Below are 56,608 nucleotides of genomic sequence, written 5' to 3'. Positions count from 1 at the left end.
AGCCCCAGGTCCAGCAGGATGACCTCGAACCGGCGGTGTTCAAGGAGCGCGTCAGCGCCGCGGGCAACCCGGGAAGCCGTGTGTCCGGCGGAAACCACCGCTGCGTCTAGGGCGGACGCCATGGCGTCGTCGTCCTCGACGATGAGCACATCCATTGCCTGGTCCTGTTCGTTGACGGGGCATCTTCGATCTGCCCGCTGTGGAGATTATCCCTTGTCCCGGCGAAACCTAAGGAAGTGTTAGGAATTCCCGTTTCGCATAGGTAGTGGGGTGGATCACCCATAGCGTGGATGGGTCCTCGGCTTTCGGAGGACCGTCAATGTCGAGGAGGAACCATGAGCAATGTTGCCATGGACAGCACAGGAATATGCCCGGAACGGTTCCCGGGAGCACAGTCAAGCGAGGTTCAGCGATGAGCACCCAGCAAGCCGAAATCCAGAGTGAGTCAGCCCAGACCCGCCGTGCCGTGAGCAACATCCTCAAAGGCTCGGCCGGCAACCTGGTGGAGTGGTACGACCTCTACGTCTACACAGTCTTTGCCGCCTATTTCCAGTCCCACTTCTTCAACTCCAAGGACGAGCTGCAGGCCGGCCTGGAAGCGATGGCGGTGTTCTCGACGTCGTTCCTGATGCGCCCCATTGGCGCCTGGTTCTTCGGCCGTTACGCCGACCGCAAGGGCCGCAAGGCCGCGCTGACGCTCAGCGTCACGCTGATGTCCGCGGGCTCCTTCGCGATCGCGCTCCTGCCCACAACGCAGCAGGTCGGCGTCTGGGCACTCGTGCTGCTGATCCTCATCCGCCTGATCCAGGGATTCTCCGTGGGCGGCGAATACGGCACCAGCGCCACCTACATGTCCGAGGCCGCCACGTCCAAGCGCCGCGGCTTCTTCTCCAGCTTCCAGTACGTCACCCTGATCGGCGGCCAGATGATGGCCCTGCTGGTCCTGGTCATCCTGCAGAACGTCATGCCCAAGGGCGACCTGACCGAGTGGGGCTGGCGCATTCCCTTTGCCATCGGCGGCGTGGCCGCGCTGGTGGTCCTGTGGCTGCGGCGCTCGATGGAGGAAACCGTATCGGCGGAGCAGGTCGAAGCTGCCAAGATCCCGGCTGTTGCGGGCGTGGCACAGCCGGGCACCATGAAGCTGCTCTTCACGCAGTACTGGAAGCCGCTGCTGATCTGCATCGGCGTCACGCTCGGCGGCACAGTGGCGTTCTACACGTACACCAACTTCATCCTGAAGTTCATGAACGATACGTCAGGCATTGCCAAGACCGACACCTCGGTGATCAACTTCTGGGCATTGTTCATCTTCATGCTGCTGCAGCCGGTCTACGGCATCATCTCGGACAAGGTGGGCCGCAAGCCGCTGCTGCTCTGGTTCGGCATCACCGGTGTCCTCTTCACCTGGCCGCTGCTCTCCACGCTGTCCAACACCAAGGACCCGTTCACGGCGTTCCTGCTCATGATGGGCGGCCTGCTCATCGTTGGCGGCTACACCTCCATCAACGCCCTGGTGAAGGCGGAGCTGTTCCCCGCTTCCATCCGCGCACTCGGCGTCGGGCTGGGCTACGCGATCGCCAACTCGCTCTTCGGCGGCACCGTCCCGCTGATCGGCGCCGCGTTCCAGAAAGCCGAGCGGGTGGACCTGTTCTTCACCTACGTCACGGTGGCCATTGCCATCTCGCTGGTGGTCTACATCTTCGCGCTGAAGAACAAGAAGTCCACCCATCTCGATCACGAACAGGGCCACGCCTGGTCGCAGACCCGCAAGGACGACGACAAGGACAAGGACCTCCTGAACGTCTGATCCCGGTAGTACGGCGGCGGTAGCAAGACGGCGGTAAGAGCACGACGGCGGCTGGCTGGCTCAGCGGTGACCTTCCGGTCCCCAGGGCGGCGGGCCGCCGTCGTCGTTCTCGCCCCAAACCTGGGCACGGCCCCAAGGCGGGCGGACTATATTGGCCCTGTCAGCTCATCAAACCCGATCGCGGGAGTGTGCACTCATGGCCAAGGAACTCGCCACCCAGCTCGTTGAACAACTCCAGGCTGCCGGAGTGCAGCGAATTTACGGGATCGTGGGCGACAGCCTCAACCCGATTGTCGATGAGGTCCGGAAAACCGGCGGCTCACAGCAGGGCGGCATCGACTGGATCCACGTCCGTCACGAAGAGGCAGCCGCCTTCGCCGCCGCGGCCGAAGCCCAGTTGACCGGCAAACTTGCAGTCTGCGCGGGATCCTGCGGCCCCGGCAACCTGCACCTGATCAATGGCCTGTACGACGCCAACCGCTCGGGTGCGCCCGTCCTGGCGATAGCCTCGCACATTCCGAGCAAGCAGATCGGCAGCGGATTCTTCCAGGAAACCCATCCCGACCGGCTCTTCAACGAGTGCTCGGTGTATTCGGAGCTGATCAGCACGGCGGAACAGGCGCCGCGGGTCATGCACAGCGCCATCCAGCATGCCGTCGGGCTCGGGGGAGTCGCCGTCGTTACCCTTCCCGGCGACATCGCCGGCCTGGAGGCCACCGGCGAAACACCGTTGCCCGCAACGTTCCGGCGCGCCACGCTGACTCCGGACGCTGCGAGTGTCCGGGAGCTGGCTGACGCCATCAACGCTGCGAACAAAGTGGCCATTTTCGCCGGTGCGGGAACGCAGGGTGCCCACGACGAGGTGGTGGCACTCGCCGAAGTGATCGGCGCCCCGATCGGCCACTCGCTGCGGGGCAAGGACTTCATGCAGTACGACAACCCGTACGACATCGGCATGACCGGGCTGCTCGGCTACGGCGCCGCGGCCGAGGGCATCGAGGACGCCGACCTGCTGATCCTGCTCGGCACGGATTTTCCGTACGATCAGTTCCTCCCCGGCACCCGCACGGCCCAGGTGGACCGCGCCGCGCACAAGCTGGGGAGGCGGACCGACGTCGACATCGCCGTCCATGGCGACGTGCTGCCCACCCTCGCAGCCTTGAAGCCGCTGATCACACCGAAGAAGAGCCGCCGCTTCCTTGACCAGATGCTCAAGAAGCACGATCGGCTCATGAACAAGGCTGTGGGCGCCTACACACGCAAGGTGGAAAAGAAGCAGCCCATCCACCCCGAGTACGCCGCCTCCTTGCTGGACCAGGTGGCGGCGGAGGATGCCGTTTTCACCGCGGATACCGGCATGTGCAACGTCTGGACTGCGCGCTACATCAATCCGCTGGGTACCCGCCGGCTCATAGGCTCCTATCTGCACGGCTCCATGGCCAACGCCCTGCCGCACGCAATCGGCGCCCAGCTGGCCTATCCCGGCCGCCAGGTCATTTCCGTGTCGGGCGACGGCGGGCTGTCCATGCTGCTGGGCGAACTCATCACCGTTGCGGCGCACCGGCTTCCGGTGAACGTGGTGGTTTTCAACAACTCGACGCTGGGCATGGTCAAGCTGGAGATGCTGGTGGACGGGCTGCCTGATTTCGGCGTGGACGTGCCCGACGCCGATTACGCGGCCGTTGCCCGCGCGCTCGGCTTCCACGCGGTCCGCGTCACGGATCCTGCCCGGATCGAGGACGCTTACCGGGAGGCTTTCGCCCACCCGGGGCCGTCGCTGGTGGAGCTCATCACGGATCCGAAGGCGCTGTCCATCCCGCCTAAAATCACGGGCTCGCAGGTTCTTGGCTTCGCTACCGCCATGTCCAAGGTGGTCCTGAACCGCGGCGCCGGCGAGGCTGTGAGCATGGCGCGGAGCAACCTGCGCAACATCCCGCGGCGGTAGGCCCGGGGCGGTAGCTTCCGGGACGGAACGACGGAAGGACGGCGGGGCTGCCGCCCGCCGTCGTACGCCTCCGTGCGTCTTACGCTTCCGACGGCGGCGACAGCCGGCCGCTACTGCCCGCGGCGCTCCGCGGCAAGCAGCGCCGCTGTTTTTCCGATGAGCTCGTACGGCACCGGCTTGCCGAGCGGAAATTTCAGCGTCCCCTTGGCTGACCGGTACGGGGCGATTTCGGCTTGGAAGCCCGCGTCCCCGGCCGGCACGGGATACACCGAAAGGTGGTGTGCCCACCCCGCGAAATACACCACGTACTTGCCGTCCAGAGTGATGGTGGGAATGCCGTAGCTGATCATCTCGCCGGAATCCGGCACTGCCGTGTGGCACCTGCGCCGCACTTCCCGGAGGATGCCCTGCACCTCGGTAGGGAAGGACGCGATGTACTCGTCAATGGTGTTGAAATGCTGGGCCAATTGGTGCTCCTCCGACAAGTCACGAGGATACGCCCGCTTGGATGTGGGAGAGCGTTGCCCGAAATGTTGCAGGACGGGGGAGAGCGTCCGGAGACGAGACCAAAACGACGGCAAACCGTGACCCTATGGGCATCGTTCTGCAGCGGGCAGGCTGGTTGACTGAAGGGGACAGGCGGATTCCCGCCCAGTGCCGGCACGGCATTTCCAAGGGGGAAACATGAAGACTTTCCGCGTGGCCCGGCTCGCGACGGCAGGTGCCCTGGTGGCGCTCACGGCATGTTCGGCGTCGTCTCCGGAGATCCTGAAGGCCGACGGCGTGCAGCGGGTTTCAGTGGACGGCGCGGCGTACGCCGCTGAGCTGCGCTCCTTCCGGACTTCAGCTTTCAGGCTCGGCGAGGCCCTGCTCGCCGACGGCGGCGACGGCTCGCAAGGGAACGTGGTGTCCTCGCCCGGGAGCCTGCTGGTTGCTTTGGCCATGCTCCGCGCCGGTGCTTCGGGCGAGGCGGCCGCGGAGATGGACGCTGTCCTGAAACTCCCCACGGAGAACCGCGACGAGGCCATGAACGCGCTGCTCACCTCACTGGAGAAGTTCGACGCCGACCCGGGCACGGTGGATGAAGACAACCCGCCGCGGAAGCCCGTGATGCACGCCGCCAACGGCCTCTTTGTGGACAAGGGCGTCCCCACGGGCAAGCCCTTCCTGGACACACTGGCCCGGCACTACGGAACCGGGGTGTACCCCGTCGACTTCAAGAATGAGGGTGCAACGAAGCCCGCCATCGATGCCTGGGTCAACAGGAACACCGGCGGCCGGATCAAGAAGGCCCCGGCGAAATATGACCCGGACAATAACTTCAGCCTGCTCAATTCCCTGTACTTCGCGTCCGCCTGGAGGGCGCCGTTCGACCCGAATGGTACGTCGGACCTGCCCTTCACCACGGCCGCCGGTGAGGAAATCGAAGCCGCCGCAATGCACAACGAGCTGGAGATAAAGTACGCGGAAGGGACCGGGTGGCAGGGCGTGGACCTCCCTTATGCTGACGGTTTTGTCATGCGGTTGGCTCTTCCGGAGGCCGGCGCGGACGCCGCATTCCGTGCGGCAGTAATCACCGACATCGCGGACACGTTGGACAGCGCACCGCTGGAGACCGTGCAGATCCAGTTGCCGCGCTGGGACCACAAGTGCAGCTTCGACCTGAGGAAAGTCTTCGAAGCCCTGGGGCTTCGGAAAACCCTCAACACCACAGAGGACTTCAACAATATCCAGCCCAAGATGATGATCACGCAGGCTGCCCAGGCCGCCAACATCACGGTCGCGGAAAAGGGCACGGTCGCCGCGGCTGTCACCCAGATTAACGGCGCTGTCACCAGCGCGCCGCCGCAGCCGGAACGGACCATCACCTTCGACCGGCCGTTCCACTATCAGATCGTGCACGTGGAAACCGGGCTGCCGCTCTTCATGGGAATAGTAGCCGACCCCCGCTCCTGATCGGACGCTCTCTCAGATCATGCCGCTCGGAACGGAACGCTCTCTCACTTTCTTGAGGAAAGTGAGAGAGCGTGAAGGTGTTTTCGCGCGAAAAGTGAGAGAGCGTCGTGAGCGCGGGACGGGGTTAGCGCGGGCCGCCCTGCCAGAGGGCATCGAACGGGGCGCCCGAGGCCACGCGGTTGCGGATCCCGGCCGTCACAAAAGCCTTCGCCGTGCGGGCAGCCTCGAGCGGGGTCGCACCCTTGGCCAGTTCGGCCGTCACCGCGGCAGCGAGGGAACACCCGGCACCGGACACGGCCACTTCGCCCACCTTGGGCGCGGAGAGGATTTCCAGGGTGTCGCCGTCGTAGTAGACGTCGACGGCGTCGGGCCCGGCCAGGCGCACGCCGCCCTTGGCCAGCACCGCGGCTCCGCTCAGCTCATGGATGCGGATGGCTGCCGCTGTGAGGGATTCGACGTCGGTGATGTCCAGGCCGGACAGCGACTCGGCTTCGAAATGGTTGGGCGTGACAAAGGTGGCCAGCGGCAGGATCTGTGCCTTCAGTGCCTCGTCCGTGTCCAGCGCGTGGCCCGGTTCCTGGCCCTTGCAGATCAGCACCGGGTCCAGCACCACGTTGGCAAACCCGCCGGCAGCCAGCGCGGACGCCACGGTCGAAATCGTGGCAGGGCTGCCCAGCATGCCGATCTTTACGGTGTCCAGCACGGACGGTGCGCCGGACGCGGCGCCGTACGCCGCCGTCGTCGCCTCCAGCTGGTCCGCGATAACCTGCTGGTCCACCGGGACAAAACGGTGGTTCCAGTTGTCGTTCGGGTTGAAGGAAACGATGCAGGTCAGGTTGGCGATGCCAAAGACACCCAGTTCCTGGAAGGTCTTGAGGTCAGCCTGTGCACCGGCACCGCCCGTCGCCTCGGAACCGGCAATGGTCAGGGCGACGGCGGGATACGTGTCAACAGCAACAGAAGTCATCCACCCATACTGCCACCGCCCCCGAACAGCCCGCATTGTGCGGATGACCAATATGAACGCGTACTTCGGGCGTGGCCAGGCTGTCCGCCGTCGTTGTTCCGCCCGCCGGGGCGCAATGGTGCGAGAATGGTAGACGGTTCCGGCGGAAGCACTTCGCGGGAGCCCTCCCAGTGCTAATACAGCCGGCCGCCGCTGCGGTTCATCACCGCGGCTTGACGTGCAGCCGAGCGAACCACTCCGAATGGACCACCCATGACTTCCGCCAAGACTTTCCCGGCCTCCGCGGCGCCGAAATTCGCTTCGATCGGTTCCCCCTATTTCGGCATCCTGATGGCCGTCATGGCGGTGGTGCTGATCCTGTCCAACATCGGGGCATCAAAGGGCGTGGCGATCGGTCCGATCATCACGGACGGCGGCTTCTTCCTGTTCCCGCTGGCCTACATCCTGGGCGATGTCATCAGCGAGGTCTACGGGTTCAAGGTGGCGCGGAAGGCCATCATCACCACGTTTGGCCTGTCCGTGTTCGCCTCCCTCTGCTACTGGGTGATCATCGCGCTGCCCGGCTTCGACGACGAGTTCGGAGCCTCCAAGCAGGCCGCGCTCGAAGGGGCGCTGGGGCCGGTTCCGCAGATAGTGCTCGCGTCGCTGCTGGCATTCCTGGCCGGGCAGACCATCAACTCCTGGATTCTGGTGAAGATGAAGGCCCGCACCGGCGAAAAGTCGCTCTGGGCGCGGATCATGAGCTCGTCGGTGGCCGGTGAGTTCGTGGACACGCTGATCTTCTGCAGCATCGCGGCGTCGGTCATCGGCATCACGGACCTGGGCATGTTCGTGAACTACGTGCTGGTGGGCTTCCTTTACAAGACCCTGGTGGAGTTCCTCTTTGTGCCCGTGACGGCGTTGGCCATCGGCTGGATCAAGAAGCGCGAACCCAGTTACGGGGCGTAGGCCTCCCGGCTCCCTCCCTGCCCGCCGAAGTCGCCGGAAACGTGCGAGTTCGCCGGAAGTTTGCGGCGAGTTCGCACCGTTCCGGCGAACTCGGAACAAGAGTCCTCGGTTCAGGGCACCCGTGGGCGGCCGGCCAGCGCCCGGAGCGCACGGTTCTTGAATTCCTGCTCGCGGAAGAGGTCCTTCCACTCGATCCGGACGAAAAGCCATCCCTCCTCCGTCAATGCCTTTTCGCGGAGGCGTTCCTGGAAGAGCACCTCATCGGTGGGTTGGAAGTCGAAGTACTTGAGCCTGCCATCGAACTCGAGGGCGACCTTCTCCTTCTTCCAAGCAAAGTCCAGGCGGTGCCTCCCGGCCCGGCTCGTGACCTCAACCTGGGGCTCGGGCGGCCTGATGTTCAGTCGGAGGATCAGCTCCCGGGTCAGCGTCTCGCCGGGGGATTCAGAGCGGGGGTCGGCGATGGCCAGTACTCGACGGAAAGTCCGGATACCTCGGCGCCCGTCCAACGAATCCGCCATCTCCTGCAGCAATGACCGGTCCGCACCAAGGCGCAGCGCGTGGTCCATCACGATGAGTGCCTGCCGATAGTTCAGCATCATGGCGCAATCCGCAGCCGTCCTCTCCAGCGAAGTGCTCCGCAGGCCGCCCACCAATGTCACCTCGTGGTCGGAAAAGGGGCGCGTGTGGCACCGCACATCCTTGCCGTGGCGCTCACTCGACGGGCGCACGCGCTGCAGAAGATGGACTACGTCATCCACGTTCCAGAGGTAGAGGCGGTGCAGGCGTGCGGCGGAGGTGTGGCTGTAGACAAAGGCGCCTGCCGACGTCGTGCGTGTTCCGTGCGCATGCGCGTAAATCAACTGCCGGCTCCGAACCCGAGGGGACTGGGAATTCCAAATGCTGGCGCGGAGATAGCAGCCGTAGCGCAGCCGGACGAGGGAACCCGAGTCCAACAGGGACTTGATGGACCGCGAGCCAAAGCCGAGGTCGACGAGCTGGTCCGTGCGCCAGAGGTTGCCCGTCGCCGGGAGCGCGGGGGTGATGTGAGAAGGCATGGGATTAGCATCCGGTGCTGCGGGATCTTCCGGGAGGCCCCGCCGTCGTTATGTGGAAAGCGCCGGGTCGCCGGAACGCTGCGAGATCGCCGTAGCCTTCCGGCGACTTCGCACGTTTCCGGCGAATTCGACGACGGCGCGCCCGCCCAACCCTACGAGTAGTAGCGCCGCAGGGTCTCCGTCTTGAAGTCGAAGAAGTTGCCGGCCTCGATGGCGCGCCGGGCGTCGTCCACCATTTTCACCACGAAGCGTTCGTTGTGGATGGAGATCAACGTGGCCGAGACCATCTCCTTGGCCTTGAACAGGTGGTGGATGTAGGCCCGCGAATAGTTAAGGCAGGCGTAGCAGTCGCAGCCTTCCTGCAGCGGGCCGAAGTCGCGCTTGTACTTGGCCCCGGAGAGGTTGAACCGTCCCTCGGGATGGTAGAACGCCGAATTGCGGGCCACCCGGGTGGGGGAGACGCAGTCGAAGGTGTCCGCGCCGTTCTCGATGGCGGTGAAGATGTCGTCCGGCTCGGAGATGCCCAGCAGGTGCCGAGGTTTGTTCTCCGGCAGTTCCTCGTTGCACCAGCGCACGATCGTGCCCAGGTTCTCCTTCTCCAGCGCCCCGCCGATTCCGAAGCCGTCGAAGTTCATGGCGCCGAGGTCCCGGCAGGCCTTGCGGCGCAGGTCCTCGTACTGGGCGCCCTGGATCACGCCGAACAGCGCCTGGTATGGCTTGCCCGCCCGCTCGGACGTCAGCCGGAAGTGCTCTGTGATGCAGCGTTCGGCCCAGCGGCGGGTGCGTTCCAGCGACTCCTCCTGGTAGCCGCGGGAGTTCTGCAGCGTGGTCAGCTCGTCGAAGGCGAACATGATGTCCGCACCGATCTGGTGCTGGACGTTCATGGAGATCTCGGGGCTGAAGCGGTGCCGGTCGCCGTTGAGGTGGCTCTTGAACCACACCCCTTCCTCATCCACGTGGGCCAGGCGTTCCTTGCCCGGAGCGACGGCGTCGTCAGGGCCGGAAGTGTCCACCGATTTCATGTCGATGACCTTCTTGAAGCCGGAGCCCAGGCTCATCACCTGGAACCCGCCGGAGTCCGTGAACGTGGGCCCGGACCAGTTCATGAAGGCGCCCAGGCCGCCGGCTTCGTCCAGGATGTCCGCCCCTGGCTGGAGGTACAGGTGGTAGGCGTTGGCCAGCACGGCCTGCGCACCCAGTTCGGCAATGGACTCGGGCAACACGGACTTCACCGTGGCCTTGGTGCCCACGGCGATGAACGCCGGCGTCTGGATCTCGCCGTGCGGCGTGCTGATGGTGCCGGTCCGGCCCAGGAACCCACCGCCGTTGGCGGCCATCTGTTCCGGCGTCGGCGAACACGTTTCGCTCAGCCGCTTGCCCACGGTAAAGGAAAACTCGGACTGCAGGGCTGGGGCACCCGGCTCGAGAGGCGAGAGTGAGGGTTCAGTATTGGCTGGCACGGTTCAAGTGTGCCAGCTTGGCTCCCGGAAACTTAGCCGGCGGTCAGTGCACGGGGTCCGATGTGGGATAGTTCTCAGCCCGCCAGTTGTCCCAGCTGGTGCGGATTTCCTCCAGCCGGTGGGCCCCCAGATCGTAAGTGGACACGATCACCATGGAACCGCCGTCGGGCCTTACTTCGGCAATGGGCGGCTGGTCGGCCACGACCAGCAGGCCGTCGCCGTGTTCAGCGTAGCTGTGCACGGTGAGCCCCACCTGGTGGTTGGTCCGGTACCAGACCTTGCCGGAGATCTCCTCACCGGTCGGCAGCGTCAGCGAGTACGGTTCACCCCGCTTGGGGAGATCCGCGAGGCCGAGCTTGTCGATCGCCGAGCCGTCCCCGCCCGGAACGGAAAAGAATGCCGTGCGGCGTTTACTGTGCGGGTGGTGTTCCAGTGCGAAGCGGAGCTGTTGGAGGAACGTCAGCCAGCTTTGGGTGATGTCCTCGTCCCAGGCGGCCCACTCCGAATTGTGATCCAGGGCGGCCCGTGTCACGCTGACTTCGGTGCCGGTGGGAACGGGTTTCAGGTTGAACTCGTCCCCGCCGTCCACGGTCAGGCTGGTGTGGTCCGGGCCTTCGACGACGGTGTCCTTGAAGTAGATCTCGTTGATTTCGGCGGCAAGGTCGTCGGCCTCCCAGCCGTGCCACTGGGCCACCTTGGCCGGTTCACGCAGCATCGTCCAAACCTGCTGCGCATCGGAATTAATCACAACGCTCAGATTGTTCGTCATGGGGTGAATCTACAACTCCCGGCGCCCCCGGGGTAGGGCCTAACGGGTGGGGCACAGCCCTCAGGCGCGCACGGACTCCAGTTCGTTGCCGATCCGGCGGTCCAGCTCCTTGATCCCGATCGTTTCCGAGCCGCCATGGGCCCGCAGGAACATCAGGGCCTCAAGCCGCAGCAGCCGCCATTCGCGTTCGGCGTCCGGGTTCGAGTTGTCGATGGCCCGGAAGATTTCCTTGTCATACAGGTTGGGTTCATTCAGCGAGCGTTGGCGGACCTTGGCGTTCATCCGGGCTTTGAACGGGTCCGTTTCCATCGCTTCGGGGGCCCTGAGGAGTTTTTCGTACACGTCGGCACGGTCCTCCTGCCCGGTCTGCCGGCAGATGTAGCTGGACAGGGAGAGCGCCGCCTCAACCGACGTCCACCGGCCCGGGTTGCCATCGAAGGGCAGGACGTTGAGAAGGTCCGCGACGGCCAGGGCGCTCTCGGTATCCCTGAGGACGACGAAAAGTTCGTGGGCGAGGTCGTTGAGGTCCTTGAGGCAGCTTCCGGATTTGGTGTTGATGCCCTTGGCCAGGCGGTCGCTCAGCAACATCACGCCCAGCGCGTCCGGATGGGCGGCCGCGGCCGCCTCCACCACCGACTCGGGCGTTCCCGAAGGCGCCGGGATGAGGGCCAGCTCTTCCTCGCTTGGTCCGGCTGCGATGGCGGCTGCGGCAGGGGTCGTGGCCGGTTGCGGAGGTACGACGACGGCGGGAGCCGCCGGGGCGGTGTCCTCCCCGGCAGAGTCTGCCCCTGCGGTGGGCGGCTCAACGAGCTGCCGGGCGGCGTCGTCGGACTCTTCGGAAACGGGTGTCTGTTCGCGACCGCCGCTGAGTCCGGCAGCGCCGGCGGAGGCCGCTTCCTGGCCTGGGCCGGCGCCCGCCACGAGGACCGTGGACCCGGCCGCGATGCGCAGGATCCCGCCGCCGGTGAGCGTTGCCAGGACCACGGCCGGGGTGCCGAAATCGTCTTCCTCAACGAGCACGCTCTGGATTTCGGCGGACCGTTCGCCATCGGGGAGAAGCAGCAGGTGGCCGGTCTGCAGAGAGCCAGCCTGGAGCTCGCTGTAGTGCTGGGCGGCTGGGCGGTGGGTCATCGGGAGTCCTTAAGTTCTCTTGCGGTCCGCCCTACAGTCTACAAAGGAGCCTGCCGAAAATCGGGGACGCCCGGGTTCCTTCGAGCGTCCCCGCTGAAGCCCGGGGAACTTAGCTGCCGACGCCCGCGAACGCGAGCGCCTGCCGGACGAGCGCGCCGCGGCCGCCGCTGAATTCCAGCTGTACGTCAGGGCTCAGGACCTCTTCAGGGGTCATCCACGTGAGCTCGAGGGCGTCCTGGCGGGGTTCGCATTCGCCCGTGACCGGGATGATGTAGGCCAGCGAAACGGCATGCTGGCGGTCGTCCGTGAAGCCCGTGTGGGATGGCGCCGGGAAGTATTCGGCCACGGTGAACGGCACCGGGCTGATGGGCAGCTGCGGGAACGCCAGCGGGCCGAGGTCCTTCTCCATGTGGCGGAGCAGGGCTGCGCGGATGGTCTCGCGGTAGAGGACGCGGCCGGACACGAGGGAACGGACCATGGTGCCGTCTTCGTCGGCCTGCAGCAGCGTGCCAACTTCGTTCACGAACCCGAGGGGATCAAGGCGGACGGGTACGGCTTCCACGTAAACCATGGGAAGCCGACCCCGGGCTTCGAAGAGGTCCTCATCGGACAGCCAGCCGGGATTCGGGTCAGGAGTGCGCACGTTCATGCTTAAGTTCTACCCCATCCCTGCCCGAACCCCGCGCCGGACGTTCACACTGCGAGGACTGAATCGAGTGGTTCCCCTGCCGCGATCCTTGCCAGGAGGGCGGGTTCGGCGGCGTCTGAGGCCAGGGCCCGGTCAAGGATTGCGCCCAGTGCCTCCGGGGATAGCACGATGACCCCGTTGTTGTCCCCCAGCACCCAGTCCCCGGGACGGACCTCGACGCCGCCGCACATCACGGGGATGTTGACGGCGGACCCGTCGTGGTGAATCCGTTTCGTGGTCAGGCACGAGGTACCGCGGGCAAAGACCGGCAGGCCGGTTGCCCGGAGCTCTGCGAGGTCCGTGGCCACGCCGTCGACCACCACCCCCGCGGCGCCCCGCGACAGGGCCGCCGCCGCCGTGACCGCGCCGACCGGGGCATGGCGGTGGTCACCGGACATGTCCACCACCAGCACCGCGCCAGGGTGCAGCGCCAGCAGGGCGCGGTTCATGGCGAAGGCGTCGTTCCCCGCGATCCGCACCGTCACTGCCCGTCCGGCCACCTTGACGCCGTCGAGCAGGGACTGGATGGCAGGGTCCAGGAAGCCGTCCTCCAGGAAATGGCCGATCGTGGGGTAGCTGACGTCCGCGAGCCTGTCCGCCAGCACGCTGCCCAGGTCCTCGGCGGTTCCTTCAACGCGGGTGGCACTCATGGCGCCTCCGCCGCTGACGCTTCGCCGGCAACCACCGCGACACACTCGATCTCCAGGGACACACCCCAGAGGCTGACGCAGACGGATGTCCGCGCAGGCTTAGCGGCGCCGAAGAATTCAACGTACACGCGGTTGTACTCCTCAAGCTGCCCGGGATCGGTCAGGTAGGTATTCACCTTGACCACGTGTTCCAGGCCCGAGCCCGCGGCTATCAGTACGGACTCGAGGTTGCGGATGGTCTGGCGCACCTGGTCCGCGAACGATTCGGGCTGGTCGTCCAGGCCGCTGACCGCGGGGATCTGGCCGGCGGTGAAGACGAAGCCGTTGGCAACGACAGCCTGGGAGAAGGGTCCCACGGCGGCAGCCCCGCCGGGGATTTCGGCGATCCGGCGCACGGTGCCACCCCCGGCCGGCGCTGCAGGCAAGAGACCTGCCGTGTCGCGTCCGGCAAGTGACAGAAGGTGTGTGGCAGTCACTTGGCGGCCACCGCCTGGTGCGATCCCTCGGCCGGTGCCTCGTCCACGGCGTCGATGTTGCCGTGGCGGGTTTCGGTCAGGACGAACAGGGCGCCCAGGGATACGAGCGCGGCAGCCATGATGTACCAGGCAATGGAGGAGCTCTGGTGCGTCACGCCGAGCAGCCACGTGGTGATGAACGGGGTCGCGGCGCTGCCAAGGAGGCCGGAAAGCATGTAGGCGACCGAGAGGCCTGAATAACGGACCTTGGAGCCGAACAGCTCGGCGAGGAACGTGGCGATGGGCCCGTAGTTGGCGGCGAAAGCGGTCATCATGGCCAGGTAGGCAATGAACAGCAGGGGCACCGATTTGGTGTCCATCAGCCAGAACATGGGGAAGGCCAGGGCTGCCTCGGCGGCTACACCGGCGTAGATGATCGGCTTGCGGCCGTGCTTGTCGGAGAGCCGGCCGAAGAACGGGATCAGGACAAAGCACAGGGCGCAGGCGGCCAGCACCACCCACAGCATGAGGGCCTCCGAGTGGCCCAGTTCCTTCTTGCCGTACGAGACGCCGGAGGCCACGAGGAGCGTGAACGTGCTGCCGGTGGACAGGGTGGCAACGCCGCCCAGGATGACCTGTTTCCAGTACTTGGCCATCAGTGCCGCGAAGGGCAGCTTGGCTTTCGCTCCGGCCTCCTTGACAGCCTGGAATGAGGGGGTTTCTTCGATGTTGAGGCGGATGTAGATGCCCACCGCCACCAGCAGCGCGGACGCCAGGAAGGGAATGCGCCAGCCCCAGCTGAGGAGGGCTTCGGTGCTGACGGTCGAAGCGACGATGAGGAAGGCCACGTTGGCGATGAGTGTTCCGGCGGGGACGCCCACCTGGACCAGCGAACCGTAGAAGCCTCGGCGGTCCGCCGGTGCATGCTCCACGGTCATGAGCACCGCGCCGCCCCATTCGCCGCCAAGGGCCAGGCCCTGGATGACGCGGAGGAAGAGCAGCAGCAGGGGAGCCATGATGCCGATGCTGTTGTAGTCCGGCAGCAGGCCGATGGCGAAGGTGGCCGCGCCCATGGTCAGCAGCGAGATGAGGAGCATGGATTTGCGGCCCAGCCGGTCGCCGAAGTGGCCGAAGATGATGGCGCCCACCATGCGGGCGATGTAGGCCGAAGCGAAGGTGCCGAACGCGAGCATGGTGCCCACGATGGGGTCGAAGCTCGGGAAGAAGATCTTGTTGAAAACGAGGGCGGACGCCGTTCCGAAAACGAAGAGGTCGTACCACTCCACGGTGGTGCCGATAACGCTGGCGAGGGCAATCTTGCGCATTTTGGCGAGGTCGAGCCGGGCTGTTGCGGCGGTGGTTGTTTCTACCATTTGAGCCATCAGTATCTCCAGATGGGGTGCGGGGACGAGCGTCCGATGCAAGGTAGGTACAACTCTTGTGTGTAGCGGATCACACCTCAATGGCAGAAATACCATCAAAGAAGCGCCAGGAATGTGAAAACACACAACGGCGACGGCCCGACGCGGCTCCGGGCATCAGCGGCCGCTCAGGCCCGGTGTCAGGCCCAGGCCACCACCAGCCGGGCTGCCTGGGACGGAACGGTGAGATCGATGCCCGTGAGCTCCTCGAAGCGGTTGAGCCGGTTCAGGATGGTGTTCCGGTGGCAAAAAAGCTGCTCGGCCGTCACCGTGATGTTCCCGGTGGACAGGAAATGCCGGACGGTTTCCATAAGCCGCTCGCGTTCCCCGCCGCGGCATTCCTCCAACGCCTCCTCCACCTGGGCGGCGAGGTCCAGTCCTGCGTCCTGGAGGTTCTGGTTCGCCAGCCGCGCCCATGCGGCATCCGCGGAGAGCGGGCCTGAGTCGTTCGGGCGGATCAGTGCCGCAAGGCTTTCCGCCGTGCGGGCTGCAGCGGGAAGGGCCCGCAGGCCGTGCACTTCGGGGACGAATCCGCACGGGATGCCCGCGAGTGAGGGCGGCAGCTGGGGGACTTGGACGGGGGCGCCCCGCGGTGTTGCCCGGGGTGCGGGCAGTGGCCAGAACAGGTAGGTGGTTCCGCCGGATTCATGCAGGAACAGCCGGTGGCGGAGCTGCAGTCCCGAGCCGAACTGGGCCGAGGCCGCCCTGAGGCCGGCCCCTGCTTCGCCGCCCGCCGCCACCAGTCCGCACCACGCATCCGGGCTGATGCCAAGGGCGGACCCCACTTGGGCCGACGTTTCGGCGGACAATGTGCTTTGGTTGAACAGCCTGGCGATGAATTCGCGCTGGATGCTGGACTCCTCCTGGGCCATCCGGACCCGTTCGGTGAGGTAGCTCATGTGCGTCCTGGTAGCGAATTCGTCCACCACCCGCCACACGAGGTCCACGCGGGAAGCCAGCAGTCCGGCGTCGTCCGGGGCGGCGATCTCGAGCAGCTCCGCCCACAGGATGCTGAAGTCCAGCCGCACCGCGGAGGTCAGGGACTCGGGTGGAATCCCTGCCCTGGCGCGCTTGGAGCCCAGGTCGGAAGCGAAGGCCAGCAGCCCGTCCCGGCCGTTGTCCGCCTCCCCGCCGCGGAGCCCGTGAGTGAGGCGCCGGAACGTCTCCCGTGCGGTGTCGCGGATCTCCGGGACGGTCACCTGGCTTTCGCCGTATTCCGGGATTTCCCGGACCCGTGCAGTGAAGGTCTGGGCGAGCTTGTCCAGCCGTCCTTCGAGCTGGTCCACCAGCTCGATCCAGCGGATGGAATCTCCGGGAGTACCAAAATTGTGCATTTTCACAGTGTAGGGCGTGATTTCCGTGGTGCAATGCTAGTTTTTTTGGCAAATCCTACTGGCAGAATGGAATGAAGCGCCGGGTGAGCCCAGTCACAGGGCCCGCAGCCGACAGCTGGCATGACGGCCCCGGGCAGCGCCAGTCACCTTTCCCGTCCAGTCACACTACTTGGAGTAATCATGGCAAGCAGCGCAAGCAACGCCACCACCACAGTGGGTCCGCAGACGCCACGCGTTATCGACGAACGAGTCACCAGGAAGGTGGCCCTGGCCGCCCTCGTGGGCACCGCGCTGGAGTGGTACGACTTCTTCCTGTTCACCACGGCCGCCGCGCTGGTGTTCAACGCCCAGTACTTCGTCTCACAGGATCCGTTCGTTTCGGCCATGAGCTCCTTCGCCACCCTTGCCGTGGGCTTCGTGGCCCGCCCCATCGGCGGCTTCATCTTCGGCGCCCTCGGTGACAAGGTGGGTCGCAAAAAAATCCTGATGGTCACCATTGTGGGAATCGGCATTGTGACCGGCCTGATCGGCCTCCTGCCGAACTACATGACCATCGGCGTCGCAGCCCCCATCATCCTGGTGGCCCTGCGGATCCTGCAGGGCCTGGCAGTTGGCGGCGAGTGGAGCGGCGCGGTGATTATCGCCGTCGAGAACGCCCCCGTGGCCAAGCGGGCACGGTACGCGGCGCTGCCGCAGATCGGTTCGCCGATCGGCACCATCCTGTCCTCCGGCGGTTTCTTCGGAATGCTGTACCTGGTGGGCCAGACCAACTTCGATGCCTGGGGCTGGCGCATCCCGTTCGTGGCGGCCATCCCGCTGCTGGCCATCTCCATGTGGATCCGCAGCAAGCTCAGCGAATCGCCGGAGTTCGAGGCCCTGATGGAGTCCGGCGAGACCGAGCACGCCCCCATCCGCGGCGTCCTGACCAAGAGCTGGCGCCAGATCCTGGTAGGCATGTGCTCGGCGCTGCTGGGCATCGGCGGCTTCTACCTCATCACCAGCTTTGTGGTCTTCTACGGCACCAAGGTCCTCAAAATGCCCTACGAAACCCTCCTGCTGGGCTCGCTGCTGGCCGCGGTCTTCGAAATCTTCGTCCTCATCTGGGCCGGACGCATGGGCGAAAAGTACGGCGCCAGCAAGGTGATCCTCTGGGGCGGCGTGGCCTCCGCGCTCGTTGCCGTACCGGTCTTCCTGGCCATCGACACCGCCAACCCGGTGCTGGTCATCGTCGCCATGATCATCGGCGTGTGCACCCTGTCCATCCCGTACGCAGTGTCCGGAACGGCCCTCACCGCGCTGTTCGCCACCAGGGTCCGGTACACCGGCGTGGCCATCACCTCCAACAGCGCCGGCGTCATCTCGGGCTTCGTGCCCCTGGTTGCCACCGCCCTGGTGGCCGCCAACGGCAACTCGTTCTGGCCCGGTGCCATCATCCTGCTGGTGGTCTCCATCATGACGGCACTGTCCGGTATCTTCCTGCCCGCACTCAGCATCGAAGAAGAGGGAATGAAGCATTGAGCACCTCAACCACCGCCGGGCACCTCATCGTTGCCCAGCTTGAACGGGCCGGAATCCAGCGCGTCTACGGCGTCCCCGGCGAAAGCTTCCTGGACGTGCTGGACGGCCTCCACGGCTCCAGCATCGAAACCGTGGTGACCCGGCACGAAGGCGGCGCCGGTTTCATGGCCCTCGCCGAAGGCCGGCTCACCGAACTCCCCGGAGTGGCGATGGTGACCCGCGGTCCCGGTGCGGCCAACGCCTTCATCGCCATCCACACCGCGCACCAGGATGCCACGCCCATGATTCTCTTCGTGGGGCTCATCCCGGTGGCGGACCGGGGCCGCGAATCCTTCCAGGAATTCGACATCAATGCCTGGTTCGGCAGCACCGCCAAGAAAGTGGTGACGCTCGACGACGCCGCTTCCGCCGCCCGCGTGGTGGACGACGCGATCTTCACGGCGCTCAGCGGCCGGCCCGGCCCGGTGGTCATCGGGCTTCCCGAGGACGTCCTGGTCCACGCCATCGAAGCAGGCACGGTGGAGCCCCGGGCCATGGCACGCACCGAACCGACCCCCTCGGACCTCGCCGCGCTGGAGCAGCGCCTGGCGGCAGCACGCAAGCCGCTGCTCGTGGTGGGCGGCGAAGGCTGGGACCAGGAAAGCTCGGAGGCGCTGGCCGGCTGGGCTTCCCGCCACGGCGTGCCCGTCCTGGCCGACTTCCGAGCCTACGATGCGGTTCCGCACAACAGCGACGCCTACGCCGGCTACCTTGGCTATGCCCGCAGCGACGACAACGCGCGCCGCCTCGACGAGGCCGACCTGCTGGTCTTCGTCGGCTGCGTCCGCGCCGACGTTCTTTCGGACGGCTACAGGCGCGGCCTGGATGCCGTCAGCGTGGTGGTAAACCTTGATGCCGACCTGCTGGGCCACTTCGGCCGGCTGGACCAGCACATTCCAGCCCACGTGGCATCGTTCTCCCGGGCGCTCGCCGCCACGGCCTCCGCGGTGCAGCCCGCTGCCGGCTGGCTTGCCGACGCCCGCGCGGACTACGAAAAGTTCTCGTCCGCCCAGCCGGACGGTGGAACGGGTGTGGATCTCGCCGTCGTAATGGAAATCCTCAAGCAGGAAATGGACGACGACGCCGTCATCACTTACGGGGCCGGGAACCACACGCTGTGGCCGGCGCGCTACCTGAAGCACAACTCGGCAAACTCCCTTGCGGCACCGCGCAACGGCGCGATGGGGATGGGGATCCCGGCCGCCGTTGCCGCCTCCCTGGCCTATCCTGGCCGGCAGGTCATCTCCGTTGCCGGCGACGGCTGCTTCCTGATGAACGGCCAGGAACTGGCCACGGCCATGGGGCACGGCGGCAGGTTCATCGTCCTGCTGGTGGACAACGGCATCTTCGCCACCATCCGCGAACACCAGGAAGGCCACTACCCGGGCCGCCCGTCCGGAACGCACATGACCAACCCGGACTTCGCCGCCCTGGCCCGCTCGTACGGCGGCTACGGGGAACGCGTGGACAAGGCCGAGGACTTTGCCGCAGCGTTCCGCCGCGCCGCGGATTCCGGACTTCCGGCCTTCCTGCACCTGCCGCAGGATCCCGCCACCCGTTCACCCAAGACCGCCAGCAACTGACCGGAGCGTTCCATGATCACGCTGAACAACATCATCAACGGAGAGATCCCCAACGGAGGCGCTGACGGCGGGACCGTCCACGGGACCGGGACAACCGGCCCGGCTCAGGCCACGCTGCCTTTCTTCGACCCCGCCACCGGCGTGCAGCTCGGCACCGCCCCGGACAGCGATGCCGCCACCGTTGACCGCGCCTTCCAGGCCGCCCGCACCGCCTTCAAGAGCTACAAGCGGACCACCCCGGCCGAGCGCCAGGCCATGATGCTCAAGCTCGCGGACCTCATCGAGGCCAACGTGGACCGGATCCTCGAGGCGGAAGTTGCCTGCACCGGCAAGCCGAAGGCTGTCACCCGGGAGATCGAGATCCTGCGTGGCGCGGACCAGCTGCGCTTCTTCGCCGGCGCCTGCCGGGTGGTCTCCGGCACCGCCCAGACCGAGTACGTCACCGGGTTCTCCTCGACCGTCCGCCGCGAGCCGCTCGGCGTGGTCGCCCAGATCACCCCGTGGAACTACCCGTTCATGATGGCCATCTGGAAGATCGGACCGGCCCTCGCCGCCGGCAACACCCTGGTCCTCAAGCCGGCGGACACCACCCCCTGGTCCACCGTCATCCTGGGCGAGCTGGCCCAGCAGGCCTATCCTGCCGGCGTCGTCAACATCGTCTGCGGCGGCCGCGGCACCGGGGCCGCGATGGTGGATCACGAGATTCCCGAAATGGTGTCCATCACCGGCTCCACCCGCGCGGGAGCCCAGGTCATGTCCGCTGCGTCGGCAACGCTCAAGGATGTTCACCTGGAACTCGGCGGCAAGGCGCCGGCCATCGTTTTTGCCGACGTCGACATTGAACTGACCGCCAAGGAGATCGCGCTGGGCGCTTTCTTCAACGCCGGACAGGACTGCACCGCAGTGACCCGCGTCCTGGTGGAGGAATCCGTCCACGCCGAATTCGGTGCAGCGCTCGCCGCTGCCGCGTCTGCGCTGACCGTGGGCGGCGACGCAGCCGACCTCGGCCCGCTGAACAGCGCCGCCCAGCTGGACCGCGTGGAGGGCTTCATGTCCAGGCTGCCGGCGAACGCCAAGGTCCTGGCCGGCGGCAAGCGGACCGGGGCGGGCTTCCACTTCGAACCCACCGTGATCGACGGCGTTTTCCAGAGCGACGAGGTGGTGTGCGACGAGATCTTTGGTCCCGTGGTCACGGTGCAGCCCTTCCGCTCCGAGGAGGAAGCGCTGGAACTGGCCAACGGCACCAAGTACGCGCTGGCCTCCAGTGTCTGGTCCAACAACCACGGCGTGGTCACGAGGGTGTCCAACGAACTGGACTTCGGCGCCGTGTGGATCAACTGCCACCAGGTGATCCCGGCAGAGGCCCCGCACGGCGGCTTCAAGCACTCAGGAACAGGCAAGGACCTGTCCGTTTTCGGGCTTGAGGACTACACCCGCATCAAGTCCGTCACCACCTCCCACCGCTAACCCGCCCGTTCCAAACGCTAGGAACCCCATGAAACTCGATCTGCTGCTGCGCAACGCGGACATCATCACCATGGATGACCGCCGCCCGCACGCCACGTCGCTGGGAATCTGGCAGGGCCGCATCGCCGGCCTCGATGACGAGCTGGACGGACTGGACGCGGCCGAGGTCCTGGACCTTGGGGGTGCCACGGTGACCCCCGGATTCATCGACGCGCACTGCCACACGACGTGGTTCGGGCTGGGCCTGGGCGAAGTGGACGTCTCCGGCGCCCGCGGCCTGGACCAGCTGTACGCCCTGCTTGAGGCGGACATGGCCGTCGGCGCGTCCGGCTGGCTCATGGCCACCGGGTTCAGCCAGACGCAGCACGGCGGCGGGTTCCCGGACATTGCCGTGCTGGACCGGATCACTGGAAACCGGCCGCTGTTCATCCGGCACAACTCCGGCCATATGGCCGTGGTGAACACGGCCGCGCTGCGGCTGGCAGGCGCCGAATCGGCGTCGTTCCCGGATCCCGACGGCGGCGTGATAGTCCGCGACGCCCACGGCCGGCCCACGGGCCTGGTCCAGGAGACGGCGCAGCGGCTGATCCAGGAGTTGATCCTGCCGTATTCCCTCGAAGCCATCGAGGATGCACTGGACCGTGCCACACAGCACTACGCCTCGGAAGGCATCACCAGTTTCACCGAAGCGGGGATCGGCGGCGGCTGGATCGGCCACAGCCCGGTGGAACTGGCCGCCTACCAGCGCGCCGCGGCCCACGGCAGGCTCCACGCCCGGGCCCAGCTCATGCCGGTCCTTGACGTTCTCCATCCGCTGGACGGACACGGGACTCTTGGAGCTGTAGCCGCCGGGCCGGGGCCGGCAGCCGCCGGAGCTGTCGGCCTTGACCTGGGCATGGCCAGCGGCTTCGGGAATGACTACCTTTCCCTCGGCCCGGCCAAGGTGTTCCTGGACGGCTCGCTGCTGGGTGAAACCGCGGCCGTCAGCGAGGACTACTGCAGCCACGGCCACACGGACAACAGCGGCAACACCGGGTATTTCCAGGCCGACCCGGAGGCGCTGCGGAACAGGATTGAGGCGGCCTACGCGGCGGGCTGGTCCATCGCCGCGCACGCCATCGGAGACCGGGCCGTGGACCTGGCGATCAGCATCATCACGGACTGCGCCGGCAAATACGGGCCGCGCGCCCTGCCCAACCGGATCGAGCACGCTTCCGTCACCAGGCCGGACCAGGTGCAGCGGCTCGCGGACGCAGGAATCGCGGTGACCCCGCAGGCCAGCTTCTTCGCGGAGGGCGGCGACGGCATGACCGCCTCGCTGGGACCGGAACGGCTGGGCTGGGCCTACCGCGCGGCGTCGTTCACGGACGCCGGCGTGACCCTCGCCGGCAGCTCGGACCGTCCCGTCGCGGACGGCAACGTGCTCCGCGGAATGCAGGCCTTCGTGGACCGCCGCACATCCTCAGGGGCCGTTTTCGGCAACCCGGACGAGCGACTGAGCCCCCGTCAGGCACTGGCGGCATACACCACCGGAGCCGCCGCGGCCACCGGCCTGTCGCACCTCAAAGGCACCCTGAGGGCCGGCAAGCTGGCTGACTTCACGGTCCTGAACGGCTCGCCACTCACCGCCCCGGACATCGCGGCCCTCCAAGTCCTGGCCACCGCAGTCGGCGGCTCCTTCACCTACGGGCGAGGCCGCTTCCCGGGCGTGGACCGCGTCGGCGAGTCAGCCCGCAACACCTCCGCCGGCAGTACCTTCATCCGTCCAGCCACCAACCGTTCATAGGGGAACTCCGTGACCACAACAACAATCCTCAGCGCCCGTGACACCGCTTTCGTCCGGGACTTCTACACCATGAGCGAATTCGGAGCCACCCCGAACGGCGGCGTGGACCGGCAGGCCGGCTCCGTCCCGGACGGCCAGCAGCGGCAGTGGCTCACGGGCCTGCTGGAGGCCAGGGGTTTCACGGTGAAGTTCGACCACGCCGGCAACCAGTGGGGCCTCTACGAAGCGGTGGCGGGCGCCCCCTACGTAGTGGTGGGCTCGCACATGGACTCGCAGCCCACCGCCGGACGCTACGACGGCGCCTACGGGGTGTTGGCGGCAGCCCACGCCGCCTTCCGCCTCGTGGAGAAGTGGAACGCTTCCGGCCCTGACGGCCAGCCCCGCTTCAACATTGCGGTGGTCAACTGGTTCAACGAGGAGGGCTCGCGGTTCAAGCCCTCCATGATGGGTTCCTCGGTGTACACCGGGAAGCTGGAGCTGGAGACGGCGCTGGCCACCACCGATGCCGCCGGTATCTCGGTCCGCGATGCTCTGGACGCCATCGGCTGCCGCGGGGAGTATGAGGGACCGCAGGCCGCCTACTGCGCCGAAATCCACATCGAGCAGGGCCGGAGCATGGAGCGGGAAGGCGTTACCATCGGCCTGGTCCACTCCAACTGGGCCGCCAACAAGTACGAATTCGTGGTGAACGGCGAGCAGGCCCACACCGGCTCCACCGTGATCGCGGACAGGAAGGACGCCCTGCTGGGTGCCTCCATGATGGTGGTGGCCGCCCGGGAGCTGGCCGACCGCTTCCCCGGCGTGCTGCACACCTCCGTGGGACAGCTGACCGTCTACCCCAACTCGCCGGTGGTGGTGCCGTCCCGCGTGAACCTGCTGCTGGACCTGCGCAGCGCCGACGAAGCAGTACTGGCTGAGGCCGATGCCCTGCTTCACCAGCGGATCGCCGAGATCGAGCAGCTGGCGAACGTCACCGTGGAACGCGGCCATTCCCACTCCTGGCCGGTCACCCCGTACCAGCCCGAAGGCGTGGAACTGGCAGCGAAGGCGGCCGCCGACCTCGGCCTGGCGAACAAGCCTGTGATGACCCTGGCCGGGCATGATTCCACCAACATGAAGGACATCGTCCCCACCGTCATGCTCTTCGTGCCCAGCGTGGACGGCATTTCACACAACGAACACGAATACACCACCGACGAGGACATCGTGGCCGGCCTCACCATGCTCACCGAGGTGGTCGCCCGTCTCTGCGACGGCGCCCTGGAGGACTGAGCCCGGCGGCGCCGGCGCCGGGGGACGTCGGCGGACCGCCGCTGGCACGGTAGCCAGTACCGCCGCCAGCGCCGGTCAGTGCCGCGAAGAAACCCAGAGCGCCGGGACGTCCCGGCCTGCCGCGTCGGGGCTGGCCACATGCAGGGTGCGCCCGAACGCCTCTTCCGTCATGGTCACGTTGATGCCCGCTGCGGCCAGCCGGTCCCGCAGGGCCGTGAGCTCGCCCGTGTACTCAAAGCCCAGCCCGGGCCGGGCGGCGCCGTCCACGGGGCGCACCATCAGCACGCCGCCGTTCTTGGCGGTGAAATCAGCGGTTTCGTCGTCATCCGGCACCGGCCGGAGCCGGGCGCCCATGTTTCGCAGGGTCTGTGCCGCGGCAGCGGCGTCCGGAGTGAACCAGACTTCGACGACGGCGAGTCCCGGATCGGCGTCCGCGCACTGGGCGCCGTGGGCGGCTTTGTCCGCGAAGAAGCTGAAACCGTCCTCGCCGGTGATCCGGCAGGAGGCCCCGTGGTCCGCGTCGACCAGCTCGGCCGGTGTGGTCCCGTCCTCCACGGAGGCCAGGTTGGTCCGCCGGGCGAATTCGGCGAGGTTGCCCACTTCGACGCCGAACGCCGTCGTGCCGTCTTCGGCGGAACCGGCTTCGGCGGAATGCAGCGCCAGGCGGCCCGAACCGGCGTCGTACTCCTTCCAGGGACCGTCATCAACGGTCTTCACCATTCCCAGCTCCGTGAGGAGCTGCTCCCACTGGTCCGGGCGGGAGGTGAAATGGACGGGTCGGACACGCAGCATGGGACACTCCTGGGCTCGCTTTGCGATGACGTTGACGGCGACACTGCCATGATGCCACGCCTTGATTAAGGAATGCCGGGTAGCAGAATGGTGCCATGGCCATCGAACTTGAAGAACTGCTGGTGAAGGACGCCGCCGAATGGCGCAGCTGGCTGGAACAGCATCACACCACCAGCCCGGGCGTCTGGCTGGTGTTGCACAAGAAGGGCGGCAACACCACCGAGCTGGACTACGAGGCCGCGCTGCAGGAGGCGCTGTGCTTCGGGTGGATCGACGGCCAGGGCAGAAGGCGCGACGACGACAGCTCCTTCCAGCGGATGACGCGCCGCGGCCCCAAAAGCGTATGGTCGGCCCGGAACGTTGACCGCATCGAAAAGCTCGAGGCAGCCGGCAGGATGACCGCGGCCGGCCGGGCCGCCGTCGAAGCCGCCAAAGCGGACGGACGCTGGGAGGTGGCCTATTCCGGGGCGGCCTCCGCCGAAGTGCCGGCGGACCTGGCGGCCGCCATCGCCGCCGAACCGCGGGCACAGGCCATGTTCGACGTGCTGACGTCGGTGAACCGCTTCGCCCTGGTTTACCGCACCAACTCGGTCAAGCAGGCGGCCACCAGGCAACGCAAGATCGCAGGATTCGTCGAGATGCTGGCACGCGGCGAAACCCCGTACCCGCAGAAGAAGCGCCCCGCGGGGTAATGTGCAACCTCCCGCGGGTGCGGGCGCCCCGCGGAGTAGCAAGCGTCAGGCGCTGGCGTCCTCGTCCACGGGGAAGGCCACGGCCTCGCCCACCACGCGCAGGCAGAGCTCCATGCCCGGCCGCGCGATGGAGGCGTTCCAGTGCCGGATGGTGATCACTTCCCCGCCGCCCGGGAACCGGTGGTCCGGGACGGCGCCGGCGGCCAGCTCCGGCGGCACGGCCAGTTTCAGGCGCACGGTTGTTTCCGGGCCGAAATAGTCCGTATCAACCACCACGCCGCGGATGGGGCCGTCCTCCGCGATGCGGATCTGCTCGGGCCGCAGCATGAGCTGCACGCGTCCCTGGGCCGGGGGCCTGCGCACCGGGATGCCGCCCAACGAACACGTGGCCAGCGAACCCTCCATCCAGGCGTCCAGGATGACAGCGTCGCCCAGGAACTCCGCCGTTGCCCGGTCCGCGGGGCGGGTGTAGACCACGAACGGGTTGCCGATCTGGGCCAGCCTGCCACCGCGCATCACGGCAACCTGGTCCGCGAACGAGAGCGCCTCGGCCTGGTCGTGCGTGACAAGGATGGTGGTCACGCCGGCTTCGCTGAGGACCTTGGCCACCGCGCGGCGGGTGGCCACACGGAGGCCCGCGTCCAGCGCGGAGAAGGGCTCGTCCAGCAGCATCAGCTCCGGTTCGCGGGCCAGGGCCCGGGCCAGTGCCACCCGCTGCTGCTGACCGCCGGAGAGCTGGTGCGGTCGGCGCTTGGCCATGGACGGATCGAGGGAGACCATCTCCAGGAGCTCGCCCACCCGGGCCGCGACCTCGCGCCGCCCGCCGGAAAGGTGGCTGGCACTGAGGCCGAAGGAGACATTCTGGCCCACCGTGAGGTGCGGGAACAGGGCGCCGTCCTGGGCGACGTAGCCGACATGGCGCTTGTGCGCCGGCACCCAGAAGCCCTCGCCGGCCACCTTGGCGCCGTTGAGCGAAATGCTGCCGGTATCGGGATGCTCGAAGCCGGCGATCAGGCGCAGCAAGGTCGTCTTGCCGGAGCCGGAGGGGCCGACGATCGCAGTGGTTCCGCCCTTGGCCACGGACAGGTTGACGCCCTTGAGGACCGCCTGTGAACCGAAGTTCTTGGTGACGGACTCGATCTCCAGGTGGCTGTTGGTGCTGGGCGCCACGGACGCGGCGATCCGCGGTTCCGGAAGCCTGGAGGGGGCATCGCGGGAAGTGTAGGAATCGGTCACTGTCCGGCCACTTTCTTGGACTGCTGGAAGAGGAGGTAGGTCATGGGGGCGGAGATGAGGATCATCAACAGCGCATACGGTGCCGCGCCGGCGTAGTCGATCTCGCTGCTCTTGCTCCAGAATTCGGTGGCAAGGGTGCGGGTGCCGTTGGGGGAGAGCAGCAGGGTGGCGGTGAGTTCGTTGACGATGGCAAGGAACACGAGTGCAGCGCCGCCCGCCGCTGCGGGCGCCGTGAGCCGCAGCGTGACGCGGATGAAGGAGACCAGCGGCGGTTTGCCCAGCGCCTGGGCGGCTTCGTCGAGTTCCTTGGGCGCCTGGGCCAGCCCGGCCCGGATGTTCACCAGTGCGCGCGGCAGGAAGAGCAGCACATAGGCCGCGATCAGCAGCACCGTGGTCTGGTAGAAGCCCGGGGCAACCCTGATGCTGACGGTCACGAAGGCCAGGCCCACCACGATGCCCGGCATGGAACTGGTGATGTAGTTGGACAGTTCCAGTGCCTTGCTGAACCAGCTCGGGTGCCGGACAGCAAGGTAGGCCATGGGGAATGCCACCACGGTGGTGGCCGCTGCACCGGTCAGGCCGTAGCCCATGGTCTGCAGCAGGGCGGGAAGGAATTCGTCGGCCACCCAGATGTCCGCCCCGCCCGCGACGATCCAGCGCAGCACGAACATCAGCGGAAGGCCGAACGCCAAGGCGGTTAGGGCGGTCAGGAAGAGCTGGGACGGAACCTGGTAGGCGTGCAGCGGCAGGCGCAGCGCCCTGGCCTGCGCACCGGACCCCACCCGGGCGTAGCGTGCGGTGCCGCGGCTTCGCACCTCAACCAGGAGCAGGATCAGGCAGAAGAACACGAGCACGCTGGCCAGCATGTTCCCGGCGGTGCCGTTGAACGTGGACTGGTACTGCACCATGATCGCGGTGGTGAAGGTGTCGAAGCGGATCATCGCGAACGCGCCGTATTCGGCCAGCAGGTGCAGCGAGACCAGCAGCGCCCCGCCGGTCATGGCGATGCGGAGCTGGGGGAGGACCACCCGGAAGAAGGTGCGCCACGCGCCCAGGCCCAGCGATGCGGCGGACTGTTCGATGGCCGGGTCCAGGCGGCTCAGTGTCGCGGCGGCCGGGATGTAGACCAGGGGGAAGTAGGACAGCGTGGCGATCAGCACACCGGACCAGAGACCGCCCATTGAGGGCACCGCGGAGACCCAGGCGTAGCTGTTGACGAAGGCCGGGATGGCCAGCGGCGCGGCGAGCAGGACGGCCCACCATTTGTGCCCGCGCAGTGTGGTCCGTTCCACCAGCCAGGCGCCGCCCACGCCCAGGACCACGCAGAGCGGCACGGTGATGGCCATCAGCAGCACGGTGTTGAGGAGAAGCTCACCGACGCGCTCACGGAAGATCAGCGCGACGGCGGTGTCCCACCCCGTGGCGGCCGTCATCACGATGACGTACCCCAGCGGGATCAGGGAAAACAGGGCAATGAGGACGGCGATGACGGATACTGCGGAAACGCCGAAAGGCGGGCGGGGGCGCTTGCCCCTACCCGCCGTCGTCGTGCTTCCGGAAGTGTCCGGTGCCGCTAGGTCAGTTGGCACTGATTTACAGGAGTCCTGCCTTGGTCATCAGCTCGGTAACCTTTTCGGAATTGAGCTTGGCCGGGTCAACGGTGGGCGCCTGCAGTTCGGTCAGCGGAACCAGCTTGTCGTTGGCCGGGACATCGGAGGCGATGGCGTACTCGAAGGAGGTGCCCTTCTGCAGGACCTCCTGGCCCTTCTTGCCGGTGATGAACTTCAGGAAGGCCTGCGCCGCCGCTGCGTTCTTGGACGAGTTCAGCACGCCGCCGCCGGACACGGAGACGAACGCGCCCGGGTCCTGGTTCTTGAAGTAGTACGGCGTGACGTTCTTGGAGTTCTCGCCGGTCTTGGCCTGGTCGCCGTAGTAGTAGTAGTGGTAGATCAGGGCAGCGTCGACTTCGCCGGCGTTGACAGCCTTCATTGCCGTGCTGTTGCCCTTGTAGGCCTTGAAGTTTTCCTTCATGCCCTTGAGCCATTCCTCGGCCGCGGCTTCGCCCTTGAGCTCAAGCAGCGCGGAAACGATGGCCTGGAAGTCGGCGCCGGACGGTGAAGCGGCCCACTTGCCCTTCCACTCCGGCTTGGCCAGGTCCAGCATGGACTTGGGCAGCTGGGCCTCGCTCAGCTTGGCCTTGTCGTAGACCAGCACGGTGGAGCGGGCTGCGATGCCGGTCCACTTGTTGGTGGAGGGGCGGAAAGCGGCGGGCACCTGGTCAACGGTGGCCTTGTCCACGTCCGCGAAGAGTCCGGCGTTCTCAACCTGCGCCATTGCGGGCGAGTTTTCCGTCAGGAACACGTCGGCCGGGGAGGCTGCGCCTTCCTGGATGATCTGGTTGGACATTTCGGTGTCCGAGCCCTGGCGGAGCGTAACCTTGACGCCGGTTTCTGCGGTGAAAGCGTCGATCCATTCCTTGGTGAGGCTTTCGTGCTGGGCGTTGTAGACGGTGATTTCGCCGGCGGCCTTGCCGTCCGCTGCCGCCGTGCTGGCGGCGGGGGTGGAGCTTCCGGAGCCGCAGGCGGCCAGGCCGAGGGCTGCGGTGGCGGCGAGTGCGATTCCTGCCAGCGCGTTGGTGCGGATCTTCATTGGGGGCTTCTTTCTGGAAAAAAGTCTTGGTGGACCGGAGTCCGCGTGAGGGGGAAGTTAGGGCATGCTCACTGCCAAAAACTGTAGGTTAGCCAAACCTAAGAGACCAAGTCGAAGCGGGCTTAAGTGATCAGGATCACATCAATTACGGAACTTTTACGTGACTTAATTCTGGATGGCCCACACTGCGGCGGCGGCCTCCAGTACCATCCAGGCCTGGAGCTGGGTGGAAAGTTCGACGGCGGCACCGGCCGGATACGAGCCGCTCGCCGGCGTCTCGGGATATACCGGGAACACGAGGTGCGCACCGTGCCGCGCCAGCGGCTCGTCGGTTCCCACGGTGCGGCGCCCCTCCCAGAGTGCCTGCGCGGTTTCGATGACCAGAGCTGCCGCGACGGCCCTCGTCCGGTCGGAGAGCCGTCCGTCCACTGCCGCCAGCGCAAGGTACCGCGCCAGGATCCCGGTGAACAGGCCGCCGTCGCCCGTTCCGTCACAGCGGAGCACAGCGGCAGTCTTGCCGGAAGCCAGGATGGCGGGGCGCGTCAGGTTGCGCGACACGGCGTCCACCAGGCTGGCCGCCCGGTCAAGGTTCGGCTGGCCGCCGAGCTCCAATAGCGCACCCAGGACGGGCCCCTGGTTGTAGGTGTAGATGGCGGCTTCCAGCACTACCTTGCCGTCGGGGCCGATCCGCAGGCCGTCCTGGTACATGCCCTGGGCGGGGTCGAACAGCTTGGTGTGGAGCCAGTCCACCAAGGCCTGCGCCTTGGCCGTATTCCCGGTGCGGGCATAGTAGAGCGCTACCGGCGCCGTGGCAGGTGTGTTCTTGAAGTCCCGTTTGGTGCTCCAGAAGGTGCCGCCGCCCAGGTCGTCCGTGGACGCGGAATCGAACTGCAGCGTGAGGCTTTTCCGGATCCGGGCGTGGCGGCGGGCGCCCGGCTTCCGCGTCTGCTCGGCCAGGTTCGCCAGCCGGAGGGTGGATAGTGCGAGCCAGGCCATGTCGTCGTAGTAGTTGTTGACCACGGTCAGGAAGTTGCGCAGCCGGATGCCGGTGACCAGCTGCGAGGCCAGCCGTCCGGCGCTGGGCCGGCTCCCGCCGTCGAACCTTGCGCCTTTCGCCAGCTCCCGGCGGCCGGCGTCCACCAGGCAGTCCACGTAGTGGGCCTGCCACCAGTAGTGCCAGGGGCGCCTCAGGTTCATCAGCCTGCCGGACGGCCGTTCAATGGCCGCGATATGCGTTCCGGGGAGGAAGAACAGCCGTTGCCCGAACATCCTGGTGACGGACCGGGCGGCCTCGTCGGCGCGGACAGGCCAGTCCGCGGGGGTGGCGGCGTCCGGGGAGATCATGGTGCCAGCCTAGCCCGGAGTCCGGACAGGGCGCAGCCGGGACGGCCGCACGGTGTGCGTCCGGGGTGCCGGGCGGGTGTTCGTCCGGGGAGCCGGGCGGGTGTGCGGTTTGCTCCTATTCCAGTTAACATTCATTAACTAGCGTTACGCCGGGGTTCCGGTTCCACATCAAGGAGGATGCATGGACATCAAAGGTACTGTCGCGCTCATTACGGGCGGGGCCTCCGGGCTGGGCGCCGCGACGGCACGGCGTCTGTTCGACGCCGGGGCCTCCGTGGTGCTGGTGGACCTGCCGTCCTCGCGGGGCGAGGAGTTCGCGGCCGAGCTGAACGGCCTCGGCGGCGCCGGAACCGAGGCCGGTGCGTCGGGTGGTGCCGGGGCCGCTGCCTTTGTTCCTGCCGACGTAACCAGCGAGGGCCAGGTGCAGGCCGCCGTCGACGCCGCCGTCGCCCTGGGGCCGCTGCGCATAGTGGTGAACTGCGCGGGCATCGCCACGCCGGGGAAAGTCCTGGGCCGCGACGGCGTGCTGCCGCTGGAGACCTTCAACCGCGTCATCCAGATCAACCTGGTGGGCACCTTCAACGTGATCCGCCTGGCGGCCGCTGCCATGGCCGCCACCGAGCCCGTCTCGACCGAACTCGGCGGCCCGGAGCGCGGCGTCATCATCAACACCGCATCCGTGGCCGCGTTCGACGGCCAGATCGGCCAGCCCGCCTACGCCGCCTCCAAGGGGGCGGTGGCGGCAATGACCCTGCCGATCGCCCGCGAACTGGCCCGTTCCCTGATCCGCGTGGTCACCATCGCGCCGGGCATCTTCGAGACGCCCATGATGGCCGGACTGCCGCAGGAGGCCCAGGATTCGCTGGGACAGCAGGTCCCGCACCCCTCACGGCTCGGCCGCCCCGCCGAATACGCCAGCCTGGCCGCGCACATCGTGGACAACGCCATGCTCAACGGCGAGACCATCCGCCTCGACGGCGCCATCCGGATGGGGCCGAAGTGATGCCGGCGGCAAATCCGGGGATACCGGACCCGGCTGCGAACGCTGTGGATTCTCTGCCTACTGCTGATTTCTTCGGGTTCGAATCGCTGCTCAGCGAACGCGAACGGCTAAAACTGCAGGAGCTGCGGGAATTCCTGGCGGCCGAGATCGCGCCGTTCGCCACGGAATGGTGGAACAACGCCGAATTCCCTGCCCATATCCTGCCCAAGCTGGCGGCCCTGGAACTGAGCGCACCGGCCCAGCGCGGCTACAGCCACCTGTTCGCGGGCCTGGTGATCGCCGAGATCACCCGGGTGGACACGTCCATCGCCACATTCTTCCTGGTGCACCATGACCTCTTCGTGGAGTCGCTGTACGGATTCGGCTCCGACGAGCAGAAGTCCCGCCTGCTCGACGACGCCGCCAACCTCCGCACCACCGGCGCCTTCGCACTGACCGAGCCGGAGCACGGCTCCGACGTGGCCGGCGGAATGGAAACACGGGCGCGCCGCGTGTCCGGCTCGACGGGAGCTGCCGACGGCGGCGACGTCTGGGTCCTCAACGGGGCCAAACGCTGGATCGGCAACGGGACGTTCTGCGACTACATGCTCGTCTGGGCGCGGGACGAGGCCGACGGCGCCATCCGGGGATTTATCGTGGACGCGACGCTGCCCGGGGTGGGCCGAAGCCGGATCGAGAACAAGATTGCCCTGCGCACGGTGCAGAACGCGGACATTGTCTTCCGGGATGTGCGGGTGGCGGAGGCAGACCGCTTCGCCGGCATCGGAAGCTTCGAGGACACCAACGAACTGCTCCGGGGGTCCCGGATCATGGTGGCGTGGCAGGCGGTGGGCCAGCAGCTGGCGGCGTTCGACGTTGCCCGGCAGCACGCCGTCGAACGCCAGCAGTTCGGGCGTCCGCTGGCCAAATTCCAGCTGATCCAGCAGCAGCTGGTGACCATGTTGGGCAATGCCGTGGCCAGCATGGGCATGATGGTCCGGATCGCGCAGCTGCAGCAGGAGGGCAAGGCGGACATGGCCCAGGTGGCGCTGGCGAAGTCGTACACGAGTGCCCGGATGCGCGAAACCGTGGCCATGGGGAGGTCCATCCTGGGCGGCAACGGGATTGTGTCGGACTTCCGGATGGCCAAGATCTTCGCCGACGCCGAGGCCATTTACACCTATGAGGGGTCGTTCGAGATCAACACGCTGATCGTGGGCCGCGCCGTAACCGGAGTATCCGCGATCGTCTGAGCCTGGAGCGCGAACGGACACTTGAGGCCCCTCACCGTGGGGGCTTAAGTGTCCGTTCGCGCTCAGTCGGCGATCATCGGGTCCTTCTCGCCGGCTTCGATCCGGTAGTCCAGGCTGTTGTTCTTCACCGGCATGGGGCAGGTTCCGTAGGGCGTGAAGGCGCTCGGGTAGTTGATGGCGCGGTTGAAGTCGAGGACCACTGATCCGTCCGGCCTCGGCTTCGCAGTGGACACCTTGCGCCAGTCGTCCGTTGAATCGCCGTTGGTCTCATCGTGGAACGTGACGGTCAGGGCGCCGAGCTTTTCTTCTTCGGCCTGCAGGTGGAACTCGTGGTCCTTGCCGGGCAGCCGGAACACCAGTTCGCCCACGGTCCGGTGCACGCCGTCCACCAGCGGATTCGCTGTGCCGATCGGGACGTCCACGGGCTCCGGATAGGCGCGGAAACTTGCTTCGATCACCAGGTCGGGGCGGTACTCAAAGGTGGGCACGCCGTCGAACTCGGTAAACACCGGCGACTTCGAATCCCTGGTGCGGATGGCGTACTTGTCCGCCCGCATGGCCAGTTCCACCACCACCTGCTTGCCGTCGTGGCCGCCGAACTGAACCCACATCAGCGACTCCTCGTCCGCCAGTACGGCGGAAATGGTGCCGTCCACCGGCTGCCCGGAGTCCACCAGCGTCAGCCCGTCCGCCGACCCCGCGGTGAGGAACGCCGTCGTGCCGTCCGTTGACCAGAGTCCCGGGGCGAGGTCGACGGCGGCGGGCTGGCTTTCCAGCCACTGGAACGACGTGAGCGTCAACCAGCCGTAGTCACCGGCCAATGCTTTGTTGCGGTTGGCGCGGAACCGGTTCCAGCGTTCCACGATGGCATCAGGGGCAGTGTTCATTGTTCCTCCAAAGCTGGCGCGGCCGTCGCGGCAACCTTACTCCGCGGTGCCCAAGCTTGCAGCGATCAGCCGGGAGGCAGCATCCCTGGCTGTCTCGGCGGCCTCCGGGTCACCGTCGAGCACACCGCTGGCCAGGCCGCCGTCGAGGATCAGCGACAGGCTCCGTGCCAGCCGGTCCGGACGCGCGGCGCCCGCCTCGGCAGCGAGCCCCTGCATCCACGCCAGCACGGCCCTCTTATGCGCAACCGTGCGTTCGTGAACGGGGGTTCCCGATGCCGACTCGGCCGCTGCGTTGATGAAAGCGCAGCCCCGGTAGCCGTCACGGCGGCAGGCTGAGGTGAGGGCATCGAACAGCCCAACGAGCTGTGCCGCCGGGTCCGGCCCTGCGGCCTCCGCGGCAGCGTGGAGCTGGCCGGTCCAGATGGCGTCGACCCTGTCCAGGTAGGCCAGGATCAATTCGTCCTTCGCCGGAAAGTACTTGTAGAACGTGGCCTTGGAGATCCCGGACTCGGCGATGATGGTGTCAATGCCGGCGGCGCGCAGGCCGTGCGCGTAGAACAACCTGAAGGCGGTTGCCAGGATCTTCTCCCTGGCGGGGCCGGCGGAAGTTCGGACAGCCTGCGGTGCGGAGGCTGCTCGCGTCGTCATACGTCAATGGTACACAGACAAGTCTGTCTCAGGCGGGGCCCGCGCGGCTGGTAGGCCAACCCGCCCGGGGCCTGGGGCGGGCGCCCGCGCAGGTCAGGCCTCCCCGCCCGCGCAGGTCAGGGGCGGGTGCCCAGACCGTGCACCAGCAGCTTCCACACTTCCGTCAGATCGTCATGGATCGCCGGATCCGCCCACTCCGCGGCGTGCAGCGGGTGGTGAAACCGGGCAGTTGCGTACAGGACGGTGCGGCCGGCAGTGACCGCGTCCGTCCGGGCGAACTCGCCGTTTTCGATGCCGTCCGCGATGATTTCGGTCAGCTGTGCGGCGAGGTGGTTCACGTGGGCGGCCACCACTTCCCTCGCCTCAGCGGTCAGTTGGCTGAAGGTCCCGAACAGCTCGGGGTCTTCCAATGCCATGCCTTGTTTGATGGCCGCGAGCCGCTGAAGCCAGCGAAGGAGGCGCTCGGACGCCGGGCCGGCGGTGTCCAGCGAGGGATCCAGGGGTTCGATGATCCGGTCAAGCCACCTCCTTGCCACCGCGTCCCGGAGCGCAACTTTCGTGGGGAAGTGCCGGTAGACGCTGCCGTGGCTCACGCGAAGGACCTTGGCAACGTCCACCACTGTGGCCTTGGCCAGGCCGAAGCGGCGAAGGACGTCCTCGGCGGCGTCCAGGATGCGCTCTTCCGTCAGTACGACGGCGGCAGGGCTCACTTCCGCTCGCTGTCGAGCATGGCCATCTGGCCCGCGTCGTAGCGTGTACCGGCGGCGGCGTCAGCCGGAACGGCCGCTTCAATGTCGGCGAGATCCTGGCTGGAGAGGGTCAGCGAGGCGGCTCCGAGGGACTCGGCCAGCCGGTCGCGTCGGCGGGCGCCCACCAGGGGGACGATGTCCTCACCGCGCGACAGCACCCAGGCGATGGCCACCTGGGCCACGGTGGCGTCCTTGCTGTCGGCAATGAGGCGCAGCCGCTCGACGAGCTCGAGGTTGCGCTGCAGGTTTTCGCCGGAGAACCGGGGGAGATGGGCGCGGAAGTCCCGGCGGTCGCCCTCGGCCTGGGCGGGCCAGTGGCCAGAGACGAGGCCGCGGGACAGGACACCGTAGGCGGTGATTCCGACTCCCAGTTCACGGGCTGCGGGCAGGATCTCTTTTTCGAGGCCGCGGGAAATCAGCGAGTATTCGATCTGCAGGTCTGAGACCGGGTGCACGGCGTGCGCCCGGCGCAGCGTTTCAGCCCCCACCTCCGATAGCCCGATGTGGCGGATGAGGCCCTGTTTCACGAGCTCGGCCAGCGCGCCCATGGTTTCTTCGACGGGGACGGCGGGATCGAGGCGGGCCGGCCGGTAGATGTCGACGTAGTCGGTGCCGAGGCGGCGCAGGGAGTAGGCGAGGAAGTTCTTGATGGCTGCCGGCCGGGTGTCGACGCCGTTCCATCCCCCGCGCGCGTCCCGCAGGACGCCGAACTTGACGCTGATCTGCACGTCTTCGCGGCGCCGGCCGCGGATGGCGTCGCGCAGCAGGAGCTCGTTGTGCCCCATGCCGTAAAAGTCGCCCGTGTCCAGCAGGGTGACGCCTGCGTCGAGGGCAGCCTGAATTGTGGCGACGCTCTCCGCGTCGTCCGCGGGTCCATAGAGGTCGGACATGCCCATGAGGCCCAGCCCGATGGGCGCCGTGGCGGGTCCGGCGGAGCCGAGGGTGCGGCGGAAAGCTTGCATGGAAGTGGTCATAAAGCGAGCTTACAAGAATCAGATGACAGATTTCAATAATTGTCAGTCGTTACCACTTTGCCTTCAGCCGATCCCTTGCGGTGCTCGGGTCGGCCTGATACCGTCAAGCCCACGGGTAGACGAACCTGTCTACCCCAAGAACCTAACCAACGCCCAGAGGATGAGAACGCCATGCAAATTGCTGTACTAGGAACCGGGACCGTTGGCCGGACCATGGCCGGAGCGCTGGCAAGTCTCGGCCATGAAATCGTCATCGGAACCCGCGACCCGAAGGCGACCCTTGCCCGCACGGAGCCGGACGCCATGGGTGCGGCTCCCTTCGGCACGTGGCTCCAGGAGCACCCTCACGTCCACCTGGCCGCGTACGCCGATGTGGCTGCAGGCGCGGAGCTGGTAATCAACGCAACTGAAGGTGCAAGCTCCGTCGCTGCGCTCTCTGCCGCGGGTGCGGAAAATCTTGCCGGCAAGATTCTCTTGGACATCTCGAATCCCCTTGATTTCTCCCATGGCATGCCGCCGACGCTCAACCCGGTCAACACGGACAGCCTGGGGGAGCAGATCCAGCGGAAGTTCCCCGAAGCCAAAGTGGTCAAGACCCTCAACACGATGAACGCGAGCCTGATGGTTGATCCCGGCCGCGCGGCGGGCGGCGACCACTCCGTGTTCGTCTCGGGCAACGATGCGGACGCCAAGCATGAAGTGGTCACGCTCCTCAAGAGCCTTGGGCACCAGGACGTGATTGACCTGGGCGACATCACCACGGCACGCGGCACCGAGATGCTCCTGCCAGTCTGGATCCGGCTCTGGGGCGCGCTGGGGACCGCAAACTTCAATTTCAAGATCGCACGCTGAGCCGGGGCGAGGCATGGACGCGCTGCTCACCGTGGTGGCCTGCCTCGCGCTGATTGCCGGGTTCACCGTGGCGGGGATGTCCGTCTTGAAGCGTCGCGGAAACGCCAAGGGGGCAACGGGATCGCTGGGAAGCGTCCTGGGCATCTTTGACGCCACGGGCGCCCCCACCCGCACGGAATCTGCTGCCGCCAGGGAAGAGCTGAAACAGCGGCGGCACGAGTCCACGCAGTCCGGGAAGGGCCCCGACCACAACGAGGCCTACACCGGGAAAATCACCATCAGGGCTGTACGGCCGCCCGCGGCGGCGCCTGATGAACCCGCGGCGGCGCCAAATAAAGCAGGGGCCGCCGCGGACGTCAAGGGCACGAACACTATCTGAGACAAATTCCCACGCCGCAACAGTGCCGGGTAACATCCCATAGGAACACGTAACCCGGCTCACAGTATCCAGCGCAGTGTACGAGCCAAGTCCGAACCCTCGAAAGATAGTTTCCATGGCTGACACTGCAGTAAATCCAGGCTCCCATCTCGCAGCAGGCGCTGACCCGGCGGGCCCCGATGCCAGCAGCGATCTTGCGTCCGAACTCCGGGCGGATGTCCGTCGCGTCTCCACCCTGCTGGGCGAATCGCTGGTCCGCCAGCACGGGCCCGAGCTCCTCGACCTCGTGGAGCAGGTCCGCCTCCTGACCAAGGAATCCAAGGAAGCCGCCCGCGGCGGCGCGGATGCCACCGGCCCTTGGAGCTCGCACGACGTCGTCGCCCAGGTCCGAGAACTTCTCGGCTCCCTGCCGATTGACCAGGCCACCGACCTGGTCCGCGCTTTTGCGTTCTACTTCCACCTGGCCAACGCCGCCGAACAGGTCCACCGGGTCCGTGGACTGCGGACCCGGCAGGAAAAGGACGGCTGGCTGGCCAAGGCCGTGGAGGAGATTTCCGGCCAGGCCGGACCGGCAGTGCTCCAGGAAGTGGTCAATGAACTGGATGTCCGTCCCATCTTCACGGCCCACCCCACCGAGGCGTCCCGCCGCTCCGTGCTGGACAAGATCCGCCGGCTTTCCGACGTCCTGGCAGTTTCCACCGAGGAAGGCACTTCGGCCCGCCGCCGCCAGGACCGTCAGCTCGCCGAAGTGATCGATCAGATGTGGCAGACGGACGAGCTCCGCCAGGTCCGGCCCACCCCGGTGGATGAGGCCCGCAACGCCATCTACTACCTCAACAGCATCCTCACCGACGCCATGCCGGAGATGCTCTCGGACCTCTCCGAGCTGCTGGCCGAACACGGAGTTACTCTGCCGTCGCAGAAGGCGCCCCTCCGCTTCGGCTCCTGGATTGGCGGCGACCGCGACGGCAACCCCAACGTCACCGCCGCCGTCACCCGCGAGATCCTCCAGATCCAGAACCAGCACGCTGTCCGCATCAGCATCGCCATGATCGACGAGCTCATCGCCATCCTGTCCAACTCCACGGCACTGGCCGGGGCGGACCAGGAACTGCTCGACTCGATCGACACTGACCTCAAGAACCTGCCGGGCCTGGACCGCCGGGTGCTGGAACTCAACGCCCAGGAGCCCTACCGGCTCAAGCTCACCTGCATCAAGGCCAAGCTGCTCAACACGGCCAAGCGCGTCGCGGCCGGCTCCTCACACGAGCCGGGCCGGGACTACACCTCAACCGCGGGCGTCCTCGCCGAGCTTGGACTGCTGGAGGAATCGCTCCGCAACCACCACGCCGGACTGGCTGCCGACGGTGCCCTCGCACGGGTGCGCCGCGCCATCGCCTCCTTCGGGCTGCACCTCGCCACCCTGGACATCCGCGAGCACGCCGACCACCACCATGACGCCGTCGGACAGCTCATGGACCGCCTTGGCGGCCCAGGTGTGCGGTACTCCGAACTCAGCCGCGCCGAGCGCCTGGAAGTGCTGGGGGCGGAACTGGGCTCCCGCCGTCCGCTGTCCGGCCACCCGATTAAGCTCGACGGCGTCGCTGACGGCACGTACGACGTCTTCCGTGAGATCCGCCGCGCCCTGAAGACCTACGGCCCGGACGTCATCGAGACGTACATCATTTCGATGACCCGCGGGGCCGACGACGTCCTGGCCGCTGCGGTGCTGGCCCGCGAAGCAGGACTGGTCAGCCTCTTTGGTGAGGCGCCGTACGCCAAGATCGGGTTCGCGCCGCTGCTGGAAACGGTGGAGGAGCTGCGGGCTTCGGCGGAGATCGTGGACCAGCTGCTGTCCGATCCGTCCTACCGGGAACTCGTCCGGCTGCGCGGCGACGTGCAGGAAATCATGCTTGGCTACTCGGACTCGAACAAGGAATCCGGCGTGATGACCAGCCAGTGGGAGATCCACAAGACCCAGCGGAAGCTGCGCGACGTCGCGGCCAAGCACGGCGTCCGGGTGCGCCTCTTCCACGGCCGCGGCGGTTCCGTGGGCCGTGGCGGCGGGCCCACCTACGACGCGATCATGGCCCAGCCGAACGGTGTCCTCGAAGGTGAAATCAAGTTCACCGAGCAGGGCGAAGTCATCTCGGACAAGTACTCGCTGCCCGAGCTGTCACGCGAAAACCTGGAGCTTTCGCTCGCTGCCGTGATGCAGGGTTCCGCACTGCACCGCACCCCGCGCACCTCCGAGGACCAGCGCGAGCGCTACGGCCACGTCATGGAGACCATCTCCGATGCCGCCTTCGCCCGGTACCGCTCGCTCATTGACGATCCGGATCTGCCGGCCTACTTCATGGCCTCCACCCCGGTGGAACAGCTCGGCTCCCTGAACATCGGCTCGCGTCCGTCCAAGCGGCCGGACTCGGGCGCAGGACTGGGCGGGCTGCGCGCCATCCCGTGGGTCTTCGGCTGGACCCAGTCGCGGCAGATTGTGCCGGGCTGGTTCGGCGTCGGTTCCGGTCTGAAGGCCGCCCGCGAAGCCGGCAACACGGATCAGCTTGTGGAAATGATGGAGCGCTGGCACTTCTTCCGCTCAGTGCTGTCCAACGTGGAAATGACACTGGCCAAGACGGACATGGACATTGCCGGCTACTACGTTTCCACGCTGGTCCCGAAAGAGCTGCACCACCTGTTCCGGGCCATCCGGGACGAATACGAACTCACCGTCACGGAGATCCAGAACCTCACCGGCGAGCACGTGCTCCTCGACGCTCAGCCAACCCTTAAACGCTCCCTGGAGATCCGCGACCAGTACCTGGATCCCATCAGCTACCTTCAGGTGGAACTGATGCGCCGCATCCGGGCCGAAGGTTCCGAGGGCGAAAGCATGTCCGGGGCCGAGATCGATGAGCGCCTCCAGCGGGCCATGCTCATCACCGTCAACGGAGTAGCGGCAGGCCTCCGCAACACGGGATAGTCCCACGCGTCCGATGCCCGGGACGGTTAGCGCGAACGGGCAGATAAGGCCCTGCGGACGAGGATCTGCGGGCGTTATCTGCCCGTTCGCGCTGACGCTAGGGTGGATTCCATGCCTTCGTTCCAGACAAGACTTAAGATCACCGGGCTGAAGCCTGGCAACGCTCCCGAGGCCGTGATGGCCGCCGCCGTCGAAGCCCTCGGAACAAGGCACCACGTGGAGTCCAACCAGTTGCAGATCGCCGGCGGAGTGCCGGAACTGAACCTCCGCTTCCTGGTGGAGGCAACCGAGTACACCGGGGAGAACAACCAGGCGCGGGAGTCGGCAGCGATGATGCGCGACGCCGTCGAACGCGTTGCGGTGACCGGTGCACTTCTTGTGCTCCGCCGCAGCCGCGGCCGTTGGGCTCCCGTCTGACCTGGTTTCCCGTTTAGCCCGAAGGCGCTGCGTCTGGGCTTGGGTCGTCGGCCGGCTCGTCCACCGGGGACCGGCTGCCGCGGCGGCGGGTGACAATCATGCCCACCACCGCGCCGATCACCAGTCCGACGGCGACGCCGATCAGCGAGCTCGCCCAGAACGGCAGCTTGGTGGCGGAGCCCGTGAAGTAGCCGAGCCCCGTGAGCCAGGTGCCCCAGAGAACTCCGCCCACGGCGGCGCAGAAGCTGAACGCGCGGGTGGTGACGTCGGCGATGCCGGCAGCGGCCGACGTCGCCAGCCGGCCGCCCGGAATGAACCGCACGCCGATGATGGCCCCGTACGTGGTGGACCGGCCCGCCTTGGCGATGGCCGCGTGGATGCCGCGGTGGAATTTACGGCCCCACCGCCACCGGTCCAGGACATGGCTCAGGCGGCGCTTGAACAGCTGGAACACCACAACGTCGCCGATCCACGACGCCAGTGCGGCAAGGAATCCCACCAGCAGAAAGTTGGCGCGGCCCTCGGCGGACAACGCTCCGCCCGTGATCACCACCATTTCGGAGGGCACCGGCGGGAAAATGGCGTCGCCAAGGACGATGGGGATGATCCAGAAATAGATCGCGGCGCCCCAGGTGTCAGCGTTGGCGAGGTCCATGGGCACAAGGTACCTCATTTTGCGCCTCGGGCGGGCCAGTGATGTCTTACTTACGCCAGTCTCAGGCCGGGGCTACGCAGGAGCTTCGCTGAGCTGGAGCCTGCTGCGGTACTCCACCGGCTGCTGGGTGATGGGGTCCACAAAACGGATCCCGCGGGCCAGGAGCTGGAGCGGCCGGGTGTAGTCGTCCGGCGCCTTGTCCAGCAGTTCGGGGTAGAAGGCATCGTTCACGATCCCCAGCCCGAGGGACGCCATGTGCACCCTGAGCTGATGGGTCTTTCCCGAGTGCGGCTCAAGCCGGTACAGCGCCCGCCGTTCCGGGGCACCTGCTGGAGTCGGGGCCCCTGCTGGACTGCCGGCGTCGTACGTTTTCATCACGTCGATGCGGGTTTCCGCATTGGGTTCGCCGTCGATGACTTCGGCGAGGAGATAGCTGCGGGACTTGGTCATGCGGTTCCGCACCACCACGGGGAACTCGACGGCGGGATGTCCCGCTGCCGGTTCCGCGGCGGACACGCACTCGTACTCCTTCTGGACCTGGCGCTTCTCGAACAGCACCTGGTACCTGCCGCGGGTCTCCGGGTTGGTGGAGAGCAGGAGGATGCCGGCCGTCATCCGGTCCAGGCGGTGCATGGGGATCAGGTCCGGGAGGTTCAGCTGGTTCCGGAGCCGCACCAGGGCCGACTCCTGGATGTAGGTGCCGCCCGGGGTGGTGGGCAGGAAGTGGGGCTTGTCCACCACCAGGATGTGATCGTCCTGGTGCAGGATGCTGAGCTCAACCGGCAGCCGCGTCTCCGGCGGGAGGGTGCGGTAGTACCAGATGAAAGTGTGGTCCTCGAGCCTGGTGCGCCTGTCCAGGGGGATGCCGCCTTCGCCCACAATCTCGCCGGCATCGAACCGGTCCTCGATGCCCTGCGGGTCGATGTGGCCCCAGCGGTGCATCATGTAGTCCATTGCGGTATCCCACGGCCCCTCGTCCGGGAGGCGCAGGCGGGTCGCGTTCACGCCGTCGCGCACGGGGAGGGGGGATTGCATCACCGGTCCATTCTACCGGGGTGGCGCCGGGTGCCCCCCGGCCCGGCCTCTGCCGCCGGCTCGGCCCCACGCCGCTCTGCCCCCGCGCGCCTCGGCCCCACGCCGCTCTGCCCCCGCGCCGAATTCGCCGGAACCATGCCCGGATCGCTGGAAACTTCCGGCGACCCCGCACCGTTCCGGCGAACTCGGCACCGACGGTAAAAAAGTTCTTGACAAATAAAATTGTCGGTGGCGATACTTAAAGCATGTTGGACATCGAAGTGATCGAGGACCCGGCGGCGGCGGAAGCCTCACTGGACCCCATCCGGACCCGCATTCTCCAGGAGCTTGCGGAGCCCGGCTCGGCCACCCAGCTCGCCGCGAAAGTAGGGCTGCCGCGGCAAAAGGTGAACTACCATCTCAAGGCGCTGGAGCGGCACGGCCTGGTGGAGCTGGTGGAGGAGCGCCGCAAGGGCAACGTCACCGAGCGCGTGCTGCAGGCCACGGCCGCTTCCTATCTCATTTCGCCGGCGGCCCTGGCCTCCGTGGCGCCGGATCCGCACCGTTTCGCGGACCGGTTCTCCGCCTTCTGGCTTCTGGCGCTCGCCGGGCGCATGGTCCAGGAAGTGGGGAAGCTGATTGCCGGGGCCGCGGCCGCACGGCAGAAACTCGCCACGTTCGCCATCGACGGCGAAATCACCTTTCGCACCGCCGCGGACCGGGCCGCGTTCGCCGAAGAACTCGGCGTCGCGGTTACCCGGCTCGTGGACAAGTACCACGACGGCGGCGGGACGGGCGGGCGGAAGCACCGGATCGTCGTCGCGCTTCACCCGGCACTCAAAGAACCAAAACAAACCACCCCGTCCGGGGAAAAGGAACAGGAGCAGGACAATGACTGACAACCGGAAATTCGAGATTGTTTACGACACCGAGCTGCCCGGCACCCCGGAGCGCGTCTGGGAAGCCGTCACCAACGGGACGCCCGGCTGGATGTTCCCCACGGACCAGTGGCCGGCCGTGAAAACCGTGGAGGAGTATCCGCAGCACCTGGTGTCGCGCATGGACGGACCGGACGGCTGGTTCAACCAGCTGGAGCACGTCCTGGAACCGCTCGACGGCGGCCGGGCCAGGCTGCATTACGTGCACAGCGGCATCTTCGCCGACAACTGGGACGAGCAGTACGACGGTGCCAGCAAGCACACCGAGTTCTACCTCCACACTCTGGGCCAGTACCTGGAATACTTCGACGGCCGGCCCGTGGTGTTCACGGACATCCAGGGTCCCGCGGCCTCGCAGGTCCCGGACGGCTTCGTGCAGCTGAAGAAGGCGCTGGGCGTGGATGCAGCCTCGCAAGGGGACACCTTTGATGTGGAGCTCGACGGCGTCGGGCGGCTGACGGGGCAGGTGGACTTCGCCAACGAGAACTTCCTGGGCCTGCGCACCGCGGACACGATGTACCGCTTCTTCGGCCGCAACGCCTTCGGCGCACCGGTGGGCATGACCGTCCATGACTTCAGCGGCGGCGGGGATTCCGAAACCACGGCGAAAGCCTGGGGCGACTACCTCGGGAAGGTCTACGCGTAGGCGGCCCGTCGACCCGCAAGACGCGACGCGCAAAATACCTGACGACACGCAAAGTGCCTGGGGCTACCGGAATACCGGCGCGTCAGGCATTTTGCGCGTCATAAATGGATGCCCGCTCAGGCGATGGCGACGCCGGGTGTGTGCCGGAGGCTGCGCCGGAGCTGCGGTGCGGCGTCGAGCTTCTCCTGGGCCGAGCGGAGCGCCCGCACCGCCGTCTCCAATTGCCCGGGCGAAAGAGTGAAGGGGAGGCGCAGGTAGTGCTCGAAAGCCCCGCCAACGCCGAAACGGGGTCCGGCAGCCAGCCTCACGCCGAAATCCGGGCCGATGACCGTAAGCGCCGTGCTGATCGGCGCCGGGAGCCGGCACCACACGCTCAACCCGCCGTCGGGCCGTTCCGGCTGCCAGTCGGGGAGGATGCCGCCGATCAGGTCCAGCAGCGCGGCCCGGTTCTCGCGAAGGTCTGCCAGCCGGGCCGGAAGCGGTTCGTCGAGGGACCGGACCAGGTGAGCCGCGGCCAGCTGTTCCACCACAGGTCCGCCCAGGTCCATGGTGGTGCGGGCTGCGGCGAAGCGCCGGATCAGCGAACTTCCGGCCCGTATCCAGCCTGTCCGCAACCCCGCCCAATGCGACTTGCTCAGGGAGCCGATGGTGACCACGTCCGGACTGAAGGCCGCCAGCGGGGCCGTGTCCACGGCGTCGAGGTTCAGTTCGCGCAGTGTCTCGTCCACCACCAGCACCGTCCCCGCAGCGGCTGCGGCCCGGACCAGGCGGCGGCGCTGGGGATCGGACATCAGCCGGCCCGTCGGGTTGTGGAAGTCCGGCACCACGTACGCCATCTTGGGGCGCTGCTGCATCATGGCGGCTTCCATGCCGGACACGTCCCAGCCGCGGCCGTGGGGGAGGGCGACCGGCACAGGCCTGCAGCCGCTGGCCCGGATGGCATCCAGTGCGTGCGGGTACGTGGGGTGGTCCACCAGCACTTTGTCCTGCCGGCCGGCCAGGGTGCGGAGCACGATGTTCAAGGCGTGCTGAGCGCCCGACGTCACCAGGATCTGGTCCGCCGTGGTGGGGACGCCGGCCTCCATGTATCGGGCAGCGATCGCCTCGCGGAGTGGGGCAATGCCAATCGCGTCGTAGCCAAAACCCGGCAGCAGGGCCGGCAGTTCCGTCAGTGCGGCGGCGAAGGCGCGGTGCACCACTTCGCCGCTGGCCGGCAGGGACGCATACGCGAGATCGAGCAGGCCCGGCGGGGCTGCCAGTCCCGGCGCGCCGGCCAGGGCGTTGGGGCTGATCAGCTCGGTTGCTCCCGGACCGCCTGCGCCTGCGGGCATCTGGCGGGGGATGCAGGTCCGGCCGCGGCTGCCCTGGCGGCTGCTCAGGAATCCCTGCTCGCGGAGGCTCGCATAGGCGGCCGTCACTGTGGTCCGGCTCACTCCCAGCGTTTCGGCCAGGGCGCGCTCGCTGGGCAGCGCCATATCCAAGGGGACGCGCCCATCCAGAACCAGGAGGCGTACGACGTCGGCCAGCTCGCGGTATGCCGGGGCGGCGCCGCGGTTCCATCCGCCCAGGAGGCGCATCAAGGCAGTGGGGTTCAGGGAGCCGGACATGTAGCCAGTATCTCAAACTGGATATGGATTGCAAGGCCAGTTCTGACGGAGGATGGACGTCATGATGACACGCAGACTCCTCCAACTGTTCACCGGCCTGGCCATGTACGGCATCTCGCTGGCCATGTTCATCCGCGCCGGCCTGGGCCTGGACCCCTGGGATGTCTTCCACCAGGGTCTTGCGGGAAAGACGGGCCTCTCCATTGGGGCGGTGGTGGTCATCGTGAGCTTCCTCGTCCTGCTCCTGTGGATTCCGCTCCGCCAGTGGCCCGGGTTCGGCACCTTGTGCAACGCCGTGCTGGTGGGGGTCTTTGCTGATGTCGGGCTGGCGCTGATTCCGGAGTTCTCACATCTGGGCGGCCAGATCGGCATGCTGGCGGGGGCGGTCCTGCTCAACGGGATCGCGTCGGCCTGTTATATTGGCGCACGTTTCGGCCCCGGCGCCCGCGACGGCCTCATGACCGGCCTGGCGCGGCGGACCGGGTGGTCGGTGCGGACGTCCCGGACGGGCATCGAAATCGTTGTCCTCGCAACCGGCTGGTTGCTGGGCGGATCCGTCGGAGTGGGCACGGTGGTCTACGCATTGGCCATCGGTCCCCTGGTGCAGTTGCTGTTGCCGCGGTTCACGGTGCCGGTGGCTTCCCGCCCGCTGCCGCCCGGGTCAGGCCCGGATCAGTCGGTTCCTGCCGGCGGCGGCTGGCAACTCGGGCACCAATAGATGTCCCGCTCTTCGGTGCCGGCCTGTGTGGCGAGCACCCCGTGGCGGATGGGCGTACCGCATTTCAGGCACGGCTGGTGCTCGCGGCGGTATACCCAGTATCCAGGCCGGCCGGCCATCCGGCCCACCGGCATTCCGCGCGGGTTAAGGACTGTGGTGCGCCGGCCCGGTCCGAGGTTGGCTTCCAGCAACTGTTTGGCGGTTGCCATCATGGCGGGCAGGTCGGTGACATCGGAGACCGGCGCGGCGGGGTGGATGCCGGACAGGAAGCAGGCCTCGCAGCGGTAGATGTTGCCGATGCCGGCGAGGTTGCGCTGGTCCAGCAGGGCCACGCCGATGGGAACCTCCGGCGCCGCGCGCAGCCGCCGTTCAGCCTCCTCCATGTCCCAGTCCGGCCCGAGCAGGTCCGGCCCGAGGTGTCCGACGACGGAGTCCTCGTCAGCCGTACGGACCACTTCCAGGATGCCGAGGGAAAACCCGACGGCGTCCGCGGTGGCTGTGCGGAGCACGCACCGGGCAGTGAACCCCGGTTTCCGCCAGCGTCCGCCGGGCGGGTAGACCTGCCATGCGCCTTCCATCTTCAGGTGCGAATGGATGGTCAGGCGTTCCTCAGCGGGACTTCGAAGGCGCATGAGGAGGTGCTTGCCGCGGGGCACCACCTCGTCCACGGTCCAGCCTGCCAGCTTCAGGGTGGCGAACCGGGGCACACGGAAATCGGAGGCTGTGAGCTGGTGTCCGGCCAGGGCCGCGTGAAGCTGCGCGGCCGCCCGCCAGACGGAGTCGCCTTCAGGCACGAATTCTCAGTCCTTTCGGGGTGGAATAAGCGCCGGCGTGGGTCAGGGCTGCGGCCACGGGCGTGTCCAGGATGCCGTGGCCGTTGACCTTCTCCATGATGAGCTTGTCCACGGCTCCGCGCCGGACTACCCCGACAAGCGCCGCCGCGGCGGCGGCCAGCACCTCCGGGTCGTCGTCGAAGGCGAGCAGCGTCTTGCCGCCGCGTTCCACGTAAAACGCCAACGCGCCGTCGACCATCACCACCAGGGCCCCGGCCTTCCGGCCCGGGCGATGGCCGCTGCCGGCTTCGACGTTGAGCGCGGGCCACGGGAGGGCGGCGCCGTAGGGGTTGGCGGGGTCCGTCGCGGCAAGCGCCAGGGCGACGGGCTCCGGCTTCGCCAGCTGCGAGTCCTCCGAGTACGAGCGCAGCCGGTCCACCGTGGCAGGAACCGCAAACTGGGCGGCGCCGAGGTGTTCAATGAAGTAGCCCCGGCGGCAGCGCCCGGCCTCTTCCAGCCTGGCGAGGACTTTGTACATCAGGCCGAATCCACCCAGAATGTTCTCCGCCATGACGGAACCGCGCGTCACGACGCCGTACCGGTCCAGCAGCAGTTCGGCCGTGGCGCGGGCGTGGATGGTGGGGTCCAGTTCCGGCGGCGGGAGGGCCGACCACCGTCCGGCCGCCAGCGGCGGGGTGGGAGCGGCGCCGGTCACGGACCCATAGCGTCCGCCGGTCAGCCCGGCAGATCCCATGAGGCCCGTGCCGTGGGCGCGTCCCAGCCTGCTCATGCGCGGTGCGCGAGCCCGCGGGGCCCGGGCTACCTGCCGGTGCGCTGTGTGGCCACCGGCGATCATGGCACGGACCGGAGCGAAGGTATCGCCGGTGATGCGGCCTGCCCACGCGAGGTCCCACAGGGCGGCCACCACATCCTGGTCGCTGAGCACGGAGTCCATACCGCCGGCAATGTCCTTCAGCTGGCGGAAGAAATAGCCGCCGCCGTTGTTCTGCAGGTGCTCCAGCAGCCGCCGCTGCGCGTCCCCGGGCTCGTAGTCCGGTGAAGGGTTGAGGGTGAGTTCGGCCGAGTCCGCGAGGTGCAGGCTCACCCAGCCGTCATTGCCGGGCAGCGCACCGGCGCCGGACCAGAGGACCTCTCCGGCGGCCATCAGTTCATCCAGCATGGCGGGCTGGTAGTCACTGATGCGGCCGGCGAGGACAAGCGGTTCCCATGCGGAGGCCGGAACCGGCACGCCGGAGAGCTGGTCGACGGCGGTAATGATGCCGTCCAGACCCCGCAGGGCGGACTGACCCCTGCCGCGTCCGGGGATCCGGACGTTTTGCCAGGCAGGGAGGAACCGTCCGTAGGCGGCGCCGTCCACCGGCTCCACTTCGGCCCGCAGCGCGGCCAGCGAGCGGCGGCGCAGTTTCCGCAGCACCTCGGCATCGCACCATTCACTGGTGCCGGCCAGTGTCGTGACCGAAGCGACCGGCGCAGCCGGGGCCGCAGCATCACCCGGTACTTCGGTTTCGAGGGCGGGTGCGGGCTGGTGTTCCGGCTGCGGGGCATGCGGCCGGAACTCGCCCTCCACCGCGCGGCCGTCCGCGGCGAGCCGCTTGAGCGCGGTGCTGACAACGGCGACGCCGAGTCCCAGCCGGGCCGCTGCTTCCGCTGCAGTGAACGGCCCGTGGGTGCGGGCGTAGCGGGAGACGAGGTCGCCCAGGGGATCGGCCACGGGCTCGATGAACGCCAGCGGCACCCCCATGGGCAGGGGCACACCGATGGCGTCCCGCAGGCGGGCGGCGTCCTCCACGGCCGCAAAGCGTTCGACGCCGCCGATGTTCACCTTGAGTGCGCGGTTGGCCCGCTGCAGGGCGGTGAGGTGGGCGACGGCGTCCGCTACGGCGGCGGGCTCAACCAGCGAGAGCGGGGCGGGCTCAACCGCCGGGGCAGGCCCAGCCGCCGGTTCCAGCCGCGCCGCCACTTCGTCGGGCGTCAGCGGTCCGAGGAGGCGCAGCAGGTCCGCGACTCCCTCCATGCCCCGCACCCGGCGGTCCGGGGCTAGCCGCTGCAGTTCACGCTCGGTGGCTTCGATGACCTTGGCGTCCAGCAGTTCGCGCAGCTCCACCCGGCCCAGGAGCTCGTTGAGCAGGGTTGAATCCAGGGCCAACGCGGCAGCCCGGCGCTCCGCAAGGGGCGAATCGCCCTCGTAAAGGAACTGGGCCACGTAGCCGAACAGCAGGGACTTCGCGAACGGGGAGGGCTGCTGGGTGGTGGTCTGGAGGATCCGCAGTTCGCGCCGCTCAATGGACGCCGCGATGTCCTTCAGTGCCGGGAGATCGTAGACATCCTGCAGGCATTCGCGCACGGTTTCCAGCACGATCGGGAACGTGGGATACTTCCGTGCCACGTCCAGCAACTGCGCGGACCGCTGGCGCTGCTGCCACAGGGGCTGCCGCTTCCCAGGGTTCTGCCGGGGCAGCAGCAGCGCCCGGGCAGCGCACTCGCGGAAGCGCGAGGCAAAGAGGGCGCTGCCGCCCACTTCCGCTGTGACGATCTGCTCAAGCTCGTCGGGTTCGAAGAGGAACAGCTCGGCGCCCGGCGGTTCGTCCTCCATCATGGGCACCCGCAGCACAATGCCGTCGTCCGCGGCCATGGCGGAGCCGTCCATCCCGTAGCGCTGGTGCAGCCGCTGGCCCACGGCGAGGGCCCAGGGCGCATGTACAGGCATGCCGAACGGGCTGTGCAGCACCACCCGCCAGTCGCCCAGCTCGTCATGGAACCGCTCCACCACCAGCGTGGTGTCGCTGGGGACCACTTCGGTGGCGAGCTTCTGTTCGGCGAGGTACTGGATCAGGTTGTTGGCGGCGAAGTCGTCCAGGCCGCTGGCTTTGCAGCGCTCGGTGGCGGGGCCGACGTCGGACGCGGACAGTTCGCGGACGAACGCGCCGAGGGCGCGGCCCAGGTCAACCGGCCGGCCCAGCGAATCGCCTTTCCAGAACGGGAGCTTGCCCGGCTGGCCGAAGGCCGGGGAAACAAGGACGCGGTCGTGCGTGATGTCCTCGATCTTCCAGCTGGTGGCGCCCAGGGCAAAGATATCTCCCACCCGGGATTCGTAGACCATTTCCTCGTCGAGTTCGCCCACGCGCCGACCGCCCTTGGCGGCGGAAGCACCCGGGCTGGCAGCTTTGCCCTCGCTGGACGGCGACGAGGAGCCTTCCACCTCGGTGCCGATGATGTAGACGCCGAACAGTCCGCGGTCCGGAATGGTACCGCCGGATGTCACGGCGAGCCGCTGCGCCCCGGGGCGGCCTTCGATGGTGCCGGCATTGCGGTCCCAGATGATCCTCGGCCTGAGCTCGGCGAATTCGTCGGACGGGTAGCGGCCGGCCAGCAGGTCCAGGGTGGCCTCGAACGCCGAGCGGGGGAGGGACGCGAACGGGGCCGAGTGGCGGACAGTGGAGAACCATTCCTCCACGTCGATGGAGCCCAGCGCGGTGGCGGCCACTGTCTGCTGCGCCAGGATGTCCAGCGGGTTGGCGGGAACGCTGAGCCGTTCGATCTTGCCGCCCAGCATGCGTTCCACGGTGATGGCGGTGTGCACGAGGTCGGCGCGGTGCTTGGGGAACAGGACGCCCTGCGAGACTTCACCCACCTGGTGACCTGCGCGGCCCACCCGCTGCAGCCCGCTGGCCACGGACGGCGGCGACTCCACCTGGACCACCAGGTCCACGGCGCCCATGTCGATTCCAAGCTCAAGGGAGGACGTGGCAACAACGCACCGCAGCCGGCCCGACTTGAGGTCGTCTTCGATCAGCGCACGCTGGTCCTTGGAGACGGAGCCGTGGTGCGCCCGGGCCAGGACGGGGTCGGCGCCCGCGGTGCTGCCTGCCTGTGCCATCATGTGCGCGGGGGTTGCCGTGGACGTCGGAGTGCCGGCCTCCGCTGCCGGCACTCCGGCCGGTCCATCAGCTGGCGCTCGGCCGGGTCCACCCGCCGGCCCGCCGGCTGGCACCGCTTCGAAATCCTGTGCCCCGGCGCCGAATTCTCCCCAGCCGCCCGCCGCCACCAGCTGGCGTTCGGCATAGATCTCGTTGAGGCGTGCCGTCAGCCGTTCAGCCAGGCGGCGCGAGTTGGCGAACACGATAGTGGACTGGTTGGCCATCACCAGGTCCACAATCTTTTCCTCAACATGCGGCCAGATGGATGCCTGCGGCTGCAGCCCGGAAGCGGGCCCGGAATCAAAGGCGCCGGCGGCCCCCTGCAGATCGGACATGTCCTCCACCGGCACGGAAACCGTCAGGTCCCAGTTCTTCTTCGACGGCGGTGCCACGATTTCCACCGGTGCGGAACCGGCCAGGAACTGGGCCACGAGTTCGCGGGGCTCCACAGTGGCCGAAAGGCCGATCCGCTGCGCGGGCTCGGGCAGAAGTGCGTCCAGGCGTTCCAGCGAGACGGCCAGGTGCGCGCCGCGCTTGGTGCCGGCAACGGCGTGGACCTCATCCACGATGATGGTGTCCACCTCGGCCAGTGTTTCCCGGGCCCTGGACGTGAGCATCAGGAACAGTGATTCCGGGGTGGTGATGAGGATGTCCGGCGGGTGGCTGAGCAGCGCGCGGCGGTCCGCCGTCGTCGTATCTCCCGAACGAACGCCCACGGTGATCAGCGGGGCTGGCAGGCCCAGCCTTTTGGCGGTCTGGGTGATCCCAATGAGCGGCGCGCGGAGGTTGCGTTCGACGTCGACGCCAAGCGCCTTCAGCGGCGAAATGTACAGGACGCGTGTTTTACGCTTGGGCGCCTTCGGCTTCCTGCCTTTGGCTGCCGGGTCGAGACCCGGCAGGGCTTCCGGCTCGGCGGGAGCGGATGACTGGAGGCGGTCGAGCGCCCAGAGGAATGCCGCCAGGGTTTTGCCGGATCCTGTCGGGGCGACCACCAGCGCATGCGAACCGGACGAGATGGCCTGCCAGGCGCCGATTTGTGCAGGCGTCGGTGCCGAAAAAGCGCCGAGGAACCACTCCCTGGTGGACTCGCTGAACCTGTCCATGGTCCGCGCGGACGGTGTCTCACCTAATGCGCCGCCGGCGGGCTCCTTCCCCTGCATTCCTCCATCATGCCTTACAGCACTGACACTATTGGCGGCACGTTTCATCGCACCGTTCGCTGCACCGGGCACGCCGCCGTCCGGCGGCACCGGCAGCGGGGCCGGTTCCGCCGGGTCAGTCAATCTGGCGGAGGTTCCGGGTGGCTGGTCCTTCCAGCACCGTCCCGTCGCTGCTGAAGCGGGAGCCGTGCAGCGGGCAGTCCCAGGACTTTTCGCTGTCGTTCCAGCGCACGATTCCGCCCAGATGCGTGCAGACGGCGGACAGTTGGCATCGGACGCCGTCGACGGTGGACACGGCTACGGGTTTCCGGCCGCGACGGGTCACCAGGCCTGCCCCCTCAGGCGGTGGCTCGCGCGACTCATCCAGGCGCTTGAGTCCCACCTGCCCCCAGTCCCGTGCCACGGTGGCCGCAACGGCAGCATTAATGGAGACCGCGGAGGCGGCCCCGGCCGGGGACGTGACCCGGTGGTGGATGATGCTGGCCCAGGGGAGCCGCGTGCCGAGGATGTCGGCGGTGATGTCCAGCGCCGCACCCACGGCGTTGGTCATGCCCCATTTGTTGTAGCCGGTGGCGAAATAGACCCGGCCCTGCCCCCGCGGGAGCTTGCCGAAGAACGGCATCAGGTTGGTGGCCTGGTAGTCCTGCGCGGACCAGGAGTGGGTGAGGCTGGCACCCGGGAACTGGGCCGTTGTCCATTCAACCAGAGTGTCGAGGTAGGCCTGCGCTGACCTGGCGCGGCCCACAGGGTGACCGTTGCCACCCACCAGGATCAGTCGGCGGCCGTCGCCGGGGTAGTCGCGCAGGGAACGGACCGGCTGCTCAACCGAAAGGAACATGCCGTCCGGCACGGCGGTTGTCCCAGGCAGTTCGAATGACGCCGCATAGGACCGCAGGGCCTTGAGCTTGGCGAAATAGAGCCCGCGGTCCAAGACTGGTGTGCCGGTGGCGAGCACTACCTCCCGGGCGTGAACAGGGCCGTGATCGGTCTGGACTACCGCCGGCCCCGGCCCGGTCAGTCCCCGGAGCCCGTTCAGCCGCACGCCGGAGACGATCTGTCCGCCGTGCGAGCGGACGTCGTCCACCAGGGCGTCGATGACTTCCAGGGGATGAATCTGGGCCTGTCCGCGAAGACGGACGGCACCTTTGACAGGGAAGGGCAGCCCAGGATCGGTAACGTACTCGGCCTCAAGGCCGGCGGCCCGGGCAGCGGCCAATTCGAGGCGGAGGGTTTCGGTTCCGTCCGTGGAGGTGGCGTAGGTGTAGGCATCGCGATGCTGGAACGGCACACTCCGCTCTGCCATGTACCGGAGCAGCCATGCCTGGCCTTCGCGGTTCATCTCGACGTAGGCACCCACCACTTTCTCTGAATATTGGTGGCGCAATGCCGAGAGCACGGTTCCCTGCAGCAGGGAAACCTTCGCGGTGGTGTTGCCCGTGGTGACAGCGCCCGGGCTCCGGGCTTCGACAACCAGCACTTTCTTGCCGGACCGGGCCAGCAGCAAAGCGGCCACCAGCCCGGTCAGCCCGGCCCCTGCCACCACGGTGTCAACCGTGCTGCGGGGATGGAACTGGTCGCTGCGGAAGGAGTGGTTACGGTCCAACCAAAGCGAGGTCACAGTCCTGCCTGCCTTTCCCGGTCCCCGAAGACCCATGCCGTGGCGCTAGCGGGGGACTCCGAAGGGGTTCATAAGTAGACTTATCATGTCATGAGCAGCGTGACCGGGGAACAGGAGCGGCACCATGAAAACATCCGAAGCCGCCAGGGCCCGATTCGGTTTGCGGAAGAACGTCCAGAAGTCATCACTTATCGCGGGGGTGACGGTATTTGTGCTGGGCGTGCTGGGTTTCATCCCGGGCATCACCGCAAACTACGGCACGCTGGCGTTTGCCGGACACGGCTCGGAGGCCATGCTCCTTGGCGTCTTCCAAGTGTCCGTCCTCCACAACCTCATCCACTTGCTGTCAGGAGTGGCAGGTGTGCTGATGTCACGGCGTCCGTTGCCGGCCCGGAATTTCCTCATCGGCGCGGGGGTCGCCTACATGGTCCTTTGGACCGTCGGGCAGTTCCTGGCAATGGACTCGCCCGTGAACATCCTTCCCGTGAACAGCGCCGACAACTGGCTGCACCTCTTTCTGGGCATGGCGCTGATCGGGTTCGGGGTTGCGTTCTCCCGCGATGCGCCCGCAAAGTTGCGGGAATCCCGGGCGTAGGTTCGGGAAGTCCCGGCAGGCCCTACCGGGCGTGGAATGCCCCGATGGTCAGCAGTTCGATCGCGTCGTTGCTGCATGCGGTCCGGGGTTCGGCGAGGAACAGCGAGGCGGTCTCCTCCGGCGGATAGATCCGGTAGCCGGCAGCCTCCGTAGGCGTGCAGTCGGTGTAATTTCCTGCCTGCGTGTAGCGCATGTCCGCGGCTCCGGCCTGCCCCGGAGCAAGCAGGACGTCCGCAACGGGCGAGGACCCGTCCTGCCGGGCGGGGGCACCGATGGGGGCGCCGTTGGCGTCTGCGGTGAGGGACACTCCCGGGAAGCCCCGCAGAAGGCAGGGTTCGGTCCCCGAGTTGGTAAGGATGAGCTTGGAATAGACGCTGCCGGCGGCGCCGCCACCTGAGGAATCCGATGACACCGTCAGGTTGGCTGCCTTGCACCGTGACGGTCCCGTGGACGACGGCGACGTCGCGGACGAGGACGACGCCGGAGTGCTGGCCGCCTGGCTGCCGGCCGGGGTGGACGTGGCGGGCGGGGCGCTGGAAGTGGAAGCGCCCGCGGAGGTTCCCTGGGGCTGCGGCTGGCTGGGCCCGCATGCGGTGAGCAGGAAGGCGGCGGCCGCAACCGCCGTCGCGATGGCAAGTCCGTTTTTGATTGGCTGAGACCTCATGGGTCACACTTTATGCCCGCCGTTGCCTGAGTCAACGATGCCACGACCGCTGCAGCGGATTGATGCCCGGATTGTGACTTCCGGGCACCAATCCGGTGCGCTACTTTCCGGGTTCCGAGGGGGTTCCTGAAGCGGCGGCTGCGGCGGGTTTCCGGCTGCGCATCAGCGCCACCCCGCCCAGGGCGAGTCCTCCGACGCCGGCCACCAGGCCCGCCCAGCTGCGTGCCTGGGATCCGTCGTCCGCGCCGGAGCCCGTCACCGAGGAGGCCTGGGCGGTGTCTGCCGCGGTGTCTGTCGACGCCGACGCATGGCTGCCGTGTCCGTCCGCCGCGGCGGCCGTGACGGTGAGCGAGGGCGCAGGCGCCTTGAGCGAGTGCGGGTCCTGGCCGTCCTTGGCGATCTCGGACCAGTCCGTCTGCCCCTGTTCACAGTTTTGCAAGGTGGGGAAATGGAGGGTCTTGCCGGCGGCGTCGGGGAGCTTGACCGAGAGCACCAGGGCGTCCCGCAGCTCGGGGTTCAGCGGAGCCTTGGCGGTGTAGACAATCTTGCTGGTCCGCTTGGTGATGGTGGCGCCGTCGGCCAGCTTCTTCGGTTCCGGCAGCTGTTCCACGACCTTTTCCACGGTCCAGTTCGGGTTCACCGTGGGCTGGGCGTCGTTGAGTTCACCGGGCAGCGTGATGGTCACTTTGGTGGTGCCGAAATCGTCGCAGCCGTGCGGGATCCCGAAGGTGAGCAGTGCGTAGGAGTTGGCGTCGGTCTTGTCCGGTGTGACGCCGACGTGTGCGGAGGCAGCCGTGACTCCCGCCAGCATGAGGGCTGCGGTGCCGCCGGCCGCAGCCGTAACGGAGAGGGTGCGGCGGAAGGACATGCGTGAAGACTTTTTCATTGGGGGCCTTTCAAGGGTGCACGTCTCGCAGGGGCGGTGCACAAAACTAAGGATTGGGCGTCCGGGCGACTGTCGGACACCGCCCGGAAACGGACGGATCAGCAGGCAGGGCGGAGCCGGGAAAAAAGTGTCAGGAAAGTTAAAGCACGACGACGGCGGGTGGGCCGCGCAGGCAGTCGGCCCTGAGGTTGCGCCAGGGGAGGGGAGCGGAGTCCGCCGGCCAGCCGGCGGCGGCAGGTGCCGCGACGGCGTCGGGCATGGCCGCTTCGGGGAGTTGAATGAGGGGCCGGAGCCACGCCGCAAGCGACCAC

General features: G+C 67.3%; 51 protein-coding genes (2 of these 51 only partly in view). 21 read left to right on the top strand and 30 right to left on the bottom strand.

Going from position 1 to position 56,608, the window contains the following annotated elements; translation table 11 throughout:
• A protein-coding gene (locus tag ASF98_RS09915) for a response regulator transcription factor (RefSeq protein WP_055800939.1) crosses the window boundary here: on the bottom strand, positions 1-155 show its 5' end (the start). The gene continues 514 nt to the left of window position 1, outside the view; only the first 155 of its 669 coding nucleotides appear in the window; it begins with the start codon at positions 153-155; its stop codon lies beyond the left edge, outside the window.
• A 257-nt stretch (positions 156-412) separates the two neighbouring features.
• Between ASF98_RS09915 and ASF98_RS09910 the strand changes: the two genes are divergently transcribed.
• Both ASF98_RS09910 and ASF98_RS09905 read left to right on the top strand, forming a co-directional pair.
• On the top strand, positions 413-1,807 hold the full coding sequence (locus ASF98_RS09910) for an MFS transporter (RefSeq protein WP_055802386.1): 1,395 nt from the start codon (positions 413-415) through the stop codon (positions 1,805-1,807).
• A 196-nt stretch (positions 1,808-2,003) separates the two neighbouring features.
• Positions 2,004-3,752, top strand: coding sequence for a pyruvate dehydrogenase (locus tag ASF98_RS09905; RefSeq protein WP_055800936.1), 1,749 nt, complete (start codon positions 2,004-2,006; stop codon positions 3,750-3,752).
• A 110-nt stretch (positions 3,753-3,862) separates the two neighbouring features.
• Here ASF98_RS09905 and ASF98_RS09900 read toward each other — a convergent pair whose 3' ends face one another.
• Positions 3,863-4,219: an iron chaperone gene (locus ASF98_RS09900; protein ID WP_055800934.1), complete on the bottom strand. Its 357-nt coding sequence runs from the start codon at positions 4,217-4,219 to the stop codon at positions 3,863-3,865.
• Positions 4,220-4,436: 217 nt separating this feature from the next.
• On the opposite strand from ASF98_RS09900, the gene ASF98_RS09895 reads away from it, so the two are divergent.
• Positions 4,437-5,708, top strand: coding sequence for a serpin family protein (locus tag ASF98_RS09895; RefSeq protein WP_055800931.1), 1,272 nt, complete (start codon positions 4,437-4,439; stop codon positions 5,706-5,708).
• Positions 5,709-5,832: 124 nt separating this feature from the next.
• Here ASF98_RS09895 and ASF98_RS09890 read toward each other — a convergent pair whose 3' ends face one another.
• The gene (locus ASF98_RS09890; RefSeq protein ID WP_055800928.1) at positions 5,833-6,675 is read right to left on the bottom strand and encodes a hydroxymethylpyrimidine/phosphomethylpyrimidine kinase; all 843 of its coding nucleotides are present in this window, start codon (positions 6,673-6,675) and stop codon (positions 5,833-5,835) included.
• Between the two features lie 252 nt (positions 6,676-6,927).
• Between ASF98_RS09890 and ASF98_RS09885 the strand changes: the two genes are divergently transcribed.
• Positions 6,928-7,623 carry a queuosine precursor transporter gene (locus tag ASF98_RS09885; RefSeq protein ID WP_055800925.1) on the top strand — a complete coding sequence of 232 codons (696 nt, stop codon included), beginning with the start codon at positions 6,928-6,930 and terminating at the stop codon, positions 7,621-7,623.
• 110 nt (positions 7,624-7,733) lie between these two features.
• Here ASF98_RS09885 and ASF98_RS09880 read toward each other — a convergent pair whose 3' ends face one another.
• The 9 genes from ASF98_RS09880 to ASF98_RS09840 all read right to left on the bottom strand — a co-directional run bounded on the left by ASF98_RS09880 (position 7,734) and on the right by ASF98_RS09840 (position 16,586).
• On the bottom strand, positions 7,734-8,678 hold the full coding sequence (locus ASF98_RS09880; protein ID WP_055800924.1) for a type IV toxin-antitoxin system AbiEi family antitoxin domain-containing protein: 945 nt from the start codon (positions 8,676-8,678) through the stop codon (positions 7,734-7,736).
• A 152-nt stretch (positions 8,679-8,830) separates the two neighbouring features.
• Positions 8,831-10,138 carry a tRNA guanosine(34) transglycosylase Tgt gene (gene tgt, locus ASF98_RS09875; protein ID WP_055800921.1) on the bottom strand — a complete coding sequence of 436 codons (1,308 nt, stop codon included), beginning with the start codon at positions 10,136-10,138 and terminating at the stop codon, positions 8,831-8,833.
• A 43-nt stretch (positions 10,139-10,181) separates the two neighbouring features.
• Positions 10,182-10,907 carry a hypothetical protein gene (locus ASF98_RS09870; RefSeq protein ID WP_055800919.1) on the bottom strand — a complete coding sequence of 242 codons (726 nt, stop codon included), beginning with the start codon at positions 10,905-10,907 and terminating at the stop codon, positions 10,182-10,184.
• Between the two features lie 60 nt (positions 10,908-10,967).
• Positions 10,968-12,038 (bottom strand): DUF6707 family protein, encoded by a 1,071-nt coding sequence (locus ASF98_RS09865; protein WP_055800916.1) that lies wholly within the window; start codon positions 12,036-12,038, stop codon positions 10,968-10,970.
• 109 nt (positions 12,039-12,147) lie between these two features.
• Positions 12,148-12,687: an NUDIX hydrolase family protein gene (locus ASF98_RS09860; RefSeq protein WP_028271117.1), complete on the bottom strand. Its 540-nt coding sequence runs from the start codon at positions 12,685-12,687 to the stop codon at positions 12,148-12,150.
• A gap of 44 nt (positions 12,688-12,731) precedes the next feature.
• A complete protein-coding gene (locus ASF98_RS09855) occupies positions 12,732-13,376 on the bottom strand; it encodes an RraA family protein (protein WP_055800913.1) in 645 nt (214 codons plus the stop codon).
• Positions 13,373-13,852: a RidA family protein gene (locus ASF98_RS09850; protein WP_235505763.1), complete on the bottom strand. Its 480-nt coding sequence runs from the start codon at positions 13,850-13,852 to the stop codon at positions 13,373-13,375. The genes ASF98_RS09855 and ASF98_RS09850 overlap by 4 nt, the downstream gene beginning before the upstream one ends.
• Positions 13,849-15,204 carry an MFS transporter gene (locus ASF98_RS09845; RefSeq protein WP_235505762.1) on the bottom strand — a complete coding sequence of 452 codons (1,356 nt, stop codon included), beginning with the start codon at positions 15,202-15,204 and terminating at the stop codon, positions 13,849-13,851. The genes ASF98_RS09850 and ASF98_RS09845 overlap by 4 nt, the downstream gene beginning before the upstream one ends.
• A gap of 188 nt (positions 15,205-15,392) precedes the next feature.
• Entirely contained in the window at positions 15,393-16,586 is a 1,194-nt protein-coding gene (locus ASF98_RS09840) for a PucR family transcriptional regulator (protein ID WP_055800907.1), read from the bottom strand.
• Between the two features lie 180 nt (positions 16,587-16,766).
• On the opposite strand from ASF98_RS09840, the gene ASF98_RS09835 reads away from it, so the two are divergent.
• The 5 genes from ASF98_RS09835 to ASF98_RS09815 are packed head-to-tail and all read left to right on the top strand — an operon-like array spanning position 16,767 to position 24,251.
• Positions 16,767-18,104, top strand: a complete 1,338-nt coding sequence (locus ASF98_RS09835) for an MFS transporter (protein ID WP_055800904.1) — start codon at positions 16,767-16,769, stop codon at positions 18,102-18,104.
• Positions 18,101-19,726: a thiamine pyrophosphate-dependent enzyme gene (locus tag ASF98_RS09830; protein ID WP_055800900.1), complete on the top strand. Its 1,626-nt coding sequence runs from the start codon at positions 18,101-18,103 to the stop codon at positions 19,724-19,726. Before ASF98_RS09835 ends, ASF98_RS09830 begins: the two co-directional genes overlap by 4 nt.
• 12 nt (positions 19,727-19,738) lie before the next feature.
• A complete protein-coding gene (locus ASF98_RS09825) occupies positions 19,739-21,193 on the top strand; it encodes a gamma-aminobutyraldehyde dehydrogenase (protein WP_055800897.1) in 1,455 nt (484 codons plus the stop codon).
• Between the two features lie 28 nt (positions 21,194-21,221).
• The gene (locus tag ASF98_RS09820) at positions 21,222-22,979 is read left to right on the top strand and encodes an amidohydrolase (RefSeq protein WP_055800895.1); all 1,758 of its coding nucleotides are present in this window, start codon (positions 21,222-21,224) and stop codon (positions 22,977-22,979) included.
• A gap of 9 nt (positions 22,980-22,988) precedes the next feature.
• Positions 22,989-24,251, top strand: coding sequence for a M20 family metallo-hydrolase (locus ASF98_RS09815; RefSeq protein ID WP_055800892.1), 1,263 nt, complete (start codon positions 22,989-22,991; stop codon positions 24,249-24,251).
• Between the two features lie 75 nt (positions 24,252-24,326).
• On the opposite strand, the gene ASF98_RS09810 is transcribed toward ASF98_RS09815, so the two are convergent.
• Positions 24,327-25,043 carry a hypothetical protein gene (locus tag ASF98_RS09810; RefSeq protein ID WP_055800889.1) on the bottom strand — a complete coding sequence of 239 codons (717 nt, stop codon included), beginning with the start codon at positions 25,041-25,043 and terminating at the stop codon, positions 24,327-24,329.
• Positions 25,044-25,138: 95 nt separating this feature from the next.
• On the opposite strand from ASF98_RS09810, the gene ASF98_RS09805 reads away from it, so the two are divergent.
• Positions 25,139-25,735: a YdeI/OmpD-associated family protein gene (locus ASF98_RS09805; RefSeq protein WP_055800886.1), complete on the top strand. Its 597-nt coding sequence runs from the start codon at positions 25,139-25,141 to the stop codon at positions 25,733-25,735.
• A gap of 45 nt (positions 25,736-25,780) precedes the next feature.
• On the opposite strand, the gene ASF98_RS09800 is transcribed toward ASF98_RS09805, so the two are convergent.
• The 4 genes from ASF98_RS09800 to ASF98_RS09785 form a co-directional block, all read right to left on the bottom strand.
• The gene (locus tag ASF98_RS09800; protein WP_235505760.1) at positions 25,781-26,971 is read right to left on the bottom strand and encodes an ABC transporter ATP-binding protein; all 1,191 of its coding nucleotides are present in this window, start codon (positions 26,969-26,971) and stop codon (positions 25,781-25,783) included.
• Positions 26,968-28,560 (bottom strand): ABC transporter permease, encoded by a 1,593-nt coding sequence (locus ASF98_RS09795; protein WP_055800884.1) that lies wholly within the window; start codon positions 28,558-28,560, stop codon positions 26,968-26,970. The genes ASF98_RS09800 and ASF98_RS09795 overlap by 4 nt, the downstream gene beginning before the upstream one ends.
• Before the next feature lie 4 nt (positions 28,561-28,564).
• Positions 28,565-29,620, bottom strand: a complete 1,056-nt coding sequence (locus tag ASF98_RS09790; protein WP_055800881.1) for an iron ABC transporter substrate-binding protein — start codon at positions 29,618-29,620, stop codon at positions 28,565-28,567.
• Between the two features lie 165 nt (positions 29,621-29,785).
• Positions 29,786-30,964: a glycoside hydrolase family 76 protein gene (locus ASF98_RS09785; protein ID WP_055800879.1), complete on the bottom strand. Its 1,179-nt coding sequence runs from the start codon at positions 30,962-30,964 to the stop codon at positions 29,786-29,788.
• Between the two features lie 181 nt (positions 30,965-31,145).
• Here ASF98_RS09785 and ASF98_RS09780 point away from each other — a divergent pair, with 181 nt between their 5' ends.
• Both ASF98_RS09780 and ASF98_RS09775 read left to right on the top strand, forming a co-directional pair.
• Positions 31,146-31,967: an SDR family NAD(P)-dependent oxidoreductase gene (locus tag ASF98_RS09780; RefSeq protein WP_055800876.1), complete on the top strand. Its 822-nt coding sequence runs from the start codon at positions 31,146-31,148 to the stop codon at positions 31,965-31,967.
• Positions 31,967-33,199, top strand: coding sequence for an acyl-CoA dehydrogenase family protein (locus ASF98_RS09775; protein WP_055800874.1), 1,233 nt, complete (start codon positions 31,967-31,969; stop codon positions 33,197-33,199). Before ASF98_RS09780 ends, ASF98_RS09775 begins: the two co-directional genes overlap by 1 nt.
• 62 nt (positions 33,200-33,261) lie before the next feature.
• On the opposite strand, the gene ASF98_RS09770 is transcribed toward ASF98_RS09775, so the two are convergent.
• From ASF98_RS09770 to ASF98_RS09755, 4 genes are all read right to left on the bottom strand, one after another.
• Complete coding sequence (locus tag ASF98_RS09770; protein ID WP_055800871.1) at positions 33,262-34,086, bottom strand: DUF1684 domain-containing protein; 825 nt, start codon at positions 34,084-34,086, stop codon at positions 33,262-33,264.
• A 36-nt stretch (positions 34,087-34,122) separates the two neighbouring features.
• Positions 34,123-34,734: a TetR/AcrR family transcriptional regulator gene (locus ASF98_RS09765; RefSeq protein ID WP_055800868.1), complete on the bottom strand. Its 612-nt coding sequence runs from the start codon at positions 34,732-34,734 to the stop codon at positions 34,123-34,125.
• A gap of 116 nt (positions 34,735-34,850) precedes the next feature.
• Positions 34,851-35,444 (bottom strand): TetR family transcriptional regulator, encoded by a 594-nt coding sequence (locus ASF98_RS09760; RefSeq protein ID WP_055800865.1) that lies wholly within the window; start codon positions 35,442-35,444, stop codon positions 34,851-34,853.
• The gene (locus tag ASF98_RS09755; RefSeq protein WP_082506784.1) at positions 35,441-36,457 is read right to left on the bottom strand and encodes an aldo/keto reductase; all 1,017 of its coding nucleotides are present in this window, start codon (positions 36,455-36,457) and stop codon (positions 35,441-35,443) included. The genes ASF98_RS09760 and ASF98_RS09755 overlap by 4 nt, the downstream gene beginning before the upstream one ends.
• Before the next feature lie 171 nt (positions 36,458-36,628).
• Here ASF98_RS09755 and ASF98_RS09750 point away from each other — a divergent pair, with 171 nt between their 5' ends.
• The 4 genes from ASF98_RS09750 to ASF98_RS09735 all read left to right on the top strand — a co-directional run bounded on the left by ASF98_RS09750 (position 36,629) and on the right by ASF98_RS09735 (position 41,085).
• Entirely contained in the window at positions 36,629-37,309 is a 681-nt protein-coding gene (locus ASF98_RS09750) for an NADPH-dependent F420 reductase (RefSeq protein WP_055800862.1), read from the top strand.
• A gap of 13 nt (positions 37,310-37,322) precedes the next feature.
• Entirely contained in the window at positions 37,323-37,688 is a 366-nt protein-coding gene (locus ASF98_RS09745) for a hypothetical protein (protein ID WP_055800859.1), read from the top strand.
• Positions 37,689-37,803: 115 nt separating this feature from the next.
• Positions 37,804-40,668: a phosphoenolpyruvate carboxylase gene (gene ppc / locus ASF98_RS09740; RefSeq protein WP_055800857.1), complete on the top strand. Its 2,865-nt coding sequence runs from the start codon at positions 37,804-37,806 to the stop codon at positions 40,666-40,668.
• 111 nt (positions 40,669-40,779) lie between these two features.
• Positions 40,780-41,085, top strand: a complete 306-nt coding sequence (locus ASF98_RS09735) for a hypothetical protein (protein WP_055800854.1) — start codon at positions 40,780-40,782, stop codon at positions 41,083-41,085.
• A 13-nt stretch (positions 41,086-41,098) separates the two neighbouring features.
• Here ASF98_RS09735 and ASF98_RS09730 read toward each other — a convergent pair whose 3' ends face one another.
• Complete coding sequence (locus ASF98_RS09730; protein WP_235505759.1) at positions 41,099-41,758, bottom strand: DedA family protein; 660 nt, start codon at positions 41,756-41,758, stop codon at positions 41,099-41,101.
• 54 nt (positions 41,759-41,812) lie between these two features.
• Positions 41,813-42,775: an RluA family pseudouridine synthase gene (locus ASF98_RS09725; protein WP_055800848.1), complete on the bottom strand. Its 963-nt coding sequence runs from the start codon at positions 42,773-42,775 to the stop codon at positions 41,813-41,815.
• 245 nt (positions 42,776-43,020) lie between these two features.
• On the opposite strand from ASF98_RS09725, the gene ASF98_RS09720 reads away from it, so the two are divergent.
• Positions 43,021-43,653 carry a winged helix-turn-helix domain-containing protein gene (locus ASF98_RS09720; RefSeq protein ID WP_055800845.1) on the top strand — a complete coding sequence of 211 codons (633 nt, stop codon included), beginning with the start codon at positions 43,021-43,023 and terminating at the stop codon, positions 43,651-43,653.
• Positions 43,646-44,338: a hypothetical protein gene (locus ASF98_RS09715; protein ID WP_055800842.1), complete on the top strand. Its 693-nt coding sequence runs from the start codon at positions 43,646-43,648 to the stop codon at positions 44,336-44,338. Before ASF98_RS09720 ends, ASF98_RS09715 begins: the two co-directional genes overlap by 8 nt.
• Positions 44,339-44,454: 116 nt before the next feature.
• Here the strand turns inward: ASF98_RS09715 and yczR are convergent, their stop codons facing one another.
• Complete coding sequence (gene yczR / locus ASF98_RS09710) at positions 44,455-45,945, bottom strand: MocR-like transcription factor YczR (RefSeq protein WP_055800839.1); 1,491 nt, start codon at positions 45,943-45,945, stop codon at positions 44,455-44,457.
• 61 nt (positions 45,946-46,006) lie between these two features.
• Between yczR and yczE the strand changes: the two genes are divergently transcribed.
• Positions 46,007-46,663 (top strand): membrane protein YczE, encoded by a 657-nt coding sequence (gene yczE, locus ASF98_RS09705; RefSeq protein WP_055802377.1) that lies wholly within the window; start codon positions 46,007-46,009, stop codon positions 46,661-46,663.
• On the opposite strand, the gene ASF98_RS09700 is transcribed toward yczE, so the two are convergent.
• From ASF98_RS09700 to ASF98_RS09690, 3 genes are all read right to left on the bottom strand, one after another.
• Positions 46,618-47,457: an Fpg/Nei family DNA glycosylase gene (locus ASF98_RS09700; RefSeq protein WP_055800836.1), complete on the bottom strand. Its 840-nt coding sequence runs from the start codon at positions 47,455-47,457 to the stop codon at positions 46,618-46,620. The genes yczE and ASF98_RS09700 overlap by 46 nt on opposite strands.
• The gene (locus tag ASF98_RS09695; protein ID WP_055800834.1) at positions 47,450-52,534 is read right to left on the bottom strand and encodes a DNA glycosylase AlkZ-like family protein; all 5,085 of its coding nucleotides are present in this window, start codon (positions 52,532-52,534) and stop codon (positions 47,450-47,452) included. The genes ASF98_RS09700 and ASF98_RS09695 overlap by 8 nt, the downstream gene beginning before the upstream one ends.
• A 115-nt stretch (positions 52,535-52,649) precedes the next feature.
• The gene (locus ASF98_RS09690; RefSeq protein ID WP_082506783.1) at positions 52,650-54,152 is read right to left on the bottom strand and encodes an FAD-dependent oxidoreductase; all 1,503 of its coding nucleotides are present in this window, start codon (positions 54,150-54,152) and stop codon (positions 52,650-52,652) included.
• Positions 54,153-54,276: 124 nt separating this feature from the next.
• On the opposite strand from ASF98_RS09690, the gene ASF98_RS09685 reads away from it, so the two are divergent.
• Entirely contained in the window at positions 54,277-54,747 is a 471-nt protein-coding gene (locus ASF98_RS09685) for a DUF4383 domain-containing protein (protein WP_055800828.1), read from the top strand.
• Between the two features lie 22 nt (positions 54,748-54,769).
• On the opposite strand, the gene ASF98_RS24760 is transcribed toward ASF98_RS09685, so the two are convergent.
• Positions 54,770-55,159, bottom strand: a complete 390-nt coding sequence (locus ASF98_RS24760) for a DUF4232 domain-containing protein (RefSeq protein WP_055800826.1) — start codon at positions 55,157-55,159, stop codon at positions 54,770-54,772.
• Between the two features lie 7 nt (positions 55,160-55,166).
• Between ASF98_RS24760 and ASF98_RS24755 the strand changes: the two genes are divergently transcribed.
• Positions 55,167-55,403, top strand: coding sequence for a hypothetical protein (locus ASF98_RS24755; RefSeq protein ID WP_082506825.1), 237 nt, complete (start codon positions 55,167-55,169; stop codon positions 55,401-55,403).
• 108 nt (positions 55,404-55,511) lie between these two features.
• Here ASF98_RS24755 and ASF98_RS09670 read toward each other — a convergent pair whose 3' ends face one another.
• Both ASF98_RS09670 and ASF98_RS09665 read right to left on the bottom strand, forming a co-directional pair.
• Complete coding sequence (locus ASF98_RS09670; protein WP_055800819.1) at positions 55,512-56,297, bottom strand: YcnI family copper-binding membrane protein; 786 nt, start codon at positions 56,295-56,297, stop codon at positions 55,512-55,514.
• 139 nt (positions 56,298-56,436) lie between these two features.
• Positions 56,437-56,608, bottom strand: partial view of a hypothetical protein gene (locus tag ASF98_RS09665; protein ID WP_055800816.1) — the final stretch only. Its footprint extends 461 nt past the window's final position; only the last 172 of its 633 coding nucleotides appear in the window; its start codon lies off the right edge, out of view; the stop codon is at positions 56,437-56,439.

The organism is Arthrobacter sp. Leaf337 (assembly GCF_001423745.1).
In the GTDB taxonomy this organism is placed as follows: Bacteria; Actinomycetota; Actinomycetes; order Actinomycetales; family Micrococcaceae; genus Arthrobacter.
This window is presented reverse-complemented; position numbering and strand designations above follow the sequence as displayed.

What these genes read in the sequence shown, in the direction of transcription:
- ASF98_RS09775 (WP_055800874.1), top strand. Translation starts at nt 31,967, where the DNA reads ATGCCGGCGGCAAATCCGGGGATACCGGACCCGGCTGCGAACGCTGTG.
- ASF98_RS09840 (WP_055800907.1), bottom strand. Translation starts at nt 16,586, where the DNA reads ATGCACAATTTTGGTACTCCCGGAGATTCCATCCGCTGGATCGAGCTG.
- ASF98_RS09825 (WP_055800897.1), top strand. Translation starts at nt 19,739, where the DNA reads ATGATCACGCTGAACAACATCATCAACGGAGAGATCCCCAACGGAGGC.
- ASF98_RS09735 (WP_055800854.1), top strand. Translation starts at nt 40,780, where the DNA reads ATGCCTTCGTTCCAGACAAGACTTAAGATCACCGGGCTGAAGCCTGGC.
- ASF98_RS09905 (WP_055800936.1), top strand. Translation starts at nt 2,004, where the DNA reads ATGGCCAAGGAACTCGCCACCCAGCTCGTTGAACAACTCCAGGCTGCC.
- ASF98_RS09845 (WP_235505762.1), bottom strand. Translation starts at nt 15,204, where the DNA reads ATGGTAGAAACAACCACCGCCGCAACAGCCCGGCTCGACCTCGCCAAA.
- ASF98_RS09720 (WP_055800845.1), top strand. Translation starts at nt 43,021, where the DNA reads ATGTTGGACATCGAAGTGATCGAGGACCCGGCGGCGGCGGAAGCCTCA.
- ASF98_RS09880 (WP_055800924.1), bottom strand. Translation starts at nt 8,678, where the DNA reads ATGCCTTCTCACATCACCCCCGCGCTCCCGGCGACGGGCAACCTCTGG.
- ASF98_RS09895 (WP_055800931.1), top strand. Translation starts at nt 4,437, where the DNA reads ATGAAGACTTTCCGCGTGGCCCGGCTCGCGACGGCAGGTGCCCTGGTG.
- ASF98_RS09865 (WP_055800916.1), bottom strand. Translation starts at nt 12,038, where the DNA reads ATGACCCACCGCCCAGCCGCCCAGCACTACAGCGAGCTCCAGGCTGGC.
- ASF98_RS09820 (WP_055800895.1), top strand. Translation starts at nt 21,222, where the DNA reads ATGAAACTCGATCTGCTGCTGCGCAACGCGGACATCATCACCATGGAT.
- ASF98_RS09790 (WP_055800881.1), bottom strand. Translation starts at nt 29,620, where the DNA reads ATGAAGATCCGCACCAACGCGCTGGCAGGAATCGCACTCGCCGCCACC.
- ASF98_RS09695 (WP_055800834.1), bottom strand. Translation starts at nt 52,534, where the DNA reads ATGCAGGGGAAGGAGCCCGCCGGCGGCGCATTAGGTGAGACACCGTCC.
- ASF98_RS09805 (WP_055800886.1), top strand. Translation starts at nt 25,139, where the DNA reads ATGGCCATCGAACTTGAAGAACTGCTGGTGAAGGACGCCGCCGAATGG.
- ASF98_RS09780 (WP_055800876.1), top strand. Translation starts at nt 31,146, where the DNA reads ATGGACATCAAAGGTACTGTCGCGCTCATTACGGGCGGGGCCTCCGGG.
- ASF98_RS09770 (WP_055800871.1), bottom strand. Translation starts at nt 34,086, where the DNA reads ATGAACACTGCCCCTGATGCCATCGTGGAACGCTGGAACCGGTTCCGC.
- ASF98_RS09855 (WP_055800913.1), bottom strand. Translation starts at nt 13,376, where the DNA reads ATGAGTGCCACCCGCGTTGAAGGAACCGCCGAGGACCTGGGCAGCGTG.
- ASF98_RS09715 (WP_055800842.1), top strand. Translation starts at nt 43,646, where the DNA reads ATGACTGACAACCGGAAATTCGAGATTGTTTACGACACCGAGCTGCCC.
- ASF98_RS09765 (WP_055800868.1), bottom strand. Translation starts at nt 34,734, where the DNA reads ATGACGACGCGAGCAGCCTCCGCACCGCAGGCTGTCCGAACTTCCGCC.
- yczE (WP_055802377.1), top strand. Translation starts at nt 46,007, where the DNA reads ATGATGACACGCAGACTCCTCCAACTGTTCACCGGCCTGGCCATGTAC.
- ASF98_RS09745 (WP_055800859.1), top strand. Translation starts at nt 37,323, where the DNA reads ATGGACGCGCTGCTCACCGTGGTGGCCTGCCTCGCGCTGATTGCCGGG.
- ASF98_RS09755 (WP_082506784.1), bottom strand. Translation starts at nt 36,457, where the DNA reads ATGACCACTTCCATGCAAGCTTTCCGCCGCACCCTCGGCTCCGCCGGA.
- ASF98_RS09890 (WP_055800928.1), bottom strand. Translation starts at nt 6,675, where the DNA reads ATGACTTCTGTTGCTGTTGACACGTATCCCGCCGTCGCCCTGACCATT.
- yczR (WP_055800839.1), bottom strand. Translation starts at nt 45,945, where the DNA reads ATGTCCGGCTCCCTGAACCCCACTGCCTTGATGCGCCTCCTGGGCGGA.
- ppc (WP_055800857.1), top strand. Translation starts at nt 37,804, where the DNA reads ATGGCTGACACTGCAGTAAATCCAGGCTCCCATCTCGCAGCAGGCGCT.
- ASF98_RS09730 (WP_235505759.1), bottom strand. Translation starts at nt 41,758, where the DNA reads ATGAGGTACCTTGTGCCCATGGACCTCGCCAACGCTGACACCTGGGGC.
- ASF98_RS09910 (WP_055802386.1), top strand. Translation starts at nt 413, where the DNA reads ATGAGCACCCAGCAAGCCGAAATCCAGAGTGAGTCAGCCCAGACCCGC.
- ASF98_RS09785 (WP_055800879.1), bottom strand. Translation starts at nt 30,964, where the DNA reads ATGATCTCCCCGGACGCCGCCACCCCCGCGGACTGGCCTGTCCGCGCC.
- ASF98_RS09670 (WP_055800819.1), bottom strand. Translation starts at nt 56,297, where the DNA reads ATGAAAAAGTCTTCACGCATGTCCTTCCGCCGCACCCTCTCCGTTACG.
- ASF98_RS09835 (WP_055800904.1), top strand. Translation starts at nt 16,767, where the DNA reads ATGGCAAGCAGCGCAAGCAACGCCACCACCACAGTGGGTCCGCAGACG.
- ASF98_RS09860 (WP_028271117.1), bottom strand. Translation starts at nt 12,687, where the DNA reads ATGAACGTGCGCACTCCTGACCCGAATCCCGGCTGGCTGTCCGATGAG.
- ASF98_RS09870 (WP_055800919.1), bottom strand. Translation starts at nt 10,907, where the DNA reads ATGACGAACAATCTGAGCGTTGTGATTAATTCCGATGCGCAGCAGGTT.
- ASF98_RS09750 (WP_055800862.1), top strand. Translation starts at nt 36,629, where the DNA reads ATGCAAATTGCTGTACTAGGAACCGGGACCGTTGGCCGGACCATGGCC.
- ASF98_RS09725 (WP_055800848.1), bottom strand. Translation starts at nt 42,775, where the DNA reads ATGCAATCCCCCCTCCCCGTGCGCGACGGCGTGAACGCGACCCGCCTG.
- ASF98_RS09810 (WP_055800889.1), bottom strand. Translation starts at nt 25,043, where the DNA reads ATGCTGCGTGTCCGACCCGTCCATTTCACCTCCCGCCCGGACCAGTGG.
- ASF98_RS09685 (WP_055800828.1), top strand. Translation starts at nt 54,277, where the DNA reads ATGAAAACATCCGAAGCCGCCAGGGCCCGATTCGGTTTGCGGAAGAAC.
- ASF98_RS09885 (WP_055800925.1), top strand. Translation starts at nt 6,928, where the DNA reads ATGACTTCCGCCAAGACTTTCCCGGCCTCCGCGGCGCCGAAATTCGCT.